Here is a 57,170-nt window from a genome sequence, read left to right as displayed (position 1 = left end):
GAGGCAGGCGCAGGCGAAGTTCTTCGCCGTCATGTTCCGTGCCGGGCAGATCGACGGTGACCTGGCCACGTGTGCCCGGAGGCCGTGTCACCTGCGTGCCGCGGGTGACAGAGAGCATGGCCCCGTCGGGTAGCCTCAGCCGGCTGCCGGGCGGCAGAGGGATGTCGAGATCCCATTTCAGCTCGATCGTGCCGTCATCCTGCCTTGCGGAATGCGCGCGGTAGGTCCCGGAGAGGTCGGTGCCCGGGGGGAGCTCGAGCGTCAGCCCGTTTTCCAGCCTCAGGCGCTCGCCGATATCGGCAAGGACCTTTTCTCCGTCCGGCAGAGTCAGCTCGCCGGCGATATTGCGAAAGCTGACCCGTCGGCTGTTGTAGGCAAAGACCATGCGCTCGCCGTTTCCGGCATCGCCGCCGGTGACATCAGTTGCGATGAAATCCCAGTCGGGGCCGAGGATCCTCAACAGCTGGTGAAACTCGTCGAGATCTCCGCGGACCTCCTGCAGGGCCGCAATGTCGAAATTCGAGAGGATCTCGGCCATGTAGTAGAGCGGTTCGTAACTGTCGCGCCCGCCATAGGAGGTGCCGCCGAATTCGCGCAGGTTCCAGGTGCCGATCCGCAGGCTGTGAAGGCGATCAGTGTCATCGGGGAAATGCGCGCGCAGGGCCGAGCGCCGTCGCCGGAGCCCCGCTATGGTACGCTTGCGCAGGGTCTCTTCCGGTGTGCCATCGGGCTGAGGCCGCCCAAGCTGGGTGTAATAGGGCATCCGTCTCTCTCCCGTCCGGTCGCCTGGAGCGCGAGCCGGGTCTTCTGGCTGCACGCGGGCTCAGGGTATCCGGAGATGGCGAAATGACGAAGTGCGGATATGCGGAAAAGCCAGGTCGGCGCGGCCTGAGATATGTCCTGCCCGAGGAAGGGGCCGGGTCGCGGCATCGGGCCGGGGCTCAGGGCAGTGGTGCCCGAGTTCGGCAGAGGGGAATTGGCGTGGTGCAGTGGTTGGCGTCGGCGGGCCTAGGCGCGCAGTCTTGAGGGGCCCTTCCGTGCAGGCGCCGGGCTCATGTTGAAGAAGCTCACGAGATCGCGCAGATCGGCGGCGCGTTCGGCGAGCTGGGCCGCGGCATCGGCGCTTTCCACGGCCAGGGACGCGGTGACCTGCGTGGTCGTGTCGATCGAGCCGACGGCAGCGGAAACTTCGGAGACGCCGGTGGCAAGATCGCGGCTGGCCAGGGAGATCTCTGCGACCCGGGAGGAGATATTGGTGACGCTGGAGACGATCTGGCTGAGGGCCTCACCGCTGTCGTTGACCAGGCGAGACCCTTCGGCAACTTCCTTGTTGCTGGTCTCGATCAAGTCGTTGATGTCCTTCGCCGCCTCCGTGGCGCTGCGTGCGAGGCCGCGGACCTCCGTGGCGACGACCGCAAACCCCTTGCCGGCTTCGCCCGCGCGAGCGGCCTCGACCCCGGCATTCAGGGCCAGGAGGTTTGTCTGGAAGGCAATGGAATCGATCACCTCGACGATCTTTCGGATATCGCCGGAACGGGCCTCGATCCGGTCCATGGCTTCGATGGCCTTGTTCACCACGGCGCCGCCGCGTTCGGCGCTCTCGGTGGCGGTGCGCGCGATCGTGCCGGCGCTCTCTGCGTTGCCGGCGTTGCTCTTCACGTTATCGGACATCTGCTCCATCGCGGCAGAGGTCTGCTCGACGGTTGCGGCCTGATGTTCGGCACGGGCAGAGAGATCGCGGGCATTCGTGGCAATGGCGCCGGTTTCCTGGGCGATGGTGTCGGCGGTCGTCAGGATCTGCGAGACGAGGCTGTCGAGCCGCTCCATCGTGGCATTCACGTCATTCTGCAGGCGGGCGAATTCGCCGCTGTAGCGGCCCTTCATGCGCTGGGAGAGATCGCCCTGCACGATTCCATGCAATACACGGCCGGTATCCGCGAGGCCGGCTTCGACCGTGGCGAGAATGGCATTCATCCCGGCGGCCAGGGCCCGGAAGTGATCATCGGCCAGCTCTTCGGACATGCGCACGTCGAAGAAACCTTCTCGGGCGCGGGCGGCGATACGGCTGAAATCGCCGGCAAAGGCCTCGGCGGCGGCGGCCCGTTCGGCGGTGGCTTCGCGTTCCCTTTCGGCGGCCTTGCGGGCCTCTTCGGCCAGGTCGCTCTGCCGTGCAGCCGCTCGGGCATGCTCCTCCGTGCGGGCCTTGGCGCGACTTGCCTCCTCTTCAAGTTCGCGCTGACGCAGGAGCGCGGCCCGAAGCTCGTCGACGCTGTCACGCAGGACGCCAACCTCGTCCTCGGTACGCCAATGCGGCGCCTCGGCGTCGAGATTGCCCTGCAGCAGCTCTCGCATGACGCGCGCCAGGACCGTCAGGCGCTGGCTGATCTGCTGATCGAGCATGCGATAGGCAAGGGCAAAGGTCGCCAGCAGCAGCAGGCCGGCCACGCAGCCGGTGATCAGGGCTATGTTGCGCATGTCCCGGACGGCCTGGGTGCCGGCCTCGATCTCGGCCCGGATCAACTCGCGGGCCCGGTCGGTGGTTTCGACGAAATGCGTAAAGGCGGCATCGAAGACGACATCGGCCGAGAGTAGCGTCCTTTGCCGCGCCAGAGTGCTGTCGTGGCGGCTCTCGGCAAGGCTTGAAAGGGTTTCTATCCCGTCGATCACCTGTGCGGTCTGGCTCGTGGCGAAGGGCAGGTCGCTGATCGCCTGTCGAGCGGCGTCAAAGGAGGCCGTCACCTCGTCAAAGGATTCACCCGCATCGCCGCCCAGGATCTCGGCCAGGAGGAGGTGCCCATGCGCCAGCCGATACCGGGCCTCGCCGATCAGTTGCTGGGTGCGGGCATCGCCGGCCAGGGAGACGGCCAGGCCGGCGAGATCCGCGGCAAGGGTTTCGTACAGCGTGTCGAAAGCCTCGTCGGCGTCGCTGCCCACCCCCTGGTCATCGGAGAGGAGTTCGTAGCGGTTGGCGACGGCATCGTGAAACGTGGCGAGTTCGGTCAGGACGCGCTGCATCTGTTGCTGCACGGCCTCCGAAGTGCTGCCGACCACGGTCAGCCCCTGCACCGTGCCGCCCGCGAGGATGGCATTCGCATAGGCCCGCGCTTCGTCAAGATAGGCATAGACCTCGTCGACGGATTCCGCCGAATCCCCGCCCATGACTTCTTCCATGATGAGGTGGGCATCGGTTGCGGCGATCACGATCCGCTGGGCGGCCGTCCCGAGCGGATGCAGACGCTCGCCAATGGTGATGCCGCGCTCGCTGAGAGACAGGAGGGACCAGAGGGTGATCGCCGTGCCGGTCAGCACGATGAGAAGGATGCCGGCAAGCGCGACGATGAGTTTCCGTCCAACGGCGAGACGCTCCAGCATTGCAACCCTTTCCAAGAATCCCGGGACTCGCCGGTCATATTTCCTGTCACCGCTTGAGAACTGGTAAATTCCTTCGGCCTCCGAAGCGTTGGCTGCTCAGCAAAGGGGTATTTAATATGTAAGATTTTCAGCGGCGGTGCCTATCAGGCCGGGCTTCCGTCGCGTCGGCGGCGTTTTCTCGAGAATGTTAACCTAATGTTAACCATCATGAGACTGGATCGACGAAGATTAACTATGTGCGCGTATTTTTGAGGCCGGGGCCATTGTGCATCGGCCATTTTCGCAAGTGATTGATTTTTCTGAAAGCTCATATGAGCGCGCGCCTGGAATTGCGGACATGTTCCGACCGGGGGATTGCATGGGCAAGTTTTCGTTGCTCGATTTGATGAAGGACGCCCCATCTGCAGAGGTGGGTGGCCAAAACACAGCGACGGCGCAGCCTCCCTCGGACCTGACCTCGTCGCGGGAGCCCTGCGCGCAATGCCCGGTGCGGAGGCGGGCGTTCTGCGGTGGCTGTTCGGACGCGGAAATGGTGGGCCTGCAGCGGACAAAACGGTATCGCAGGTTTGCCGCCGGCGACACGGTCGCCATGGAGGGCCACGCCGCCGAGTTCGTCGCGACGGTCGTGGGCGGTACGGCCAGCCTCTCGCGGTCGCTGAACGACGGACGGTTGCAGGTGGTGGGCCTGCTGTTTCCGGGGGATCTGATGGACAGCCACGCGCGGGCGACGGCTTCCTTTACGGTGACGGCGGCCAGCGATCTGACGCTTTGCACCTTCGACCGGGGGCGGTTCCGGTCGCTGGTCAGGGACCGACCGGAGATTGCACAGCGGGTCCTGCAGATGAAGCTGACAGAGCTGGACGAGGCGCGCGACTGGATGCTGCTGCTAGGCCGCAAGACGGCGCAGGAGAAGGTCTCGAGCCTGTTGTGCCATACCCTGCGCAAGCATGCCCGGGCCCTGCCGGTGGGCGATGTGCCTGAGATGGAGCTGCCGTTGACGCGCACCGCAATGGCGGACCTGCTCGGGCTGACCACCGAGACGGTCAGCCGGCAGATGTCGCAGTTGCGCCGGGACGGCGTGATCGAATACGGCACGTCGCGACGGATCCGCGTGCGCGATGTCCAGGCGCTTCTGTCGCGGACCGGAGATGATGCCGACGGAGGCATCGTGGCCTGACGTCGCGGCGCGGCGGCGCATGGCGATGGACAGGCCCCGCAGGCCGCTCATAGTGGAAGCATGGCCTTCACACTCAGACAGCTTCGCTATTTCGTGGCCGTTGCCGAGAACGGAACGGTATCCGGCGCCGCGCAGGCGCTGGCGATTTCGCAGTCTGCCGTGACCGAGGCGATCCGCGACCTCGAGGGCGACCTCGGGGTGCCGCTCTTCGTGCGCCACCCGCGGGGCCTGGACATCACCCAGAAGGGGCACCAGTTCCTGCGTCACGCCACCGGGATCCTGGCCAGCGTGTCGGACGCCCGCACGGCGCTGCACCAGGAGAGTGATACGCTGACCGGCACGTTGCACGTGGGGGTCACGTCGCTGGTGGCGGGCTATGTGCTGTCGGATATCCTGGCACGGTTTCGCCGTGCCAATCCGCGGATCGAGGTGACGGCGCTGGAGGACAGCGGTGACTATATCGAGCATCTGCTGGTGAGCGGTGAGCTGGACGTGGCGGTGATGGTAACCACCAACATGCGTGACCGTATGGCGCTGCATACGGAGATCATCGACACCTCGCCCTATCAGCTCTGGCTGCCGAACGGGCACGAGCTGGCCACGCGGCCCTCGGTCTCGATCGAGGACCTGGCCGACGAGCCGATCATCATGCTGCGGCTGGACGAGATCGAAGAGCCGACACGCAAGCTTCTCTCGGCCTTCGGTGCACGGCCGCGTGTGGCCTTCCGCACCCGCTCGGTCGAGGCGGTCCGCTCGCTGGTGGCGACGGGGGCGGGGGTGGCGCTGCTTCCGGAGCTGGTCTATCGGCGCTGGTCGCTGGAAGGCGATCGGATCGTGTCACGGGACGTGTCGGGAAGTCTTCCGGTTGTGCAGGTGGGAACGGTCTGGCGCCGCGGGGCGCCACTTGCCCGGGGCACGCGTGAATTTATTGCAGCGGCCCAAGCTCATAAGAACATGAAGTAAATTTCGGTTTCGGAATTTCCGATACCCAAAACATGTTAATTGAATTTGTGAAAGCTTGGTTAATTGCTCAGGCTTCCTGGCAAGGGAGTTCAATCTCCCGTTGCAACAGGGAAAGCCATTATGAAACAGATTTTCAAGGGCTGCGTGTCCGGTCTCGCGCTGATTGCCTCATCTGCGCTGCCACTCTCGGCGGCCGACATGATGACCGAGCTGGGCGATGGCGAAGGCACCGTCAGCATCGTGGCCTGGCCGGGCTATATTGAACGCGGCGAAACCGATGCCGCCTTCGACTGGGTCACCAAGTTCGAGCAGGACACGAGCTGCAAGGTAGAGATCAAGACGGCGAATACCTCGGACGAAATGGTCGCGCTGATGAACGAGGGCGGCTTTGACCTGGTGACGGCATCGGGCGATGCCTCGCTGCGGCTGATCGCGGGCAAGCGGGTTCAGCCGGTGAACACCGACCTGATCCCGAGCTGGTCGCGGGTGGATGACCGCCTGAAGGACGCGCCCTGGCACACGGTTCAGGGGACGCATTATGGCACGCCCTTCATGTGGGGGCCGAACGTGCTGATGTACAACACCGAGGCCTTCCCAGAGGCGCCCACGAGCTGGAGCGTCGTCTTCGAGGAGACGACGCTGCCCGATGGTGAGACGAACGTGGGCCGCGTGCAGGCCTATGATGGCCCGATCTACGTGGCCGACGCGGCGATGTACCTGATGGCGCATCAGCCCGAGCTTGGGATCACGAGCCCCTACGAGCTGAACGAGGAGCAATATGCCGCCGCGCTCGACCTGTTGCGCAATCAGCGCAAGCTGGTCTCGCGCTACTGGCACGATGCTTTCATCCAGATCGACGACTTCAAGAACGAGGGCATGGTGGCCTCGTCCTCCTGGCCCTTCATGGTGAACCTGCTGAAGGCGGATGGCGTGCCCGTGTCCTCGGTGATCCCGGAGGAGGGCGCTACGGGCTGGGCCGACACGCTGATGCTGCATTCCGAGGCCGAACATCCGAATTGTGCCTACAAGTTCATGGAGCATTCCCTGAATTCCAACCTGCAATCCGACCTCTCGGTCTGGTTCGGCGCGGTTCCGGCCGTGCCCGAGGCCTGCACGGACGGCTCCGGCATGCAGACGGCAGAGGGCTGCACCGAGAACGGCCTGGAGGATTTCGACAAGATCGCCTTCTGGCAGACGCCGGTGTCGAGCTGCGAGAGCCAGGGGACATGTGTGCCCTACTATCGCTGGGTCTCCGATTATATCGGCGTGATCGGCGGGCGCTGAGCCTGTCCGAATGAAAGATTGCCCGGACCGCGCACAGGTCCGGGCCCCTTCCTGAAAGACCCATGATGACTGATGCTGTGACCTTCCGGGGCGTGTCGCGCCATTTCGGAGACGTGAAAGCCGTGGACGACGTCGATCTGTCGATCCGCGACGGCGAGTTCTTTGCCATGCTGGGGCCGTCGGGATCCGGCAAGACGACCTGCCTGCGCCTGATCGCGGGGTTCGAACAGCCGACCGCCGGCCATATCGATATCTTCGGAGAGAGTGCCGAGGGGGTGCCGCCCTACCTGCGCAACGTGAACACCGTCTTTCAGAACTATGCGCTTTTTCCGCACATGAACGTGCGCGACAACGTGGCCTTTGGCCTGCGGGTGAAGGGCACCGGCAAGGCCGAGCGCCACCGCGCGGCCGAAGAGGCGCTGGAGCAGGTGGAGCTTGGCGGTTATGGCAGCCGCCGCGCGGGCGAGCTCTCGGGGGGGCAGCGACAGCGCGTGGCCCTGGCCCGGGCCCTGATCAACAAGCCGCGCGTGGTGCTGCTGGACGAGCCGCTGGGCGCGCTGGACCTGAAGCTGCGTGAACAGATGCAGGAGGAGTTGCGGACCCTGCAGCGCACGCTCGGCCTGACCTTCGTCTTCGTGACCCATGACCAGGAAGAGGCGCTGTCCATGGCTGATCGCGTGGCGGTCTTTGCCGAGGGGCGGATCCGCCAGGTGGGCCCCTGCGAGGAGATCTATCGCCGGCCCTCGTCGCGCTTTGTCGCCGATTTCGTGGGCTCGTCCAATGTATTGCCGGCGGATCTGGCCGGGGTGGGGCCGCCGGGGCAATGGGCCTCGCTGCGACCCGAGGACGTGGTGCTCGACCAGGACGGGCGCGAGGCGGTGGTGACGGGCCGGGCCTTTCACGGCCGGGTCATCAAGCTGTCGCTGGACCTGGGCGGTCAGCCCCTCGTGGCGCTGATCCCGGCGCGCGAGGATGTGCCGCAGGTGGGCGGCACGGCACGGATCAGCTGGCAGGCCGAGCAGGCGCACCTGATGGAGGAGGAGGCATGAGCACCGGCCAGGGCATTGGCCAGGGCTTTGGCCAGGGCGAGGCGGCGATCCTGTCTCCGCGTCCGGGGCTGTTGCCGCGGGCGGTGGACCGGCTGATCCGGCGGCCACGCATGTTCGTCTTCCTGATGGTCCTGCCGATCGTGCTCTGGCTGGGCATCGTCTATATCGGGGCGCTGATCGCGCTGCTGATCCAGAGCTTTTTCTCGATCGACGAATTCTCGGGCATGGTCGTGCACGAGTTCACGCTCAAGACCTATCGCGAGCTCTTCCGGCCCTACAACCTCGACATCATCCTGCGCACGGTGGGCATGGCGGCGGCTGTCACCCTTGCCGCGGCGGTGGTGGCCTTTCCCATCGCCTATTTCGCCGCGCGCTATGCCCGGGGCAAATGGAAGGCGCTATTCTACATCGGGGTGATGCTGCCGCTCTGGTCCAGCTACCTGGTGAAGGTTTACGCCTGGAAGCTGGTGCTGGCCAAGGAAGGCATCCTGAACTGGGTCTTTGCAAACCTGCACCTGACCTGGCTGCTCGAGCTGATCCTGTCGATCCCGGTGATCGGGGGCAATTCTCTCTCGGTCAGCTACATGGGCACGTTCCTCGTCTTTCTCTATATCTGGCTGCCCTACATGGTGATCCCGGTGCAGGCCTCGCTGGAGCGCGTGTCGCGCGACCTGACCGAGGCCGCCGCCGACCTGGGTGCCACGCCGCGCCAGAGCTTTCGCATGGTGCTCTTTCCGCTGGCGCTGCCGGGGGTGGTGGCCGGGTCGATCTTTACCTTCTCGCTGACGCTGGGCGATTACATCGTGCCGCAGATCATCGGCAATTCGCGCCTGTTCATCGGGCAGGCGGTCTATACCCAGCAGGGCACGGCCGGAAATATCCCGCTGGCCGCGGCCTTTACGGTCGTGCCGATCGTGATCATGGGGCTCTACCTCTGGGTGGCGCGCAAGTTGGGGGCCTTCGATGCAATCTGACACCAGGGCGCCGCTAGGCCTGAAACTGGCGGCCGGGACAGGGCTCTTCTTCCTGCTGGCCCCGATCGCGCTGATCTTCCTCTATGCCTTCTCGACCGAGGAGAAGAGCTTTCAGTGGCCGCCGCCCGGTTTCACGACGAAATGGATTGGCGTCACGCTGCACCGGCGGGATGTCTGGGAGGCGCTTGCCCTGTCGCTGAAGGTGGCGGCGATCTCCACCACGCTGGCCCTCGTGCTGGGCACGTTGACGGCGGCCGCCGTGGCGCGGTCTCGGTTCTTCGGGCGCGAGGTCATCTCGCTCGTGGTCATCCTGCCCATTGCCCTGCCGGGGATCATCACCGGCATCTCGCTGCGCTCGGCCTTCTCGCTGCTGGATATCCCGTTCAGCACCTGGACCATCGTTCTGGGCCACGCGACCTTCTGCATCGTGATCGTCTACAACAACGCGGTGGCGCGGTTCCGGCGGACATCGGGGGCGCTGATCGATGCCGCGATGGACCTGGGCGCCGATGGGCTACAGACCTTCCGCTTGGTGGTGCTGCCGAACATTGCGACGGCGCTGCTGGCCGGCGGCATGCTGGCCTTTGCCCTCAGCTTCGACGAGGTGATCGTGACCACATTCACCGCCGGCAACCAGACGACGCTGCCGATCTGGATGCTGGAGGAACTGGTCCGTCCACGACAGCGGCCGGTGACCAATGTCGTCGCCATGGCGGTGGTGATCGTGACGATCATCCCGATCCTGGCGGCCTATTACCTGACACGTGACGGCGAACATACCGCCGGTTCCGAGAAATGAGAGACAGCGAGAAATGAGAGACAGGGAGACACCCATGGATACCCAAATGCTGATCGGCGCCAAGCTCGTCTCGGGCACGGAAACCGAGGAGAAGATCCTCAATCCGCGCACCGGCGAAGTGATCACCACGCTGCCCGAAGCCTCTCTCGCGCAGGTCGAGGAGGCGGTCCTTGCTGCCGAGAAGGCCTTTGCCGGCTGGTCGCGCACCACGCCCGCCGAACGCTCGGGCTACCTGCTGAAGATCGCGGACCGGATCGAGGGCGCGGCCGAGGAACTGGCGGCGCTCGAGGCGCTGAACTGCGGCAAGCCGGGGCACCTGGCGCTGGGCGACGAACTGCCTGCCATCGTCGATTGCTTCCGCTTTTTCGCAGGGGCCGTGCGCTGCATGACCGGCCCGGTCGCGGGAGAGTACCTCGAGGGCCATACCTCGATGATCCGCCGCGATCCCATCGGCATCGTGGCCTCCATCGCGCCCTGGAACTATCCGCTGATGATGATGGCCTGGAAGATCGCGCCGGCGCTGGGCGCGGGCAACACGGTGGTTTTCAAACCCTCGGAGCAGACGCCCCTCACCGCGCTGGCCATGGCGAGGATCTTTGCCGAGGTGCTGCCGGAGGGCGTGATGAACATCGTGCTCGGCCGCGGCGAGACGGTGGGCTCGGCGCTGATCAACCACCCCAAGGTGGCGATGATTTCGCTGACCGGCGACATTGCCACGGGCCGCAAGATCCTCGAGGCCGCGCACAAGACCATCAAGCGCACGCATCTCGAACTGGGCGGCAAGGCTCCGGTCATCGTCTTCGAGGACGCGGATCTCGAGGCGACCGTCGCCGGTCTGCGCGCCTTCAGCTTCTACAATGCCGGCCAGGATTGCACTGCCGCCTGCCGTGTCTACGTGCAGGACGGGCTCTATGACCGCTTCGTGGCCGACCTGACCGCGTCGGTCTCGGAGATCCCCTACGGCCTGGAGGACGACAGCCGGAACGAGATCGGCCCGCTGATTTCGCCGCGTCAGCGCGACCGGGTCGCAAGCTTCGTGGCCCGCGCCCGCGAGGCCAACCATATCGAGGTGACGACCGGAGGGGATACGCCCGACGGACCCGGCTTCTTCTACAAGCCGACGGTGGTGGCCGGCGCCCTTCAGGGCGACGAGATCGTCCAGCGCGAGGTCTTCGGGCCGGTCGTTTCGGTCACGCGGTTCAGCGAGGCGGAGGAAGCGATCACCTGGGCCAATGACAGCGACTATGGCCTGGCCTCCTCGGTCTGGACCAAGGACGTGTCGAAGGGGATGCAGGTGGCCTCGCGGCTGCAGTACGGCTGCACATGGGTGAACACGCATTTCATGCTGACCAACGAGATGCCCCATGGCGGCATGAAGCAATCGGGCTATGGCAAGGACATGTCGTCCTATGCACTGGAGGATTATTCCGCCGTGCGCCACGTGATGATCGCGCATTGAGGGGAGGGCGGCGCGGGCGGGCGCGGCCCGCCCGAACCGGCGTGACGTTCCATCGGTGCGCTCTGGACGCCGGGGCCGGTTTCGGAGAGTCTGCTCGCAGATCTTTCGCACGGGAATGACCGCATGGATGCGCTGCCTTTCGGCCTCTGGCTCGACCTCATGGGAACCTTTGTCTTCGGGCTGAGCGGCGCGATGCTGGCCGTGCGGCGGGGGCTCGACATCTTCGGCATCCTGGTCCTGACGGGGGCGGCGGCGCTTTTCGGTGGCGTGATCCGGGATGTCACCCTGGGTGCCACGCCGCCGGCCTCCATGCTCGACGTGCGCTATTCCCTTGCCGTGCTGGCGGCCGCGGCGGTCGTCTTCTTCGGGCACCGTCAGATCGACCGTTTGAAGCGGCCGGTGATGGTGCTCGATGCGCTCGGTCTCGGGCTCTTCGCGGTGACGGGCTGCGCCAAGGCGCTGGAATTCGGGCTTGGCCCTGTTCCTGCGATCCTGCTCGGCGTGGTGACGGCGGTAGGCGGCGGTGTGGTGCGCGACCTTCTGGTGACAGAGGTGCCGCGCGTCCTGCACGAGGAAGTCTATGCCCTGGCGGCCATGCTGGGCGCGGTGGTGGTGGTTCTCGGCAATGCCTGGGGGCTTGCCCCGGGCTGGACTGCGGCCATCGGTGCCGCGGGCGCCGCCGCCTTTCGCATTGTCAGCGTCTGGCGGGGCTGGCACGTTCCGCGCGCGCTCGGGGGCTGAGGGCGCACCGCAACCGCGCAACCGGCCTGTTTCCGGAGCGCCGGCTTTCCAGCCTCGGAAAATTGTGGTCATTTGAGATGGATCACCTCCGTGCCACCGCCGCCTGTGCGAGGGACGGACAAAGAGATGAAGCGAGGGGCGAAATGCGCGAAATCTTCTACGGAGCCGGGGCCTGCGTGATCCTGGGCGTGACGGTCGTGGCCTGTACCGAGAACCGGATGCCGGACCGTGCCGACGGTGCGGCCTTCTTTGCCGACAATTGCGCCTCCTGCCATGGTCCCGACGGGCGCGGCGACGGCCCGCTCGCCGAGGATCTCGCGGATGCGCCGGTGGACCTGACGCAGCTGCGGGCGAACAACGGCGGCAGCTTTCCCACGGCCAAGACGCTCAGCTTCATCTACGGCGATCCGACCAGGGGGCACCTGGCGCGGGTGATGCCGGAGTTCGGCGATGCCATGGCCAGCGACCTGGTGCCGGTTGAAGTGGATGGCGTTCTGACCCCGACGCCCCGCGAACTTGCGGGCCTGCTGGCCTTTCTGGAAAGCATCCAGGAGTAGCGAGCCGGCTTTAGCTATGCGTGGATTGCGACTGAAGCCAGCTGACGAAGGTGTCGGCGGCCTCGCTGGGCCGCGGCCGGCTCAGGGCAACGTAGGTCTGACCTGAAGGCAGGAAGCCCAACGGCGCGATCAGCCTCCCGGCTGCGATGTCATCGGCGACAAGGACCCGAGGCGCGACAGCCATGCCCAGCCCTGAAACGGCGGCCTCCAGCAGGAAATAGAAATGTTCGTATTCGGTGCCTCCTTTCGGAGGCGCCACGCCGGCCGCCGCGGCCCAGTCCTGCCAGGCGGCGGGGCGGGTTTTCGTATGCAGGGCGGGCAGGCGGCACAGGTCCGGCCAGCCCCCTCCCGAGCCTTGCGGCAGCAGCGACGGCGAAAGGACGGGCCCCGCCAGATCCGCCATGAGCGGTGTTGCCCGTGCCGTGCCCCATGGCCCCGGCCCGACGCGGATCGCGACGTCGACCGGCTGTCGCAGGAAGTCGACCGGCCCGTCATCGGCGGTCAGGCGCACGTCGATCTCCGGGTTCCTGGCGCGAAATTCGAAAAGTCGCGGGATCAGCCAGCGCATGGAGAATGTGCCGAGACAGGACACGTCCAGGGTCCGCCGGTCGCCCTGCATCAGACGGGCGACCGCGGCCTCGATGCCATCAAAGGCCTCCTGCAGGGCGGGGTGCAGCTCTCGCGCGGCGCGTGAGGGCACAAGCCGATTGCGCGGCCCCTCGAAGAGCGAGACGCCAAGCAGATCCTCCAGCCCGCGCACCTGACGGCTGACCGCGCCATGGGTCACGCCCAGTTCCTCTGCTGCCAGCTTCATCTGGCCATGGCGCATCGTCGCTTCGAAGGCCCGCAAGGCGTTGAGGGGCAATGCACCTCTCTTCATGTGACCTAACCTCACTTGAGAATGGAAAAACTATCGTTTTTCAGATGTCTTTCAAGGCGTGAAAAGGTCTCATGACACATGAAAACACCTTCCGACCCGTCACTCGCTCCCGCCGAAACTCTCCCTCGACAGGAGATGCAGCATGAGTACCGGCGTCTTCCTGGCCATCCTCCTGGCGGCCTTCCTTCATGCCGGCTGGAACTCCGTCGTCAAGCTCGGCCTCGACCGGGTGTCCACGGTCCTGCTTCTCGCCCTTGTACAGGCCCTGATCGCGCTGCCGTTGTTGCCCCTTGCCGCGCTGCCCGCGCGCGAGGCCTGGGCCTGGATCCTGATCGCGGCACTGCTGCATGCCGGGTACAAGATTTTCCTGGTGCAGGCCTATGCCCATGCGGACCTGAGCCAGGCCTATCCCCTGGCACGCGGCTCGGCGCCGCTGATCGTGACCCTCTTCTCGATACTGGTGCTCGGGGTGAACTTGCCGGGAACGGGACTTCTCGCCATTGCCGCGATTTCCTCGGGCGTGCTGCCGATGGCCCTGAAAGGCGCAGAGAGCCGCATGCGGGGCAGGGCACTCTTCTTCGCCATCGGCACGGCGGCCTTTACGGCCAGTTACACGCTGGTTGACGGGCTCGGTGCGCGATTGGCCGGCACGGCCACCGGCTTCATCCTCTGGATGGTCGTGGGGGACGCGCTCGCGATGGTCCTCTTTGCCGCATCCACGCGGGGACGCGCGGCCTTTCCCGCGCTTCTTCCGGCCTGGAAGACCGGCCTGGCCGCCGGGGCCATGTTGTTGGCGTCGTACTGGATCGCGGTCTGGGCCTTCACCCGGGCGCCGATCGCCATGGTGGCCTCGCTGCGCGAGGCGAGCATTCTCTTCGCCGTTCTGATCGCGGCTTTCGTGCTGCACGAGCAGGTCAGTCGCTGGCGCTGGATCTCGGCCTGCATCATCGCTTCGGTTGTCGTGCTGATGAAACTCTGAAAGATTGTCACTCTCCAAGGTGCCGTGCCGTATCGGAGGCAGGGTGCTTCGGCAAAGCGTACGGCAGGCGCCCTTGCAGGTGTGGGTGTTATCTTATAACAATCTTGCAACACTCATTTCCTGCATATCCAGAGGTCGGCCGTGTCTCATCCCATCCCCGTTACCCTGCTCACCGGTTTCCTGGGCGCCGGCAAGACGACCCTGCTGAACCATCTGCTGCATGACCCCTCCGGCGGGCGCATCGCCGTGGTGGTGAACGAGTTCGGCGACGCCGGCCTCGATCATGACCTGATCGAGGAGGCTGCCGAGGACATCGTGCTGATGCCGGCGGGCTGCATCTGTTGCTCGGTCCGTTCGGACCTGTCGAAAACCCTGCTGTCGCTGCTGGCGCGGCGCACCCGCGAGGAGATTGCCTTTGACCGCGTCGTGGTCGAAACCACGGGCCTCGCAGATCCCGGGCCGATCCATCACACGCTGCTGGTGGACCGGGTTCTGGCACCCAATTATGCGCTCGATGGCATCGTCACGGCGGTGGACTGCGTGCTCGGCCTCTCGACGCTGGACCGGCACGCAGAGGCCCAGGCCCAGGTCGCCATGGCCGACCGCATCGTGCTGACCAAGCGTGACCTGGTGAAACCCGGCGACCTGGCTGCGCTCGCGGCCCGTCTCGACGGGCTCAATCCGGCGGCGTCGCGGATCGTCGCGGACCACGGGGCGGTGCCGCCTGGTGCGCTCTTCGGGCTGAGTTCCCTGCGCGCGCCGATGAGTGAGAGCCAGGCGCTCGACTGGCTTGCCCTGCCGCAGCCGAAAGCGGACCCTCTGGCGGGGCTTTCGGGCCTGAAGCAGCCGGCGGCGAAATCTCAGGCCAAGTCTCTGACAGACCTTGCCGCGCCCTCGCACCATGCCAGCGATGACCGTGTCGCCACGGCGTCGATCACGCTCGACACACCGATCCCGGCCGAAATCTTCGATGCCTGGCTCGACCTGCTGATCGAACGCCGCGGCGCGGACATCCTGCGCACCAAGGGGATCGTGCATATCCAGGATGTGCCGCGTCCCTTCGTCTTTCACGGTGTCCAGCATCTCTTCGAGCCGCCGATGCCGCTGTCGAGCTGGCCCGAGGGCGATACGACGAGCCGCATCGTGATCATCGCGCGGGATATTTCCAAGTCCGAGCTCGAGGCCAACCTGCAGGCGCTGCGGCTGCGACCGGCCCCGGCAGAGCCTGCTCCCGACACGCCCGCCTGAGCCCCCAGGCGACGGACCGGGCGTCCGGTGCGCGCCGTCGGGGCAGTTCTTTTTCCGGGGGCTCCTCCATGGCCGCAGAGGCGGGCGGGGCTTGCTCCCGGATTGCGTGTCGTCTGGTCCGGGGTCGATCTGCTGCCCGTTTGCTAACCCAGCCGCGCCATCGCCTCGCCCGCCTTCGGCGATCTTGTTCCGCAGCCGTCAGAGCCAGGTCGCCGGGTGTTTCAAAGCCGCAAAAAAGGCCCGCCGGGATGCCGGCGGGCCTTTCATCGTCTTCCTTCGTCCCGATCAGGCCGCCTCACCGGTCTCCCGCGGGACCAGCGCGGCCATCACGTCGGCCATCTCGATATGGCCGACGGGCTTGCCGCCCCGCATCACCCGGAACCGCTTGTCCAGCGCCCCGTCCGCGGCGGCGATCACGCTCTCCAGGTTGTCGTTCGGGGCGATGTCTCCGGCATAGTCGCCCTCGGGCACGTCCTGCCGCATCACCGAGCGCACCCGGAGGACCCTGGCGCGGTTGATGTCGGCCACGAACTCCTCGATGTAGGGATCGTTCGGGTTCAGCAGGATGTGCTGAGGCTCGCCCTGCTGCACCACCGCGCCGTCCTTCAGGATCACCAGGTGATCGGCCAGCTTCAGCGCCTCGTCGAGGTCGTGCGTGATGAAGATGATCGTCTTGTGCAGCTCGGCCTGCAGTTCCAGCAGCAGGTCCTGCATGTCCGTCCGGATCAGCGGATCGAGCGCCGAGAAGGCCTCGTCCATCAACATCACGTCGGAGTTGGACGCCAGTGCGCGGGCGATGCCCACGCGCTGCTGCATCCCGCCGGAGAGCTGGTGCGGATACTGGTCCTCGTGGCCTTCCAGACCCACCCGGTTCAGCCATTTCACGCCCTCGGCTTCGTACTCGCGGCGCTTCGCGCCACGCGTGGCCAGCGCCATGCCGGCGTTTTCCAGGACAGTGCGGTGCGGCAGCAGCGCAAATTTCTGGAACACCATCGACATGTTCTCGCGCCGCAGCTTGCGCAGCCCGGTCTCGTTCAGCTTCAGGATGTCCTCACCGTTGACGATGACCTCGCCGGCGGTCGGTTCGATCAGCCTGTTCAGGTGCCGGATCAGGGTGGATTTCCCCGAGCCCGACAGCCCCATGATCACGGTGATCTCGCCCTCGCGCATGTCGACGTTGATGTCGTTCAGCCCGAGGACATGGCCCCGGCTTTCAAGCAGATCGGGTTTGCTCATGCCCCCTTTCACCGCCTCCAGCGCGCCCTGCGGGTCGTCGCCGAAGATCTTGTAGAGGTGGCGGATCGAAATCTTGATGTCCTTGCTCATGATGCTCTCCTCACCGGTCGCCCTGGCTGGCGTCGATACGCGCCAGCGAGGCCTTGGTCACACGATCCAGCGCGATGGCAAGCACCACGATGCCGAGGCCCGCGATCAGGCCCACGCCCAGTTCCAGGTTGCGGATGCCACGCAGCACGAGGATGCCGAGACCCGGTGCCGAGACCATCGAGGCGATGACCACCATGGCGAGGCTCATCATGATCGTCTGGTTGACGCCGGCCATGATGTTGGGCAGCGCCAGCGGGATCTGCACGCCGAAGAGCTTCTGGCTCTTGGTCATGCCAAAGGCATCGGCGGCTTCGATCACGTCCTTGTCCACCAGGCGGATCCCGAGGTTGGTCAGGCGCACCACGGGCACGATGGCATAGAGGATCACCGCAATCCCGTAGAGCTTGGGCTCGGTCACCGAGAACAGGAAGATCAGCGGGATCAGGTAGACGAAGGGCGGCAATGTCTGCAGCATGTCCAGCACCGGTGTCACGGTGTTCTGAAGCCTGTCGCTGCGCGACATCGCAATGCCGATGGGCACCCCGAACAGCACGCAGATGAAGGCGCAGACGAAGATGATGGCCAGGGTCTCCATGGCCGACCCGTAGTGGTTGACAAAGGCCAGCCCCACCAGGACCGCGGCCACGAAGGCCACCACCTTCCACGACCGCGCCACCACCCAGGTGATCAGCAGCAGCAGCGGCATCATGATCCACCAGGGCGTCTCGGTCATGATCCAGAGCATGTCGTTCAGCATCCAGCTGAGCGGCTGGGTGATCGGGTCGACGACCACCCGCAGCGCGTCGCGGATCCCGAGGAACCCTGTCTCGACACCCGCCGTCAGGTCACGCGACTGCGGGATCGCGCCGCAGGCATCGTGGAGCGCGTCAAGCGAGGGGAAGGGGAAATCTTTCAGAGAGGGGGCAGGGGCGCTGTCGCCTCCGCCGCTGGTCTTTGCCAGAAGGTCGGCCATCGACATCGGCCCGTCGGAGGCGCCGCCATCGCACCATTCCCTCAGGCCGAGGCTGTCGAAGATACCGCTGTAAGTTGCCATGAATACTTTCGGACCGTCACCGGCCCGCCCTGGTTATGAAACAGAAAGAACGGAGCCGGTGGCCGGCCCCGTTCCGATGGCGCCCGCGGCGCCCTTTTCTCGCGTGCTTACTGCAGCAGCGCCGACAGCTTCTCTTCGGCGGCATCGTTCAGCCAGCCGGACCAGACGTCGGGGTTCTCGGTGATGAAATGCACCGCAACTTCCTCGGCCGAGGCCTTGTTCTCGTCCTGCCAGGCCAGCAGGCCGCTCATGGTCGAGGTCTGGAAGGTCATGTTGCGGAAGAACTCGGTTTCCTCCGGGTGGCTCTCGGCGAAATCGGTGGTGACCGAGGTCAGGATCGGTGCGGCCGGGAAATCCGAGACCTGCGGATCCGTCGCGTCGGGGTTTTGCAGGTTGTCAAAGGCTTCCTTGTCGTAGTCGCCAAGCTTGACGCGGGTCATGTCGTATTTGCCCATCGGCACGGTCGGGCCCCAGTAGTAGCCGAACCAGGGTTCGCCGTCGGTCACGGCCGCGCCCATCGAGGAGGCCAGCGTCTCGCCGGAGCCGTGGTTGAAGACCTCGATACCTGCGTCTTTCAGGTCGAGGGCGCGCACCAGGTTGTCCGACACCACGCGGCAGCCCCAGCCGTCGGGGCAGTTGTTGAACCGGTTGCCGACCAGCTCGGGGTTTTCCATGATGCCCTCGATGGTCTTCAGCTCGGGGTGTTCCTCGGCCAGGGCCGTCGGGATCCACCAGCCTTCGACACCACCGGGCTCCAGGACCGAGGTCAGGCGCTCCATGGTGCCTCCTTCCTCGAGGCGCTTGTAGGCATCGCCGGCCGAGTTCAGCCAGAGGTTGGTCACCACATCCGGTTCGCCGTTCTCGGCAACCGAGGTGATCGCCGGCACGGTGTCCGACTGCACCAGGCTCACGTCGCACCCATAGCCCTGTTCCAGCAGGAACTTGGCGATGTTGGTGGTGACCTCAGCGGCGGCCCAGCCCATCTGCGCGATCGAAACCTCGCCGCACTGCCCGGCGTCGTCCTGCGCCTGGGCGCTCACGGGCAGCAGGGTGGCGGTGGCCGTCGCAGCGGCACAGATCGTCGAGGCAAGCATTGCCTTACGCATGAGAATCTCCTTCGTGATTTGAAGCATTGGCTTTGCCAAATGCGTGCTACTGACGTGCAAGCCGTTAACTCCTTTTGGGTTTACGGCGACATTCTGTAGCTTGAGTAGTTTCATAATCGAACGGTTTCCTAACAAACCCGTCGGGGTAATGTAAACAGGCTGACAGGATTTTTTCCCGGACACGGCCCTCGAAGGGGGCTGCGCGATACGTTCCGCCAGGGCTTCAGAATGCGATGTGGGAGCGCTCGGGCGGCGCCTTGTCAGGCCTGCTGTCCTGGCCTGCGGATGGCGCACAGCCCCTGTGCGCCCGCACGGTGTCCCTGCGCATTGCAGCCTGCCGGGGCCTGGCTATCCTTGCGCATGACACCCGGCGCAAAGGACAGCCCATGGATCGCAGAACCCTGCTCAGGAGCCTTGCCGGCTGCGGCGCCGCAACCCTCGTGGCGACCCCGCAGATCGCCGCGGCGGGCAACAGCCTGCCACTCGGCGCGCCGGTTCACGTCGCGCAGGTCAGCCTGCGCACCCGCGACGCCGCGGCGCTCTCGGCCTGGTATCAGCGTACCGTCGGCCTGCGCGAGATGTCCCGCGATGACAGCACCATTCGGCTGGGGGCAGGTGGCCGGACCCTGCTCGAGCTGATGGAGCAGCCGGGGCTCAGCCTGGCGACGTCGCAGTCGGCCGGTCTCTTTCACACGGCCTTCCTGCTGCCGTCCCGAAGCGATTTGGCCAACTGGATCGCCATGGCGATCGATCAGCGGATTCCCGTCACCGGCACCGCCGATCATGCCGTCAGCGAGGCGATCTATCTGACCGACCCCGAGGGCAACGGTGTCGAGATCTATGCCGACCGCCCGCAGGAGCGCTGGCAGTGGACAGGCGGACAGGTCGAGATGGGCACCTATGCCCTCGACGTGGCGGACATCATGCACAGCCTCGGCTATCTGCCGCCACGCTGGAACGGTGCTCCCGCCGGCACCAGCGTCGGCCATGTGCACATGAAGGTGGGGGATGCGCAGCGTGCAGGCCGCTGGTGGCAGCAGAGCCTGGGCTTCGACGTGACCCGCAACCTGCAGGAGGCGGTCTTCCTTTCCACCGGCGGATATCATCACCACATCGCGGTCAACGAATGGCTCAGTGCCGGTGCCGGCCCGCGGTCCGCGGGCGAAACCGGGCTGGCCAGGATCGATCTCGTCCGGGCCACGCCGGGGCAGGCGGAGGTCTTCGAGGATGATTGGGGCTCCGTCATCCGGCTAAGCTGAGCCAGGCGCCGCGCTCAGCCCCGCCGTTGCGGGCCGGTCCCGGCGGCTTCGGCAAAGGGCACCGGTCTGCCGATCAGATAGCCCTGCGCCATCGACAGCCCCAGCGCGGTCATCACCTCCAGGTCGGCTTCGGTTTCCATTCCCTCGGCCAGGACGTCGGCCCCGTAGTAGGTGGCATAGGAGATCAGCGCGGAGATCAGGCCCGACCGGTCCCGGTCCCTGCCGATGCGGCCACAGAGGGACCGGTCGAGCTTGATGATCTCGGGCTGCAGCTGGATCACATGGCGCAGGCTGGCATAGCCGGCGCCGACATCGTCGATGGCGATGCGAAAGCCGAGTGCTCGCAGCGCGTCGAGCCTGCGAGAGAAGTCGGCATAATCGGTGACGCGTTCGTGTTCGGTGATCTCGAGCACGATCCGCCGCCGGATCGGCACCGGAAAGATGCTCTCGAAGTCCAGGTCCTCGATCGAGCTGACGGCGAAATTCACCGAGAGGAACTGCCCCTCCGGCAGCGCCTCCATGACGGCGCGTGCCTCGCGGGCGATGGCCTCTTCCAGCGGTGCGATCAGGTCCAGGAACTTGGCCCGGCGAAAGACCTCCTCGGTCTGGCCCAGGCTGGCGGGAAAGCGCGTCAGCAGCTCCTGTCCGATGATCTCGTGCCCGGGCAGGCCGATGATCGGCTGCAGGGAGAACTCGAAGCTCCGGTGCCCGAGGGTATCCTGCAGCAGCGCATCGAGCCGCGTGCCCGGCGGATCCTGAAGCGCCAGCGCCTCGATGTCGCGCGCCAGCAGATCCGAGCAGAGCGTGAACATCGCAAGGTCACGCTCGTTCAGGTCGGGGCGGGGATGGCGGCTGAAGGCACAGAGCATGCCGTAGGTCTCTCCGGTCGACAGCCGGATCGGCACGCTGACATGGCCGCCGATGGGCATGTCAAAGGTCTCGGGAATATCCGAGACCGAGGGCTCCAGACGTGCATCCCGGATCAGGTTGGGCGTCAACCCCTCTGCCACGCGGTGGCAATAACTGCCGTCGAGCGGCGAGGCATTGCCCCGCGACACCATGAACAGCCCGCTGTCGGGGGCCCGGTCGGTCTCGTCGAATATCCGGGTGCCAGCGGCAAAGCGCGAGATGAAGGCCACCTCCATGCCGTAAATTTCGCGGAGGGCCTTCAGCACCTTGCGTTTCTTCCAGCGCAGGTTCTCCGGCGCATTGCCGAGATCTTCCGCGAGGGCCTCTCTGAATTCATGCGAGATCACGGGCGATCTCCATTGTCTCCGAGCGTGAACCATCCGCCGCCGTATCCGCCGGCTTTCGGCCATCCTCCCCGAAAATCTTTGAAAAGTCATTCATTTCTTGCTGGGAGTACCCAGCAATGCCGCCGCGGCGCTTTCCGAACGGAGGCGCGCACTTCCGCCTTTCCGGTGGAGCGGCCGGCCCCCGAAACGCGAAGGCGCGCCGGAGGACCGGCGCGCCTTGCTTTGGGTCAGCTCGCCAGGGGCGGCTCAGTTCGATGGCGTTTCCAGCGTCTCGCGGGCGTCGAGCATCTCGCGCAGGGCGCCCACACGTTCGGCCGAAACCGGCGCGGCGCCGTTGCCCCAGCTGTTGCGCACGTAGTCGAGGATCTCGGCGATGTTCTCGTCCGACATCTTCCAGGCAAAGGACGGCATGCCGGCGGCGGTCTGACGTTCACCGGTGTGCGGGGCACGGGCGCCGCGCAGCATGGCGTGGATCATGCCCGTGGGGTCCGACAGCATCGCCTTGTTGCCCGCAAAGGCCGGAACCATGCCCGGGATGCCTTCGCCCGACAGCCCGTGACAGGCCGAGCAGTTGACATCGTAGTCGAGCGCCGCGCTCTCGGCGGTGGCCGCGTCAAAGGACATCGGTGTGGCAGCAGGGGTGTCGGAGGCGGGCAGGGTGGTCAGGTAGCTCCCGATTGCCAGCGCGTCTTCCTCGGTCAGGTACTGCAGCGAATGCTCGACGGCCTCGGCCATCGGGCCCGCCGCCACGGCCACACCGTCGGAGCCGGTGCGCAGGTAGTCGGCGATCTCTTCCGGCGAACGTCCGCCCAGGCCCACGTGCGGGTTCTGGGTCAGGTCGGGGGCGTACCAGCCATCGACCACGGCGCCCTGCAGGAACTCCGAACCGATCTCGGCGCCCAGCTCGTTGCGGGGGCTGTGGCAGGCCGAGCAGTGGCCCGCACCCTCGACGAGGTAGCGGCCGCGTTCCGCCTCCGCGTCGCCGTCAAAGCCCGAGTTGTCGAAGAACAGCATGTTCCAGCCCGCCATGGCGAGACGCTGGTTGTAGGGGAAGCGCATGCCGCCGTTCTCGTCGACCGGATGTGACACCGGCTCGATCGTCGACATGTAGTTCCACAGGTCATGCATGTCCTGGTCGGTCATCTTGACATAGGCGGTGTAGGGCATCGCCGGATAGAGCATGCCCTCCTGGCCCTGACCCTGGCGCACGGCATCAAAGAAATCCTCTTCGGTCATGCCGCCGATGCCGGTGTCGACGTCGGGCGTGATGTTCGAGGAGATGAGCTTGCCGAAGGGGGTCTCGATCTCGTAGCCGCCGGCGAAATCGCCGAATTCGCGGGTGTGGCAGGCCGCACAGTCGGCCGCGCGCATCACGTATTCGCCGCGTGCGATCGACTCGGCGTCATCGCTGCGGAAATCCGCCAGCCGCACGCTGTCCTCTGCCACGGCAGAGCGCGAGGTGTTCAGCGTCGTGTAGGCCCAGACCCCTGCGCCCGCGGCGCCGATCACCGCCAGCCCGAGGACGCCCACGCCGATCTTTTTCCAATTCGCCATGAGTTATGCCTCCACCAGCGGGCCGGGGTTGTTGACGTAGGTTTCGTGGATTGCACGGGCCGCACGCACGGCCAGGGCACCCACGGTCAGGGTCGGGTTGTAACCGCCGTTGTTCGGGAAGGCCGAGGCGCCGACGGAGAAGACGTTGTGGCAATCCCAGCTCTGCAGGTAGGGGTTCAGAGCCGAGGTCGTCGGATCCGCGCCCATCACCAGCCCGCCGATGGTGTGCGAGCTGTGCTGCTTGTAGGGGTTCCATGAGGCTTCGGCCTGGTTGTCGATCATCAGGTCCTCGCCACCGGCCTCGCGCATGATCTCCACGGCCTTGCGGGTGGTGTATTCGGCCATCGACTTGTCGTTTCGGTTCCAGTCGAAGGTCAGGCGCAGAAGCGGCTGGCCATGGCGGTCCTTGTAGGTCGGATCCAGCGACAGGTAGGCGTCACGGGTCGGCATGGACGTGCCCTGGATGAAGATGTTGGCCACCTCCTGATAGTCGCGGGCGTAGGCTTCCTTCCATTCCGAACCCCAGCGCTTGGTGCCGGGGCGGACGCCGTTCATGTTCTGGATCGGGCGGCCGTTGGTTGAATAGCCCATGATGCCGGCGCCGCCGATGAAATCGACGTCCGAGTGGTCGAAGTTGTCACCGTTGAAATCGTCGATCTGCACGCCGAGCGCGCCGCCGCCGATGAACGGGTTCATCTTCGAGCCGGAGAAGAAGCCGGTGACATTGGAACAGGTCTGGTAGCTGTAGTTCCGGCCGATGGTGCCCTTCATGCTCGCCGGGTCGTACTGCTCGCCGATCTGGCTCAGCAGCATCAGGCGGACGTTGTCCATCTGGTAGGCGGTGAAGACCACGATATCTGCGGGCTGGAAGCCTTCCTGGCCTTCGCGGGTGACGAAGTTGACGCCGGTGACGGTCTTGCCGTCCTCGTGCTTGACCGCGTGCAGCACCTCGGTCTCGGTCAGGACGGTAAAGTTATCGCGGCGCATCAGCGCCGGCAGGATGCAGGCCTGCGGCGAGGATTTCGAGAAGTTGCCGCAGCCGTGGAAATCGCAGAAGCCGCAATAGGTGCACGGCCCCATCGTGACGCCCAGCGGGTTCACGTAGGACTGGCTGATGTTGCCCGCCGGAATGGTGAACGGGTTGTAACCCATGCCTTCCGTGGTCTTGCGGTACATGGACATCCAGTTGGTGTCCTTGAGCTGCGGCGTCGGGTAATCCCGCTCGCGCGGCCCCTCGAAGACGTTGCCGCCCTTGATCTTCTGGCCCTTCAGGTTGCCCGCCTTGCCGGAGGTGCCGGCGATGCGTTCGAAGCGGTCATAGAAGGGGGCCATGTCCTCGTAGGTCACGCCCCAGTCCTGCAGCATCAGGCCTTCGCCCTTCAGCCCGTCCAGGCGCTCCTGGCCATAGCGGCCGGCGGTCTGGGTGGCGACCTGGAAGTCCCAGGGCAGGAAGCGCCAGGACATGCCGGCCCAGTGGGTGCCGGCGCCGCCGACGTTCCAGCCGAACTGGAAGGCGTTCCAGTTGCGGATCGGCGCCGCATCCTGGCCGGTCCTGTTGCGGAAGGTGGTGGTTTCCACGCTCATCGGCTGCAGCATGTGGCGACGGGTGTGCCAGCGCAGCTCGTCGGGGTCGACGGCGGGGGGGAAGTCGGTCGAGGTGTCGCGCCAGGCGCCACGCTCGATTGCCACGACGTTGAGGCCTGCACGGGTCAGTTCCTCGGCCATGACCGATCCGGCCCAGCCGAGACCGACGATGACCACGTCGGCCTTGGGACGTTCGTTTGCCATTTGGGTGTCTCCTTGGCCTCAGTCGTTCGGGATCAGGCTTACGGGAGTGAGGTTCAGATCCTCGCCGCGCCGGTCGATGTAGGGACGATAGTCATAGCGCGCGCCGGGAAAGCCGATCATCTTCCAGCCCGCCATGTCGCGGTTGCCGCCATAGAGCGGATCCGCGAGGTAGCCTTCGCGCGCGTTCTGCAGCATCAGCTCGAAGAAGGCCTGGCCGTCGACACCGTCGCCGAGGTCGATCTGCCCGGCTTCCAGCCCGGTCAGGATCTCGTCGATCTGGTCGGGAGAAAGGGCGCCGAAGCTCGTGCCGTGGGTCTTCCGGGCATAGGCTTCAAGGGCCGGCAGGCCCGCCTTGTAGCGTTCGCGCGGGGTCGAGAATACCTGCGCCGCGCCCAGCATCTTGGCCTCGCGCTCGCGGTTCATCGGACCGTCGAGATAGAGCGCCGCGCCGTCGCCGTAGGGGCGCGACAGCTGGTCGTCGAGAAACTCGAGGCATCCGGCTTCCGAGGCCGAGGGGCCACGGTCATCGGCCGGGATCAGCCGGTCAAAGACGGCCTTCAGCGTATTTCGGTCGGTCTGGTCCGTGATGACGCGGAAACTGCCACCGCGATGCGCGGGAACCGGCAGGTGGTCTGCGGACATGGCCGTTTCGTGCGGTACGCCATGCAGCTCTGCGGCACGTCCGGTCGAAGCAAGGCCCGTGGCGGCTGCCGCGGTCCCGATCGAGAACAGTGCCTGCCGCCGGGTCATGCCTGAAGGCTTGCGGGAGGTCATGAAGGACACCTCTGTCTGCTGCCGCCGGCCCTCGGGAAGTGCAGCGTCCCGGCCCGGCGCGGGCGCAGGGCTTCGGACGCCACGGGAGAGCAGGGACCCGCGGCATGGGTTTTACTTGTCGGGGCCACCCCGGAACACGGCCGGAGCGCACATTTGGTGAAGGACACAGGCGGCCGGGAGCGTCCTCCCTCGCCGCGCGGCGTGACTGTGTCCTGCGGTATGCCGGGCCGCACGGGGCGGCAAGCTGAGACATCCGGTCGCAGAAGGGCGGCCGGAATTTTGCGTCGCTCGGAAATATCCTGATGATGTAAACCTCTCAAAATGATGAATCGTGCTAGAGAGTACGCTTGCGCAGGGGAAGGTCCCTGCATTAGAGGCCTGCAATCCCGTGACGGGCGGTCCGTCACGCGCAGACGGAGACCCGCATGGTCAAGCGACTCACCATGGCCGACCTTGCCCGCGAAGCCGGTGTCAGCCTGTCGACGATCGACAGGATCCTCAGCGGCCGCGGCACGGTAAAGCCGACCACGCTGAACCACGTCCTGGCCACCGCCGAGCGCATCGGCTTCCATGCCGTGGGCTCGATCCGGAGCCGCCGCGAGGTCTCGGTGCCCGAACGGTCTCTAGGCTTCCTGCTCAACGACCGGGCCCGCGACTTCTACCACGACTTCAACGAGCAGCTCTCCCGCGCCGTCACCGCCCAGACGATCATCCAGGGCCGCGCCGTCTTCTCCCATGTGCCCGATCTCGATCCTGTCCGCACCGCGGAGGCGCTCTTGGCCCTGGGCGAGAAATGCGATGCCATCGCCGCGGTCTGCATCGACCATCCGCGCATCAACATGGCCGTGGAACAGCTCGCGCAGCGCGGCGTGCCGGTGCTCGCCATGATCTCCGACATTTCGGCGCCCAGCCGCGCCGGCTTCGTCGGCACCAACGACTGGCAGATCGGCCGCTCCGCCGGCTGGTTCGTGCGTCGCCTCTGCCCCGGGGGCGGCAAGGTCGGGCTGGTGCCCGGCAATATCCGCTACACCTGCCAGCAATCCATGGCGGCCAGTTTCCGCAGCTACATCGCCGAGACCAGCACCCCCGAATTCACCGTCATCGACGCTCCCTCGACCGAGGAGAGCGATGCCCGCGCCGCCGACGTGGCCACCGCGCTGGTCCGGACGCATCCGGACCTGGCCGCGGTGGTCCTGCCGGGGGGCGGGCTGACCGGCGCCGCCACCGCGCTCCGGGCGCGCACGGCCACCCGCGCCCGTCAGCCGCTCGTCATCGGCACCGAGATCACCGACAAGAGCCGCGCCCTGCTGATCGATGGCGCCATCGACATGATCCTGGCCCATCCCGGGCACGAGATCGCCCGCGAGGCGGTGCGCATCCTGACCCGTCAGGTCGCGGGCCTGGAGGAGCCGCGCGGGGTGCAGCGCATCCTGCCCTTCAACGTGCTGATCGCCGAGAACTGCTGAGCCGGTCGGGCGCGCCGGCGCGACCGCCTTTACCTGAAATCCGCCGGCCCCTTTCGTGCCGGGACGATTTGCCCCATATAGGCGGTCGAGCCGCCCTTGCGGCCCCGTTCGCGGATCATGACCACGCGCATGTCGGCCGGCTGGCTTGCTGGCACGGCATCGCGGGCATCTACGGGGCCGAAAAGGCAGATTGAATGTGATATCCGCACCCCGACAGGTGTTTTCATGGTTGCAACGCCCCAAAGTGCCGATCTCCGGCGCGCCTCGCGCCTTTCCGTCGCCCCGATGATGGACTGGACCGACCGCCATTGCCGCTACCTGCACCGGCTGCTGTCGGCGCAGACGCTGCTCTATACCGAGATGGTGACCGCCCCCGCGCTGGTGCGCGGCGGGGCGCTGCACCTGCTCGACTTCTCGCCCGAGGAACATCCCGTGGCGCTGCAGCTCGGCGGCTCCGAGCCGGAGGAGCTTGCCGAGGCCACCCGCCTCGGCGCCGAGGCCGGCTATGACGAGATCAACCTCAACTGCGGCTGCCCCTCCGACCGGGTGCAGTCGGGCACCTTCGGCGCGGTGCTGATGAAGGATCCCGCCCGCGTGGCCGAGTGCGTGGCCGCCATGCAGGCCGCCACCGATGTCGAGGTCACCGTCAAGTGCCGCATCGGCGTGGATGACCAGGACCCGGAGCAGGTCCTGCCTGATTTCCTGTCACGGGTGGCCGATGCCGGCTGCCGACGCTTCACCATCCATGCCCGCAAGGCCTGGCTGCAGGGGCTCAGCCCCAAGGAGAACCGCGACATCCCGCCGCTCGATTACGGCCTCGTCCAGCGCATGCGCCAGCAGTTCCCGGACCTGCATCTCTCGGTCAACGGCGGCATCACCTCCCTCGATCAGGCCCAGGCCTTCCTGGCCGCGGGGCTCGACGGGGTGATGATCGGACGCTCGGCCTACCACGATCCCGCCGCCATCCTCTGCCAGGCCGATCGCCGCATCTACGGCGCCGACAGCGCCGACAGCACGCCCGAGGCGGTGGTGCTGAAGATGCTGCCCTACATCGACGCCCACGTGGCCGGGGGTGGCAAGCTGGCGCAGGTCACCCGGCACATGCTGGGCCTTTTCCAGGGTCGTCCCGGCGCCCGCGCCTGGCGCCGCATCCTGTCGGAGGGGGCCCATCGCCCCGGTGCCGGCCGGGCGCTGGTGCTCGAGGCGCTGGAGGCGGTCACCGCCCGCGCAGCGACGCCCGAGAACACGGGCGGCGATGGCATCGCCGCCACCGCCCGCGCATGATGTCTGATTGATCACAATGCCTTACTTGCCGCCGTTCGCGTCGAAATATTCGATGGTCGCGGCGATCATCGCATCCAGGTTGTCGGTGGTGCCAAAGGCGTTGAAGCTGTGGTCCATGGCGTCGGTATAGGCCTCTTCCGGCCCGTCATGCGCTGCCAGCAGCATCTCGGCGTTCACCGGGGCCACGGTGGTATCCTCGGTGCCCTGCGCCACGAAGAGAGGGCCGCCATAGGCCGCGATCTCGGCCTCGGGGTCAAAGCTCTCAACGCCCTGGAAGAAGGCGCCCTTCAGGGTCACGTCAGCGCCCCAGGGCAGGGCGGCGGTGACCTCCGCGTCGGGCGCCGCGGCCAGCCCTTCCGCATAGGCCTCGTCGCCCACCAGGGCCTTGAAGGTCGGCACCGGATCGGCCACCGCCGCCCAGAGCGCCACCGCGTCGAAGGTGCCGGGCGCGCTGCGCCCCGCGGTCGCGGTCGAGACCAGCCCGCCCTGGCTCCAGCCCAGCAGGAACAGCGCGTCGCCGTCCACGCTGTCGAGATCCTTGAGGTAGTCGACCGAGGTCAGCGCATCCTGGATCTGGCTCTCAAAGGTGGTGTCGGAATAATTCATCATCGCCGTCGAGTCGCCCGAGCCGCGGAAATCGATGCGCAGGCTGGAATAGCCCGCGTCCGACAGCATCCGCGCGGTGCGGGCAAAGATGCCCTCGTCGGCGCCGGGGATCATCAGCTCGTCGCGCGAACCGGTAAACCCATGCAGCAGCAGGACCACCGGCGCCGGGTCTCCCTCGACCAGGCGCAGGGTGCCGACCACGCCGTCATGGGCGGTCACGGGAATGATCACGTCGCTTTCCGACGCCTCGGCCAGAACGGCGGCAGGCATCAGGGCGGTCAGCAGGGTGGTGGTGGCCAGGGCGGCGCCAAGGGTGCGGAGGGTCACGGGGCAAGTCTCTCTTTTTCTGTTTGTACGTAGTGTCGGCGCGCCCGGTCCCGCGTCGCGCCAGAGCGTCCGGGGCAGGGCGGCTAGTGCAGGCTAGCGACGTGGCAGCGCCGCCCGAAGGATTCCCTGCCGAGGCAGGCGCCGCTCTGCATCGCCGCCCGGGCACACGCCGAAGGAATGGGCATTCGAACATTCTCTGCCACACCGAGAGGCCCTGCCTGCCTGACGCCCCACTGCCATGCCCCCAGACGCCCCCAGGCTCGACCCGCACATGAATGCATGCCGCGGCATACCGTTCCCGGTTGCCTGATCCCGTGCCCGGGGGTGCACCCTTGCCGGAAAACCTCTGCGCGATCCCGCGGCCTCCCTTGCAACGCCGTGCAAATCTTGCTTCACACTCCGCGCGGGCGACATTTCTCGAAAGGAAGCGCAATGGAAATCGGTCTCATGCTCGGGCTGCTGCTGGTCCTCATCGTCATCGGGGGCGTGGCCGGGGTGCTGGCCGGTCTGCTCGGGGTGGGCGGCGGCATCGTCCTGGTGCCGGCGTTCTTCTATACCTTCACCGCCATGGGCATCGACGGGCCGGCGACCATGCAGGTCTGCCTGGGCACCTCGCTGGCCACGATCATCGTCACCTCGCTGCGCTCTCTCAACAGTCACAACAAGAAGGGCGCGGTCGACTGGTGGATCCTCAGGACATGGGCGCCCGGCATCGTGGTCGGCGCGCTCATCGGCGTGCTGGTGGCCTCCTCGCTGAAATCGCGCGAGCTGCAGGCGCTCTTCGGTTTCCTCGGCCTCTTCATCTCGCTCTACCTGGCCTTCGGCAAGGCAGAGTGGAAGATCGCCGACCAGATGCCGGGCCTGCTGACCCGCTCGATCCTCTCGCCCATCGTGGGTTTCCTCTCGGTGCTCATGGGCATCGGCGGCGGCTCCTTCGGCGTCCCGCTGATGACGCTCTACGGCCGCCCGATCCACCGCGCGGTGGCCACCGCCGCGGGCTTCGGCCTGTCGATCTCGGTGCCCTCGGTGATCGGCTTCCTCTTCGTCTCGATCCCCGAAGGCAGCCGTCCGCCCTTCACCCTGGGCGCGGTCAACATCCCGGCCTTCCTGGTCGTGATCTGCATGACCACGCTGACGGCCCCGCTGGGTGTCAAGATTGCCCATGCCACGGATCCCAAGCCGCTGCGCCGGATCTTCGCGGGCTTCCTCTTCCTCGTGGCGCTGAACATGCTGCGCAAGGTCTTCATGGGCTGATCGGGGAGGGGGCTCTGCCCCCGCCGGCCTGCGGCCGACTCCCCCGGGATATTTCGGGCCAGATGAAAGAGCCGCACGCTCTTCATCATCTGGCCAAAAATATCCCCGCCGGAGGCTTCCGGACCATCAGCCCGTCGTGCGCGATCACTCCTCGCGCTGGCGTCTCAACCGGCCGGCCCGGCCGCCACGGCGGCTGGCCTTCAGCGGCCCGCGAGAGGGCAGCTCGGCCATGACGGCGCGGCGCTCCTCCTCGGTCATCCGCGACCAGGTGGCAATCTCGTCGATCGAGCGCAGGCAGCCTGTGCAGAGCCGGGCCTCGGGGTGGATGACGCAGATGTTCACGCAGGGCGAGCTGACGCCCTCGCGCTTCCATACGTCCCGTCCATGGCGATCCGGCCCGCTCATGGCCTAAGCCTGACCAAGGTGGCGCAGGCGGTCAAGGGCCCCCTGCAGGATGTAGGAGGCCGCCACGTGGTCGATCACCTCGGCACGCTTGCGCCGCGAGGTGTCGGCCTCGAGCAGGGCCCGCTCCGCCGCCACCGTCGACAGGCGCTCGTCCCAGAAGGCGATGGGCAGATCGCTGATGCGGATCAGGTTGCGGGCAAAGGCGCGGCTCTTCTGACAGCGCGGCCCCTCGGTGCCGTCCATGTTGCGTGGCAGGCCCATGACCAGTCCCGCGATGCCGCGTTTCGCGATGATCGCCAGCAGCGCCTCGGCGTCGAGGGTGAACTTCTTGCGCCGGATGGTCTCCAGCGGCGTCGCCACGCCGCGGAAGGTGTCGCTCACCGCCACGCCGATGGTCTTCTCGCCAAGGTCCAGCCCGGCGATCGCCTGCATCGGCGGCAGGGCGGCGGCAAACTCGGCCATGTCCTCGTAGATCATTGCGCCACTCCCGCCTGGTCCGCCGCGGCGCGGACCTGTTCCAGGGCCGCCTCCTGGCCTTTGAAGACATCCTCGGATTCCCGATAGATCGAGCGCGCCCGGTCGGTCTCGCCCAGCACCCCCAGCGCCATGATCAGCCGCGCCCATTCCTGCGCCGTGCCGCCCTGGCTGGCCAGGCGCTGCGACAGCCCCTCGACCATGCCGCGGATCATCTCCTGGCGGTCCTCGTCCGACATGTCGCTGGTCGCCGCGATATCCGCGGCGCTCGGCCCGGGCAGGGCGTCTGGCTGGGCCTCGGCGGGCGCGGGCGGCTGATAGCGGCTCTCGCCCGCCATCTGCGCCAGCTCCATGATGCGGCTGCGGATCGCCGGCACCCAGGGCGCATCCTCCGGTCCGCGCCGCAGCAGCCCGTCCCAGAGGCGGAAGGCCACGTCGGGCCGGCCGTTCTGCGCCATCAGCAGCCCGGTGTAATAGCCCGCGGTGCCGTTCTCGGGATCCTTGGCCAGCGCCTGGCGCAGCGCGCCCGAGGCCTCGGAGGAGATCGTGCCGCCCGCGGCCAGGATCAGCATGTCGGCGTAATCGGCGTAATCCTGCCCCGTGGCGCTGTCGCCCATCAGCTCCAGCGCGCGGCCCTGCGCCTTGTGCGCGGCCGAGAAATTGCCCAGTGCCGCCTCGTTGCGCGCCAGCAGCAGGTGCCCCTGGATGTCGTCGGGCCGGGACTTCAGCGCCTCGCGCAGCCGCGTCATCAGCTCCTGGAACTCTTCCGATGGCTGCAGCGCCGGCACCGCGATGGGGGCCGGGCCCTCGGCCTCGGCACGGGCCTGGTCCGGCAGGCCGGCCAGGCTTTCGGTCGCGGCCTCGATCCGGCTCTTGCGCGACAGGTCGGGATAGCCCGGTGCCCCCAGCGACCAGTAGAGCCAGCCCGTCGCCACCACGATCACGACGCCGCCGCCCCAGGCCAGCGCCCGGTTCGGCCCGCGCCCGGCGGCGGCGCCGGTGGCCGTGGCGTCGGCGGCATCGGCGGCCAGCAGCCGGCGCGAGATTTCTGTGCGCAGCCGGTCGGCCTCGGCCTGCGGCAGGGTGCCGCGGCTCAGGTCGCGGTCCACCTCGGCCAGCTGGTCGCGATAGATCTGCATGTCGGTGCTGCCCGCGGCCTGGCCCTCGCGCGCGCCCTTCATCACCGCCCGTGCCAGCACGGTGGCGACGCCGAGTGTCATTGCGAGGGCGATGATCCAGAATGCCATGAATGCGGGCCTTTCCCTGCGGTTTCGGGCCAGGTGCCTGCCCCCGGGGCAGCGCGGCGCGGCCGGGGCGGTGGCCTGCCGGTCCTGCCGGCCCGTGTCGGGCCCGTGCTGCCTGCGCCCTGGGCGGGCCCTGGTCATGTTCCCTCCTGATCTATCCTGCCGGGGCCACGGGAAAAAGGGCGAATTGCCGCGTCATTTGCGACATGTCGCAACCGCACGGTATTGTGACGGTTTGCGGCGGGGCTATCGTGGCGGAAGCACTAGGGTCCGACCCGAGGGGCGATCCGGATCGCCTGAGTCTCTGTCTTTGTCCTCCGCTCCAGCGAGATGCCGATGAAACGCTATTCTGCCTTTGCCATTGCCCGGGAAGCCGCCCGATACCACACCGGCTGGGAGCGCGCCTGGCGCTCGCCCAAGCCGAAGGACCGTTACGACGTCGTCGTGATCGGTGCCGGTGGCCACGGGCTGGCCACGGCCTATTACCTCGGCAAGAACTTCGGCATCACCAATGTCGCGATCATCGAAAAGGGCTGGCTGGGCGGCGGCAATACCGGGCGCAACACCACCATCATCCGCTCGAACTACCTTCAGGATGAATCCGCGGCGATCTTTGAAAAGGCCCGCAGCCTCTACGAGGGCCTCAGCCAGGATCTGAACTACAACGTCATGTTCAGCCCCCGCGGCGTGCTCATGCTGGCGCAGACCGAGCACGAGGTGCGTGGCTGGAAGCGCACCGCCCATGCCAACCAGATCCAGGGCATCAAGACAGAGTACATCGACGCAAAGCGCGTCAAGGAACTCTGCCCGATCATGAACATCGACGGGCCGCGCTACCCGGTGCTCGGCGCGCTCTGGCAGGAACGCGGCGGCACCGCGCGCCATGATGCCGTGGCCTGGGGCTATGCCCGCGCCTGTTCCGACATGGGCATGGACATCATCCAGAAGACCGAGGTCACCGGCGTCGAGCGCGGCACCGACGGCAATGTCTCGGCCGTGCAGACCACCCAGGGCCGCATCGCCTGCGGCAAGCTCGCCATCGTCGTGGCCGGGCACTCGGGCGTGGTGGCCGAGATGGCGGGCTTCCGCCTGCCGGTCGAGAGCATGGCGCTGCAGGCGCTGGTCTCCGAGCCGATCAAGCCCTGCATGGACGTGGTCGTCATGGCCAATACCGTGCACGGCTACATGTCTCAGTCCGACAAGGGCGAGATGGTGATCGGCGGCGGCACTGACGGGTTCAACAATTATTCCCAGCGCGGCAGTTTCCAGCATATCGAGGAGACCATCCGCGCCCTGATCGAGACCTTCCCGATGATCTCGCGGCTCAAGATGCTGCGGCAATGGGGCGGGATCGTCGACATGACCGGCGACCGCTCGCCCATCCTGTCGACCACGCCGCTCGGCAATTGCTTCATCAACTGCGGCTGGGGCACCGGCGGGTTCAAGGCGATCCCGGGTTCGGGCTGGGCGATGGCGGAACTCGTGGCCAAGGGCACGCCCGGGCCGCTGGCGGCGGGCTTCGGCCTCAACCGCTTCAGCGAGGGCCGCTTCATCGACGAGAGCGTCGCCGCAGGCGTGGCACACTAGGAGAGGGCAGGGTGAAGACCGTGGTCATCTCCCTTCAGACGGCAACGGCCCCGCAGTGCGGGGCCGGCATGGATGGTCGTTCGGGCGACCTTTACGTCGAGCTCTTCGGCGGCCTATTCCGCGGCGATGATCGGCTTGGGGCCGCTCTTGGCGGCGTCGAGCACCGCTTCCGTGGGCGCGGGCATCAGCTGCGCGGCCTCGATGTCGCGCAGGGCGGCCTGAACCTCGTTGATGGGTGCCTTGTGGGTCCGTCCCAGCGCCTCGGCAAGGGCGTCCGCGTCACAGCCCGCGGGCGCACGGGCAATGCCCACGAAGGCCAGCCCGCTGCGCAGGGCGCTGGTGAATTCGGGGCGCTGCGGCAGCAGCTTGGCCAAGCTGCCCTGCACATGGCCAAAGGCCAGCGGGCGCGCGGCCTCGCTGCCGGGCACATGGCCCATCAGCACGAACAGCCCCGGCTCGGCCGGCAGCATGTCGAGGCTGTCGAGTATCGTGAAACGCACCATCCGGCCAAGCGGGGCCTCCAGGTCAACCGGGAAGTCGATCGCGTCAGTCATGTGGGTCACACTCCTTCGCTTGGGGGGCCCGTGCCGCGGCGGCTGTCGCCATCGCCCGCAGGGGCCGCATTGCAGTCTGCGTCGAAATTCGGGTCTTCGCAGCCCGTTCGCCCGCGGCATATGCCGCGAACTGGGGCGCCTTCGTCTGCCAACCACAGGCTAACACAGAATGTTGTGCATCGGTTAACGCAAACACGCCAGCCCATGTATTCACCGGGGTGGCCGTCAACTTTGCAAGGTAAACGCGGCAGTTCGGCAGAAGGTTCCACATATTCTGCCTTCAAAATGTGCGGAAAACCCTTCCTGCAAAAGGCGGGTATTTGTCATATCAATGGATGTCCGGCCGCACGTGCTGACGATTCGACCGGCTTTCCAGTTATTTGCGGCGGCTTTCCGCTTCCGGCTGCGGCGCATTTCGGCACTGCACGGAACCCGGGCATGGCGCCCCGCGTTTCTTCTCCACTGCCTGGAAGAAGAAAGGGAAACGCATGTCGCAGAAATCCGGAAACACTGGTCTCGCCTTCGTACTCGGCGCCGTCGTCGTCATCGTCGCCGGCCTCGTCTGGTACGTCTACTCGGGTGGCGAGCTGCCCGGCCAGGACGAGCCTGAAATCCAGATCGATCTGCCTGACGGCAACTGATCGCCTCGGCGACATCCTCCCGGACATCTTCCTTGTCCCTTACCTGTCCTCTGGCCGGGCGCCCCGCGCGTCCGGCCCTTTTTCGTGCCACCTCCCGCGCGCGGAACAGCCCGCCGCGCGTCCGACTTCACCAACGGAGAGCCTCCATGTTGCTGCTTAGATGTCCCTATTGCGGCGTTGCCGCCGAAGAGACCGAATTTCACGGGGGCGGGGAGGCCCACATCACGCGCGAGGGCCCCGAGGCCTCCGACGCGGCCTTCGAGCATTACATGTTCGACCGGGTGAACCCCAAGGGCGTGCACTTCGAGCGCTGGCGCCACGTCAACGGCTGCGGCAAGTGGTTCCATGCCGCCCGCGACACCATCACGCTCGAGGTCTTCGGCACCTATCCCGCCCAGACCTCCACGCCGCCGGAGGACCTCCTGCAGGTCATCCGCAGCAAGCGTCCGGGCTTCAAGTGGCGGGACGTGTCATGATCCGCAGCCGCTTCATCCCCCTCGGCACAGCACAGCAATTCGGAAAAGGAGCGCAGGCGCGATGAGCAGCAGGCTTGCGAAAGGCGGACGGAAGATCGACCGTTCCCGGACAGTGAACTTCACCTTCAACGGCCGCACCTTCAGCGGTTTCGCCGGCGATACGCTCGCCTCGGCGCTGCTGGCCAACGACCAGGTGATGATGGGCCGCTCCTTCAAGTACCACCGCCCCCGCGGCGTGGTCGCCTCCGGGGCAGAGGAGCCGAACGCGCTCGTGGGCCTGGGCGAGGGCGCCCGCTTCGAGCCCAACCAGCGCGCCACCACCACCGAGCTCTTCGAGGGGCTGACCGCCGCCTCGCAGAACCACTGGCCCAGCCTCGATTTCGACGTGGGCGTGGTGAACAACGCGATGGCGCGCTTCTTCCCGGCGGGCTTCTACTACAAGACCTTCATGGGCCCCAAGGTGTTCTGGGAAAAAGTCTACGAGCCGGTGATCCGCCGCGCCGCGGGCCTGGGCCGCGCCCCCACCGAGCGTGACGCCGATACCTACGAACACCTCTATGCCTTCGCCGACGTGCTGGTGATCGGCGGCGGCATCGCCGGCCTCACCGCCGCGGCCGAGGCCGGCCGTGCCGGCGCCCGCGTGCTGCTGCTCGAACAGGGCACCGACTGGGGCGGTCGCGCCATGGTCGATGGCGGACAGGTGGGCGACATGACCCTCGAGGCCCATGTCGAGGCCCTGGTGGCCGAGCTCACCGCCATGCCCAACGTCACCATGCGCCTGCGCTGCATGGGGGCGGGGGTCTATGACCACGGCTATGCCCTGGGCTACGAGCGCGTCTCCGATCACCTGCCCGGGGCCGCCGGGCCGCGTCACCGCCTCTGGCGCATCCGCGCCAGGCAGATCGTGGTTGCCGCCGGCGCCATCGAGCGTCCGCTCTCCTTTGCCGGCAACGATGTGCCCGGCGTGATGCTGGCCGGCGCCCTGCGCGACTATGTCGTTGATCACGGCGTTTCCCCCGGCGACCGCGTCGTGGTGGTCACCAACAACGACGATGCCTATCGCACCGCCCTGGCGGTCAAGGCCGCGGGCCTCGCCGTGCCCGTCATCCTCGATGCCCGCCCCATGGGCGGCGGCGCGCTGGCCGAACAGGCCAGGGAGGCTGGCATCCGCGTCGAGACCGGCCGCGGCATCGCCAAGGTCAAGGGCGGCAAGCGCGTCACCGGCGTCGAGGTCTGCGACCAGGCCGGCAGCGGCTCCGTGCTCGAGGAGATCCCCTGCGATGCCGTTGCCATGTCCGGCGGCTGGTCGCCGGTGGTACACCTGTGGTCGCACTGCGGCGGCAAGCTCACCTGGGACGAGGATCAGGCGATGTTCCGCCCCGATCCCGCGCGTCCGCCCACCGGCCATGACGGCCAGGGCTTCGTCACCTGCGCCGGCACCTCCAACGGCATGCTGCAGCTCTCCGAGGTGATCTCGGATGCCGCCGCCGCGGGCCGTGCCGCGGCCGAGGCCACCGGCCATGTGCCGGGCGTCCTTATCCCCGTCGCCGCCGTCGATACCCCCGAGGCCGCGATCTCCCCGGTCTGGTTCATGCCCGCCGGCGCCACCAGGGAACTGCGCGCCAAGGCCTGGCTGGACTATCAGAACGACGTCAAGGTGTCCGACATCCAGCTCGCCGCCCAGGAGGGTTTCGAGAGCGTCGAACACGCCAAGCGCTATACCACGCTCGGCATGGCGACGGATCAGGGGAAACTCAGCAACATCAACGGTCTGGCGGTGCTTTCTAATGCACTGAATGAACCCATTCCGCAGGTCGGCACCACCACCTTCCGGCCGCCCTACACGCCGATCTCCATGGGCTCGATCGCCGGCGGTGCCCGCGATGCCGCCTTCCAGCCGCTGCGCCGCACGCCGCTGCACGGCTGGCACGAGGCCAATGGCGTCGACTGGGAGCCGGTGGGCCACTGGCGCCGTCCGTTCTGCTATCTCCGCCCCGGCGAGAGCAAGCACGAGGCCGTCAACCGCGAGGTCATGGCCGTGCGCGAACGCGTCGGCCTTCTCGACGCCTCGACGCTGGGCAAGATCATCGTCAAGGGCCCCGACGCGGGCAAGTTCCTCGACATGATCTACACCAACATGATGTCCACGCTGAAGCCGGGCAAATGCCGCTACGGGCTGATGTGCAACGAGAACGGATTCCTCATCGACGACGGTGTCGTGGCCCGGATCGACGACAACACCTTCCTCTGCCACACCACCACTGGCGGGGCCGAGAGCATCCATGCCCACATGGAGGAATGGCTTCAGACCGAGTGGTGGGACTGGAAGGTCCATGTCGTCAATGTCACCGAGCAATACGCCCAGATCGGCGTGGTCGGGCCGCAGGCGCGCCAGCTTCTGGAAACCCTCGGCACCGCCGAGATCGACGCCGAGACGCTGCCCTTCATGACCTGGGCCGACCGCACCATCGGCGGCATTCCCGTGCGGATCTACCGGATCTCCTTCTCGGGCGAGCTCAGCTTCGAGCTCTCCGTGCCCGCGGGCTACGGTCTTGCCCTCTGGGAGCAGCTGGTGGCCGCCGGCAAGGGGTTCGACGCCATGCCCTACGGCACCGAGGCCCTGCACGTGCTGCGCGCCGAGAAGGGCTTCATCATGATCGGCGAGGAGAGCGACGGCACCATCATCCCGCAGGACCTCAACCTGAACTGGGCGATCTCCAAGAAGAAGGAGGATTTCATCGGCAAGCGGGGCCAGATGCGCAGCCATCTCGCCGATCCGGGCCGCTGGAAGCTCGTGGGGCTCGAGGCCCTCGACGGCTCCGTCCTCGAAGAGGCCGCCTATATCCCCACCGACGGCACGAACCATCTGGGCCAGGGCAACATGCAGGGTCGCATCACCTCGACCTACTACTCGCCGACCCTCGGCAAGGGCATCGCCATGGCGCTCTTGAAGGACGGCCCCGACCGCATGGGCGAGACCGTCTACGTCACCCGCATCGGCGCCGGCCCGGTGCCCGCCCGGGTCGTCGACCCGGTGTTCTACGACAAGGCAGGAGACAAGCAGAATGTCTGACGTCATCACCGCTCCCGCACCGCTCGGCGCGCTTGGCGGCGCGGCCTTCGACGGCTACGTCCGCGTGGCCGAGGAGCCCGTGCGCGGCATGATCACCCTGCGCGGCGATTTCGCCGCGCCGCCGCTGCGCAATACCGCCACCGGCCTCGCCGCCATCGAGATGCCGGAGCAGGGCCATATCGCGCTCAACGGCGAACGGTCCATCGCCTGGATGTCGCCCGACGAGCTGCTGGTGACCGTCCCCTACGCCGATCTGCCCGCCGCCATGGCCCAGGCCGAGGCGACGCTGGCCGCCGATCCCGCGCTCAACGCCGTCGACGTCAGCCATGCCCGCTGCCGGATCTCCGTCACCGGAGAGGATGCCCTCGTGCGCGAGGTCATCGCCAAGCTGGCCCCGGTCGACATGGCGCCCGGCGTCTTCACCCCCGGCATGTTCCGCCGCTCGCGGCTGGCACAGGTCGCGGCGGCCATCTGGATGCCCGAGCCGGGCAGGGCGGAAGTGGTTTGCTTCCGCTCCGTGGCGGACTATGTGTTCACCATACTCAGCGATGCGGCCCGCCCCGGAAGCGAGGCCCATCTCTACGCCTGAAACGGTTGAAAAGGCAGGGAGGCCAATGGGTATACCGTTGTGCACCAAGATGCGGGGCGCCTGTGCGGATCAGCATGGGCAAACCCTCTTGACCTTCCTCGCCGCGCGATACCATGTAGGCGCGAGAGTATTAACGAACTCCAGAAAAGGAGGCCCAAATGGCTTTTGAACTCCCCGATCTTCCCTACGCCCACGACGCCCTGGCCGATCTCGGCATGTCGAAGGAAACGCTGGAATACCACCACGACATCCACCACAAGGCCTATGTCGACAACGGCAACAAGGCCATCGCCGGCACCGAGTGGGAAGGCAAGTCGGTCGAAGAGATCATCAAGGGCACCTACGACCCGAAAGCTGTCGCTCAGAACGGCATCTTCAACAACGCGTCGCAGTTCTGGAACCACAACCAGTTCTGGGAAATGATGGGCCCGGGCGCTTCCGCCATGCCCGGCGAGCTTGAAAAGGCCCTGGTCGAGAGCTTCGGCTCGGTCGACGAATTCAAGTCGCAGTTCGCTGCCGCAGGCGCCGGTCAGTTCGGCTCCGGCTGGTGCTGGCTGGTCAAGGACACCGACGGCTCGCTCAAGGTCACCAAGACCGAGAACGGCGTCAACCCGCTCTGCTTCGGCCAGACCGCGCTGCTCGGCTGCGACGTGTGGGAACACTCCTACTACATCGACTTCCGCAACAAGCGTCCCGCCTACCTGACCAACTTCCTCGACAAGCTGGTCAACTGGGAAAACGTCGCCTCGCGCATGTGATCCCATCCCCGACGGCGGCCCTGCCGCCCGGTGTTTCGGCCCCCCGTACCGCAAGGTGCGGGGGGTCTTGCGTTTGGAGAGGGGAGTGCGGTGGCCCCCCTCCGGCCTGTCGGGCCCTCGGCTCCGGCTGTTGCCGGCGCCGTCCCGGACGGGCGCCGGGGCAATCCACCCCATCGCGATGCGCGGCAGCGCGCGACGGCAGCTGCGGACGGCGGTTCCCTGCGGCGGCCGCCCCGGGGCAATGTCTGCTGCATTTCGGCGCGTAAGCGGTCTACTTATTAGTCATCCGCAAAGGACGCACGGCACGCCTCCTGCCTCATCCGCAACGAAAAAAATGCGCAGGTCCGTCGCCGGAAAGGCGCCCCGCCGCCAGAGGCCGAACCGTCTCCCGAAAGGCGGCGATCAGGCGGCCGTCTCGCGATCCCGGGGCAGGGCATGTCTTGGGGATCACGCGGGCCAGACCCTCCGCACCCTCGGCGCCAGGGCCCTCAAACGAACAATGCGCCGAGATAGATTGCGGAAAGATAACGGAAAATATCCGTCTGTCGCCGCGGCGGCCCCGCTTGCTTCCGGCCCGGTCCTCACGCCACCGCTCTGCCCGGATCTGGGGGATGCGTCACCTCGACAGCCTGCCTTACGGGCAGGAAGCGGGAAAGGGGCCCCGTTGTTTCCTGCTGGCCGGAAGGCCCCGGACAGCCTCTTTTTCGGGGGGCTGCCGAGCCCGGGAAACTTTTCGTGGAGGATGCAAAAAAATTGCAATCTATGGATGTACATATAAAATCAATTGTACGAATGCGTTCAAAAAATATTACTTTTTGATAGAGGTTTTAGCATGAAGGCAGCAGTTCTTGGTGCCAACGGCTTTCTTGGAAAGGCCGTTGTTGAAACGTTACTTTCGGACGGGCACGAGGTTACGCAAATTGACCGGCAGATGCCGCGCCATTTCTCCGACGGATCCTTCGTTGCAGCGGACATCCGGAACATCGACGCGCTGAAGGCGGCGTTTGCCGATGTGGATACGGTCTTTCACCTCGCCGCGGTCCTTGGCACATCCGAGCTGGAAACAGGCCTGCGCCCGGCCATAGAGACGAATGTTCTGGGAACCCTGAACGTGCTCGAAGCTGCGCAGCACTGCGGCGTACAGCGCATTTTCGTCGCGTCCAAACCCTCTTGCTGGCTCAATACCTACACCATTACCAAGCATTGCTCGGAGCAGATCGTCAGGCAATTCGGCAATTACAACCCGGTCGATGTCCATGTTTTCCGATATCTGAACATCTACGGGCCCGGGCAGAAACTGCAGCCGGTTCGAAAGATACTGCCAATCTTCGCGGCGCAGGCGCTCAGGGGGCTGCCGCTGCAGATTTACGGAGACGGCGAACAGACCGTCGACATGCTTTACGTCGATGACGCCGCGCGCATGACCGTGGACATCACCGCCACAACGCCTCTTGGAGAGGCCATTGATTGCGGCACCGGCGTGGAGATTTCGGTTCTGAGGGTCGCACGGGAAGTGAACGACTATTTCGGGAACGACGCCGGCATCGAACATATTGCGATGCGGAAAGGCGAGACGCCCAGAACAAGGCTGGTGGCGGATACCACCGAACTTGACCGGGCCCTGCCTGACCGCAAGCTGACGGATTGGAACCTGGCGCTGGCGACCTCCCTGGACTGGTACGCCCGCCAATCCCCCGCGGCCATCGATGCCGCCCTGTCGTTCTACGGCATTCGCTCCAGATACAATGTCTATTGGTAGGGCAGGAGCCGCGCCATGTCCCAGATTTTCACGATCCCGAAGAATTTTCGCATCACCGCCATCGTTGCGCATCCGGACGACGAGACCCTCGGCCCCGGAGGAGCCCTGGCCCGGTTTGCCCGTGAAGGGGCGATCTGCCGCGCCGTCTTGGCCTTCCACCGCACCGACCCGAGGCTGGGCAACGGGTGGCCGGAACTCGTCGGGGCGTTCCAGGATGCGTGCGACGACCTGGGCTGCGAAGCCGTCGTCAGGGCGGACCTGCCCGAAAGCCATGAGGGCCTGGACATTCAGGCCCTGCACGACGCTCTCGTCGAAGATGTCGCCACCGCCGACCTTGTGCTGACACATTGGGCTGGCGACACCCACCAGGCGCATCGTGCCCTTTCCCATGCCGTCGAAATCGCCACGCGACCGTTTCGGCGGCACCGACACCTGTGGTTCTTCGAGACGCCGACCTCAAGCGATCAGGGGATCGGTCCTGCCTTTTCGTCGAACCTCTGCGTCCGGCTCTCCAGGGAGGATGTGGATGCGCAGGCAAGCGCCTTCGCACGCTACCCCGCCTCCGAGACGGCGACGGGCCGGTCACCGGCGGACATAGAGGCCCATGCGCGCTATCGCGGCCGTCAGAACGGGCTGGAATTCGCAGCCGTGTTCAGCTCGGCAAGGATGTTTCTCTAGCCATGTGGTCGCCCCGCATCCCCTATCCCAAGCAGATGCTCGACCTCTTGCTCGCGCTGGTGCTTGTCGTACCCTGCCTGGTGGTGGCCCTGTGCCTGGCTGGTCTTGTCTGGCTGCAGGATCCCGGCCCGGCCTTCTTCGTCCAGCGCCGTCTGGGGCGCGGCGGCGCCAGTTTTCCGATGATCAAGCTGCGCACCATGAGCGTGCATGGCGATGCGATACTGGAGCGTCATTTCCTGTCCAGGCCAGAGGTCCGGGCCCGCTATGAGCAGACCGGAGCCCTCGCGGACGACCCGCGCATCGTGTCCCCGATCGCGGCCCTGGCCCGAAAGTACTATCTGGACGAACTGCCACAGGTTCTGAACGTCCTGCGTGGCGACATGAGCTTCGTGGGGCCGCGCCCGCTCGAGAGATGGTTGGCCGCCGGCCTCATGACCAGCGCGGAGCTGCGTCAGCGCTGTCGCGTGCGCCCCGGAATCACCGGCCTTGCCCAGGTAAAGCGGCACGCCAAATCCGATATCGGCCGGCGCATGATCAATCTTGATCTGCATTACGCGCAGCACTGCAGCCCCTCCCTGGACGGCTGGATCATGATGAAGACGATCCATGCAGTCCTGTCCGGAGGGGGCATCGAAACAGGCCGGTCGGCCGGCAAGGCCTCCGTGGAGAACGCCAATGGAAGCTGAGCCGCGCCGGGTACTCGTGACGGGAGGGTTGGGCTATATCGGCAGCCATGTCTGTGCGCGCTTCCTGCAGGAGGGGGCAGAGGTCATGGCTCTCGACAATCTCAGTGCCAGCAACAGCAGCCTTTGCCCGGTCATCCAGGCGGCCGGCAACTCCGATCTGTGGTTTCGCCAGGCAGATCTCAACGACGCCGCGCATGTGGCGGACATCATCAAGGCCTTCGATCCGGATCTGGTGATCCATTGTGCCGCAGAGAAATCCATCGCGCGATCCCGTGCCGATCCCTTGGAGACCTATCGTCAGAACCTGTCCGGCCTGATCAACCTCCTGCTGGCCATGCAGCCCCTGCGCCGCAAGCATCTCGTCTTTCTCTCCTCGGCGGCCGTCTACGCCCCCACTGCCGAAGGCGTGGTACCCGAAGATGCACCCATGTGCCCGATCTCGGCCTATGGCCGCAGCAAGCTGATGGGAGAGAGCATCATAAGCGACTGGGCGGCTGCGACCCTGCACGCAAGCGCCATCGCATTGAGGCTTTTCAATGTGGCCGGCATGGCGCCGGACCTCTGGCCGGGGCTTGCCTGCTGGACGGAGCGCGGTGATCTGACGTCCAGGATCGTCGAGCGTCTCGGAACGCCGGGCAGCAGGTTGCCGATCTACGGCACCAGGCACCCGACGCGGGACGGCAGCGCCGAGCGCGACTTTGTCCATGTCAATGATGTCACTGCCGGCATACATGCCGCGACCGCCTGCTTCCGGAATGGCGGCGGCTTCCGCGCGCTCAACATCGCCAGCGGTCAGGCCCATTCGGTCAAGGAGGTCGTCAGGACCTTCGAGCTCGTGTCAGGCCACTCCCTGCCTCTCGAAGGCAAGCCGCCCCGAGCAGGGGAGGTCAGCCGCATAACCGGATCCACGGCGCTTTCGTGCCAGACACTCGAATGGCGCCCGAGGCACACGCTCGCTCATATCTGCTCTTCGGCCTGGCAGGCCGCCTGTCACCTGCGGGACAATGCGCCCGTGCCCCGGGCGGATGGTCGGGGCCTGGCCGCCAGCACGTGAGGGCCTCTGCCGCGATCCCTGCCTGCCGGTCAAATGTCACGCTTCATGACAAGGAAACGAAGACATGGATGAAGACATGGATATCGTGCCCGCTTCGGAAACGGTGCCAACGTCCCCCGGTGACCACCGGCCCGTGCTTGTCCTGGGCGGGGGGCCTGCCGGCCTGGCTGCGACGGAGGCCCTCATCTCGGCCGGAAACGCCGTCATCCTGTTGGAGCGCGCTCCCGAGCTTGGCGGGATGTGCCGGTCGATCCGCGTCGGGGATCAATGTGCCGATCTGGGCAACCACGTTCTGAGCACCCGAGAGGCATGCGTTCGGACGCTTGTCGAACGTCTCTATCCCGACACGCCAAGACAGTTTCCACATTCGTCCGGCATGCTCTTCAAGGGAAGGCTGGTGCCCTATCCGATCCCGCCGAAAGAGGCGGTCCAGGCCTTCGGCGTCGGTTTCCTGCTCCGGGTTCTCGCGTCGCTGGTGACATCCCGCCTCTCCCGTTCCGGTCCCTTCACCACCTACGAGGACCTGCTTCGAAATCGCTACGGGTCCGCGCTCTACGAGGGCTTCTTTGCTCCCTATCTGACGAAGGCCTGGGGCACCTCGCCGGCCGGCCTGCGCCCTGAAACCCAATCCGGGCGCTCGGAGACGATCTGGCGCAGCCTTGCCTCGATCCTGTCTTCCCGACATGCGGCGCCCACCATGTTCTTCGACCTGCCGAACGGCAACGGCGATCTCTACACCCGCTGGGCAGAGGATCTGCGGCGGCGCGGAGCAGACATCCGCCTGAACACCTCCGTCGGTCCCATCGGTCACGACGGCCGCAGGATCACCACGGTAGAGGCCAGGGGGCAAGGTGGCGACACGGTGCAGATCACCCCCTCCGCCATCATATCGACCATCCCGCTCCAGGCCCTCATGGCGGCAATCACGCCGCCCCTGCCGGTGTCTCTCCCGGATGCCGATATGCCGCAGTTTCGCGATATCGTTCTCGTCTACCAGCAGTTCCGGCAGACGCAGCCTCTCTCCTACCGAACGATCTACATCGCGGACCCGTCCATATCCGCCATTCGCATGACCGAATATTCCAACCTCTACGGCAACATGGCACAGCCCGGCGACCCATGCCTGCGCTCCGCGGAATACTGGGTTCCCGAAGGCGCGGCACAGACCGAGGCCCCAGACGAGGAGTGGCTCGCCACATTCCGCCAGGACATGACCAGAATGCCCTTTCCGGTGGGCAAGCCAGCGGGGGCGCACCGGGTGATCCGCCTCCGCAAGGCCGCACCTGTTCCGAAGCTCGGGAGCAGTGACCCGATCGAGCGCCTTCGCCAGGATGTCTCGGGCTTTTCCAATCTGCATCTCGTCGGGCGTGCCGGGCGCATCAGCTATCTCGATCAGGACAAGGTCATTGCCGATTGCCTGGCAAGGGTCGGCGGCCTCGCACTCCGCCGCTGATCCGCGACGGCACCGTCAGCGCGTCATTTCCTCGGTCACCACCCTCGAGAAGGCCTCCTGGAAACGCGCGGATGAAAACCGCTCCGCATTCCGTCGCGCCGCCTCGGCAGACCAGTCGCCCGCGGTCTCGAACCGCTCGATGGCGTCGACAAGAGCGGCCGGTGTTTCGGCGTCGAAGAAGATGCCCGTTTCTCCCTCGATGACACTGTCCAGCGCCCCTCCCTTGCGAAGCGCCACGACCGGCGTACCGCAAGCCTGCGCCTCGAGCGGTGCGATGCCAAAGTCCTCCTCGGCGCAAAAGACGAAGGCGCGCGCAGTCTGGAGCAGGGACACGACGACAGCATCCTCCTGAAAGCCCAGAAATCTCACATTGTCGGGGGCATTGCGCATCAACTCGGGCAGCAGGTGCCCCTTTCCGACAATCGTCAATTGCCGGTCGGGCATCATTCTGAATGCCTCCACGGAAATTTCGATATTCTTGTGCGGAACGATCCTGGAAACCGTCACGTATCCATCCCTCGGGGCGTCGGAAATGGAAAAGCGGTCCAGGTCGACACTGGGGTGAACGACGACGGAAGGCCTTCGGTAAAACTTTTCAATTCGCCTCGATACGAATTTGCTGTTGGCGATGAATTGATCCACGGAGGCAGAATTGCAGAAGTCCCACAGGCGCAGATGATCCAGCATCAGGGACGTGAGAACCCTTCGAATACCTCTGGCCTTCCGAGAGTCGAGGTACATGATCTTGTGATCCCACGCATATCTCATCGGATTGTGGCAATAACAGATATGTCTCTGATCCGGTCCGGTCATGACGCCCTTCGCCACCGAATGGCTGCTGGATATGATCAGGTCGAATTCCCGCAGGTCCAGCAATTGTATTGCCACGGGCATCAGGGGAAGGAGAAAGCGAAACCGTCTTCTGAAAACAAGTTTCTGGAGAAAGGTGACGCGGACCTCCCTGCCTTTCAGGAACCCTCTCTTGGAGTCTGGCAGAACGTCCACAACACAGTACAATGCGGCGTCCGGGTACATGTCAAGGATCTGCTCCAGGACCCGATCTGCACCGTTGGTTTCATCCAGCCAATCATGAATCACGGCTACTTTCATGGGGCCTCGCAAAGTCGCATTCAAGGTTCAGGGAATTGAAGAAAATAAATTCACGCAACCCGGAGAGGGAATGTGCCCAAGTCCGGACGGGTTTTCCTTTCACCGCTGCATCGGTGACCGGCGGCATCCCGTCATGATGTCGGTAGCACGAGGGATTGCATGAACTCTACCGGATTCCCTCGAGGCGATAGCGCGGAGCGGCATCGGGGCGACGGCCTGGAGAGTGTTGCCAATCAGATCGGCTGTCCCGTGCACAAGGCTCATTGGCCGCTGGCTTTTACTTCCGTCACTTCGCCTCTTTCCCCGATCAGGCACAGTTCAATGCCGGCGCGACCACAGCGATCTGCCATGCGCCGTGCAAGGGCAAGGCTTTGGGGCGTCATAGGAACGACTGCCGCCTGCCTGCCCGAGGCCTCTGATGCCATCAGGAGGCCGACGGCTTCGCACAGCCCGCGGCGGATGCGCGAGACTTGTCCTGCATGCCGGGTGTTGATGATCCCCCCCTTGCATTCCGCCGAGAGTGTCTGGTTGCCGATCCGGGCGACCACGTCACCTTTGCCTGAAATGGGCTGCACCGTGATCTGCCATCCGCAGCCGTGCCGGTAGTCACCGCCATAGCTGGTCGTGCCGAGGGTGCTCACCTTTTCGAATCCCTGCCGCGCAAGCCAGCCTTTGAAATCGAAGCGCTTGCCGTGCTCGCCGTCCGGGTGGACATGGACGTGCCGGGCATCCGTCGTTCGAAGCAAGTGCATCGCGTAGGCAACCATGACGGCGCCTTCGTGCATCTTGTGCTCGAGGCCATCCCGAACCTTGTCGGCCCGACTTGCCGGGGCCGCCACGCGCTCGATCAGATCGTCAAGGTCCAACCTGTCGCCTTGCAGAGGGTGGTCAGGCAGAAGAGGCCCGTGAAAGCGGGACCTCCGCAATCGGTGCCCCGTCCAGTCAACGACATGTCCGTGGTCCCTGTCCAGTCCTGCGCGCGGCCAGGGGCGCAGGTCAGACGTGCTGCAACCGATCGTTCGGCGGTCCGGCGCCATGGGGGCCGGGATCGGCCATCCGCCGGGCCAGTCGCGAACCTCGGCGTTCCGGGGGCTGCCGTGCCTCCGCATTCCTGCACATCGGTGCGTCAATCGTCAGGCCGCCGTCGCACCGACGTGATACCGACGCAATACCGACGTAATACCGACGTTGGGATCGCGCCTTATCAAGCACTTGCAAAAATGCACAACGAGAGGGGAGGAGGGGTCTGGGGGCGGTCCGACCCGTGCAAATTTCCCTGCCTCATGCCCGGCGAGAGGCATGAAAAAAGGCGCCGCGGCATTGGCCGGGCGCCTTCATCTGTCTGGAATGACTGGAGAAATCAGGTCAGCTTGTCGTCCAGCTGTGCCATGGCCTCATCGGCCGTGTTCGCCAGGGTGATGAAGCTCAGCAGGCTCGCATCGGCAAAGCCCTCGGCCACGAACTGCTCCATCATCGCCATCATCGGCGCCCAGTACCCTTCGGTATTCAACAAAACAATCGGCTTCTCGTGCAACCGCAGCTGCCGCCATGTCAGCACCTCGAAGAACTCGTCCAGCGTGCCCGCGCCCCCCGGCAGCACAACGATAGCGTCCGAGTTCATGAACATCACCTTCTTGCGCTCATGCATGGTTTGCGTGACCACGAAACGGGTCAGGTCGCGCTTGCCGACCTCTGCATCCATCAGGTGGGTCGGGATCACCCCGAAAGTCTCGCCGCCGCCGGCCTGCGCCGCCCGCGCGACTTCGCCCATCAGTCCGACATCGCCCGCGCCATAGACCAGGCGCCAGCCCCGGCTGGCCAGCAGGTCGCCGAAGCGTTTCGCCTGCTCGGCATAGGCCGGTCGCGCCCCGGGACGTGAGCCGCAATAGACACAGATTGACAAATTTGTCATATTTCTCGACTCCGATCAGGACAGCTCTTCAGAGCCTTGTTAACGCTGTTACCATACCGCCTCAACTGCCGGAGGGGGCAGCAGAAGCGTCGTGAAGGGGATGGGCGTGTCACAGGGGGAAAATTCGACCTGGCCAGCAACCGCCGTCGTGGCGGGTGCCTTCGTCGTGGGGATCGCCGCGATCCAGTTCGGCTGGATAGGTCCTCAGCCACCTGCGGCGCCGGAGCAGGCCACACCTGTCGTGTCGGCCCCGGGCACCGAGACCGAGGCCTCTGATGTCGGTGGCGCTACCGACGAGGTGCCCAAAACCTCTGCCACGAGTGAAATTGCTCCTTCCGAAACGGCCTCTGCGCCCGATCAGCCCTCTGCCGCACCTGCGCCGCAGGATGACCCCGTGCAGCCTGACAATGGGCCCAGTTTCGACGTCGTGCGTGTCGAGCCGGACGGCAGCGCCGTCGTGGCGGGGCAGGCCGAGCCGAACAACCAGGTCGCCATCCTGCTGGATGGTGAAGAGCTCGCCACGTCGCCTGTCGGTGAGGACGGGCGGTTCGTGACCTTCCTCGACCTGGGCAGCAGCACGGATGCGCGTGTCATGTCGCTCCGCAGTTCCGGTGCAGAGGGAGAGGAGAGCTCTTCCCAGCAGGTGATCGTGACGCCATCCCAGACCCCGCAGACTTTCGCCGCGAACGATGAAGAAGAGGTTGCCGCGGCGACCGGAGCTTCAGCCACGGAGAGCGAGGTGTCGGCCGGACCGGTCGATTCCGCATCGGATGCGATGGGGCAGGGCATGACCGACAGCGCCGATACCGTCGCGGCGGGAGAGGTGCAGCCCGGAGATACGGCGACGGCGCCCGGGAATGCCGCCGGCGAGGAAGGCGGCCCGACTGTGCTGCTGGCAGACGAAGAGGGCGTGCGCGTCCTGCAAAAGCCCGGTGCCTCGAGTGATCCCGAACAGGTCGAACTCGAGACAATCTCCTATGACGAGGCCGGCGACGTTGTTCTGGCCGGCAAGGGACTGCCTGGTGCCACAGCCCGGATCTACCTGAACGATGCACCGATAGGCACGTCGAGCATCGGTGAGGACGGCGCCTGGCGCAGCACGCTGCCGGGGGTCGATACCGGTGTCTATCGCCTGAGGGTCGATCTGACCTCTGCGGACGGCAGCGTCATAAGCCGCATGGAAACCCCCTTCGAGCGGGTCGCCCCGCCGGACATGGAACGCGACAGCCTTGGCGGGCGTGTGACGCAGGTGACTGTGCAGCCGGGCAATACCCTCTGGGCCATTGCCCGCGACAATTACGGCGACGGCATCATGTACGTGCTTGTCTTTGCCGCAAACAAGGGACTGATCCGCGATCCGGACCTGATCTATCCCGGGCAGGTCTTTACCGTGCCCGTGGCCCCGGACGCCGCGCAGGAATAGCTCAGGCCAGGTCCTGCTGACGGCGCAGCTGGCAACACGACTGCACCTGCGGATCATCGGCGCAGCAATCGCTCAGCAGGTAGCCGATCACGCCGCCCATGGCGGGGCGCTCCAGGCGATAGAAGACCTGCCGTCCCTTGCGCAGGGCGCTGACCAGCCCGGCCTGTTCCAGCGTGTTGAGATGGAAGGACAGGCGCGAGGCCGAGGCCTGCACCGCATCCGCAATCTCGCCTGCTGGTACACCCTCGGGGCCGCGTCGCACCAGGATGCGCACGATTTCAAGCCGGGTTTCGTTGGCCAGCGCCGCCAGTGCGTCCAGGACCTGCTTTCGCTCCATTGTTCAATTACTCATGAATCGTTGAAGTATTTCGACGATAGGCTATATGTCGCCCCCGGACAAGGAGCAGAACATGAGTCGTCGACACAGGGCCGTGACCACCACCGAGGTACCGGAAAACGGCATGCGCATCATTGCCCGGGTGCTGCCCTACCTCTGGCCGCCGGGCCTCGGCTGGGTCAAGCGCAGGGTCGTCTTCTCGCTGATCGTGCTGTTCCTGGCCAAGCTCATCGCCGTCTACACGCCCTTCCTCTACAAGGCCGCAGTCGATTCCCTGTCTCACGATCCCGGCCCGGACGAAGCCGGCCTGCTGGCGATGGGGGCGGTGGGGCTGACGGTGGCCTATGGCGGTGCGCGGCTGATGGGCGTCGGCTTTCAGCAGCTGCGCGATGTGCTCTTTGCGCGGGTTGGCCAGCGGGCGCTGCGGGCGCTAGCACTGGAGACCTTTACCCATGTGCACCAGCTGTCGATGCGCTATCACCTGACCCGCAAGACCGGCGGCCTGTCGCGGATCATCGAGCGCGGGGTGAAGGGGGTGGAGTTCCTGCTCCGCTTCCTGATCTTTTCGATCGGGCCGCTGGTCATCGAGCTCTTGATGATCGCCATCGTCCTGGCCAAGGTTTTCGGCCTGTCCTACGTGGTGGTCGTCGCGGTGGTGGTGGCGCTTTATACCGCCTTCACCTTCAAGGTGACGGAATGGCGGGTAAAGCTGCGCAAGCAGATGAACGACCAGGATACCGACGCCAACCAGAAGGCCGTCGACAGCCTGTTGAACTTCGAGACGGTCAAGTATTTCGGCACCGAGGCCCGCGAGGCCGAACGCTATGACGGCGCCATGGCGCAATACGAGAGCGCCGCGGTCAAGACCCAGTATTCTCTGGCGTTCCTGAACTTTGGCCAGAGCATCGTGATCACGGCGGGCCTGGTGATCGTGATGGTCATGGCGGCCATCGGCGTACAGAACGGCACGCTGACGGTGGGGGATTTCGTGCTGGTCAACAGCTACATGATCCAGATCACCTTGCCGCTGAACATGCTGGGCACCGTCTATCGTGAGATCCGGCAATCGCTGGTGGACATGGGCGCCATGTTCCAGCTGCTGGACCAGCCGCCGGAGGTGACGGATGCCGAGGCCGCCCCGGCGCTCAAGGTGACGGGCGGAGAGATCGTCCTGGACGACGTGCGCTTTGCCTATGATCCCGACCGCGAGATTCTGAAGGGTGTCTCGATCCGGGTGCCGGCAGGGCAGAAGGTGGCGCTGGTGGGGTCCTCCGGGTCCGGCAAGTCGACGATAGGGCGGCTGCTGTTCCGGTTCTACGATGTCAGCGGCGGAGCAATCCGCATCGACGGGCAGGACCTGCGCGCGGTTACCCAGGAGAGCCTGCATCGCGCCATCGGCGTGGTGCCGCAGGACACAGTGCTGTTCAACGATACGGTGGGCTACAACATCGGCTATGGGGCCGAGAACCCGACGCGGGAGCAGATCGAGGCGGCGGCCCGGGCCGCACAGATCCACGATTTCATCATGTCTCTGCCGGATGGTTATGACACTGCGGTGGGCGAACGCGGGTTGAAGCTCTCTGGCGGGGAAAAACAGCGGGTGGGCATTGCCCGGACACTGCTGAAGGATCCGCCGATCCTGCTTCTGGACGAGGCGACCTCGGCTCTCGATACCGATACCGAGCGCGAGATCCAGTCTGCGCTGCAGATGGTGGGCGAGGGGCGCACGGTGCTGACCATTGCGCACCGGCTTTCGACCATCGCGGATGCCGACCAGATCGTTGTTCTCGAAAAGGGCCTCGTCGTCGAAGAGGGCACTCATGCGGATCTTCTGGCGCGCAATGGCCGTTACGCGGCGCTCTGGGCGCGGCAGTCCGCCGAGGCGGACGAGGCGGCCTGAGCGGCGGCTACTGCGCCGTCAGGCCGGCTGCCACTGGCTGCAGGATATTGCGGTCGAAGGTGTTCAGCACATAGGCGCCGGCGGTGCGCAGGTCTGCATAGCCGCGGGTGTTCTCCGAGAGGGTGGCGTAATAGCTCGCAAGCTGCACGAAGCGCCTGTGGTTGCTCGGATCCGAGCGCACCGAGCTGATGTCGATGACCTGCACGTTGGCGAGCCGTGCCGCGGTCTCCACACCGGGAGAATCCACATCCATGGCGCCGACGCGGGGGCGGCCGCCGGCGATCCGCGCGGAAAGTTTCAGCGCGCGGTCGTCGGGGGAAACAAGCATCACGAGGCTGTTCTTCATCGGCCCGATCACCCGCAACTGCTGGCCAAAGACGTATAAATCGATATCGGGCGCGGCAAGGACCACCTGCAGGTGGTTCAACACCTTTTGATGCCCCTGCAGCTTCAGGTCCCTCAGGGCCTCGACGGTCAGGAAGCTGCCCATGCTGTGCGCCAAAACGAGCACCTCGGGGGTGTCCTGCGCCAGCTCGGACAGCAGCGCGGTCAGCGCATCGCGGGAGAACAGGGCCGATTGCTGATCCGCCATGTATTCCAGCGGCTTGCCCAGTGACGGCCAGGAGAAGAGCACGGGCACCGAATTCAGGCCGGCCTCGCTGCTGAGACGGGCCAGACGGAACAGGGATTCCGGGAAACTGCGGTTGAAGCCGTGAACATAGACCGAGACATCGGCTTCGCGGCCCGGTTTCCGGGCGGCACGGACCTGTCGCAGGAAATCCCGGTGGCTGAGCGTGCCGCTGCCGATGACATAGAAATCCTCGGCTGGATCGGGGGCACCCTCGGGAAAGGTCATCGATGCCTCGCTGATCACCGCCGGCACCGAAATGTCGTAATAGCCATAATATGTGGTGAAGGAGAGATCGCTGCCGAAGGTCAGATCGTCATTTTCGGTTGGCGCACGGGTGGTGGCGATGAAGATGCGGATCAATTGGCCACCCGGTGCGGCACCCGGGCGCGGGGTCAGCGCATCGGGACCGGGGCGGGAGCTGCAGCCCGTCAGCAGGCAGAGCGCAAGGAAGGTGGTCAGCGCCGGTAGGAGCGACGTGCGCAGGGATATCTTCATTCGGGATCCTTGAAGGTGGTGCCATCTTCCCATCGGTCGTGCCTGCCGATCCCCCGCAGCTTAGGCCGGGTGGCGGCAGGCCGACAACAGGTCATGCCCCCTCCGATGTACGGGCGTCGCGGAAACGGATGGCGCGGCGCTGCCCTATGCCTGGGGCCCTTCGTCAATGGGCCAGATGATTTCGGGCGCGAGGATCTTGCGGGCTTCGCGGCGCAGGGCCCAGTCCTGTGCAGCGCGGCTGCCCCGCCCGAAGGACAGCCGGGCCAGCAGGCGCGACAGCCAGTTGAGATAGGTCGAGAACCAGACCCGCAGCGCCAGCATCGCAGGCGTAAAGACCAGCGTCAGCACGGTGGCGACGCCCAGGCCGAAGACCACCGCGGTGGCCAGTTGCTTCCACCAGAGTGCCGTAGGGCTGTCGATCGAATAGCCGCCACCCCAGAAGTCGAGCGAAAGGCCGAACATCATCGGGGCAAGGCCGGCCATGGTGGTGATCGTGGTCAGCAGCACCGGTCGAATGCGATCTTCGGCGGTGCGCACGATGGCCTCGATCCGGGGCATGTAGCCGGAATATTCCTGATAGGTGTCGATCAGGACGATGTTGTTGTTCACCACGATGCCGGCTAGGGCGACGATGCCGGTACCGGTCATGATGATCGAGAAGGCCTGATCCATAACCAGCATGCCGATCAGTACCCCGGCGGTGGAAAGAACCACGGCGAGCAGCACGAGGATCGAGTTGTAGACGGAATTGAACTGGGCCAGCAGGATGATGAACATCAGTGCGAGCGCCGCGGAGAAGGCCGTCATCAGGAAGGTTTCGCTCTCTGCCTGGTCTTCCTGATCGCCGGTCCATTCATAGCTGACACCCGCCGGCAATACGCCGCTGTCGAGCCATTCCGTCAGTTTAGCGATGCGTTCGTTGGGGGTGACGGGTACCGCTGTGGCCTCGCCGGTGCGAGGATTGGTCTCCCTGGCGGTCAGGCCCGGTTCCACGGCGGCCTTGACGTCGAAGAACCGCTTCTGATCCACGCGCTTGATCTGGGCCAGTTTCTCGACCGGCCGCCGGGTGATGAAGTTCGACAGCGGCACCAGACCCTCGGTGGTGCGAACCTTAAGGCTGTCCAAGGTCGAGAGAACCCGGTCTTCGGTGGGCAGGCGCAGGCGGATGTCGACCTCCTCGTCCGAGCTGTCGATGGGCATGGTATCGAGCAGCAGCCCCTGGGTGATAAGCTGCACCATTGCGCCCACGGTGGCCACGTCGGCGCCGTAACGGCCGGCCTGCTCGACGTCGACGTCGATCTGCCAGTCGATGCCGGGCAGGGGCAGCGTGTCCTCGATCAGGGTGAGGCCGCCGAGGGCCTCGAATTGGGCACGGGCCATTTCCGTGGCCTCGATCAGCTGATCCCAGTCGTCGCCCATCAGGCGCAGGTGCACCGGCTTGGCCGACGCGGGGCCCATGTCGCCGGCCAGGATCTCGATCTTGATGCCGGGGACCTGCTGGGCGGCGGCGGTCAACTCCTCGATGACCCGGTTGCCGTCAAGCTCGGGCTGATCGCGGCGATCCTCCCAGGGGACGATTTCCAGGTTGATCTGGCCGATGGTGTCGAGCGGTGGCTCGGCTCCGCCGGTGTTGGAGTTGAGCCCGCCATCACCGGCAAAGGCGAAGGCGTTCAGCACGCCGGGATGCTGCAGGATGATCTGCTCGACCTCGCGCACGAGGCCATCTTGCTGTTCCAGCGAGAGGTTTCCACGCGCCCGGACATAGACGATGGCCTGTTCCGGCTCGGACTCGACGAAGAACTCGACTCCCTTGTTGTTCTGTCCGTAGAGAGAGAAGACACTGAACACGAAGAAGATAACGGCCACCACGGTGACGACCGGCATGATCGGATTGCCGGTAAGGAACAGGATGAAGCGGCCAAAGAGGGTGCGGCGATGGCCCGCCTGCACGTGAGTTCGACGGAAGGTGACCCGGGTCGCGCCGATGGTGATTGAGGCCGCGAAACAGGCCAGCAGGAAGAGTAGCGCCCCCGGCAGGGTGGAGGAAAGGCCACTGCCCATGGGCTGCCCCATCAGGTAGGCGGGGTTGATCGTCTGCATGGCACCGATGAACATCGCGTAGAGCGAGACCAGCACCATGAGAAAGCGCGCCCACCAGGGAAAACTTCGGCGCAGCCAGTCGGAGGCGCGGCCGAAGCTGCGGCTGATCCGGCCGATGACGCCGCCCATGACGGGCAGGTAGATCAGGGCGACGATCAGCGAGGCCGAGAGCACGAAGATGAGCGTGACCGGCAGCATTCCCATGAATTCGCCCACGACGCCGGGCCAGAAAAGCATGGGCAGGAAGGCACAGAGCGTGGTGGCGGTGGAGCTGACCACGGGCCAGAACATCCGCTTGGCGGCCTCGACATAGGCGTGCATGGGGCCGGAGCCCTCGGAGATGCGCTTGTCGGCGTATTCCACAACGACGATGGCGCCGTCGACCAGCATGCCGACGGCGAGAATCAGGCCGAACATCACGATGTTCGAGATCGTGATGTCCATGATGCCCAGCAGGACGAAGCAGAGCAGGAAGGAGGTCGGGATGGAGAAGCCGACGAGCAGTGCCGGGCGCGGCCCGAGCGCGGCCAGGACAACGATCATCACCAGGGCGATGGCCGTGAGAACGGACCCCTCGAGTTGCGAGACCATCGAGCCGACCACGCGGCTCTGATCGTTCGACGTGCCGACCGTCACGGTGCTCTTCAGCTCGTCGGGCCAACTGGCAGAGGCGGCGGCGACAACCTGTTTCACCTCTTCGGCCGTGTCGATGAGGTTAAACCCTTTTCGTTTAACAACCTGCAGGGCCACCGTACGCTCGCCGTTGAACCGTGCGGTGCCTTCGCGATCCTCGAAGGTCATGCGAATGGTGGCGAGGTCGCCGAGGGTCACCACGCGGTCGCCGTTCAGCTTGACCGGCAGGTCATAGATGTCCTGAACCTCGTCGAAGGAGCCGGGGATCTTGACCGAGAAGGCGCCCTGCGGTCCCTCGACCTCGCCCGCGGCGATCAGCTGGTTGTTGTTCTGGACCACCGTCAGCAGTTCGTTGGCGGTGACGTTGTAGCTCTCCAGCCGGAGGGGATCGATCACGACCTCGACCATCTCGCTGCGGTTGCCGGCGATGCCGGCCTCGAGCACCGCGTCGATGCCCTCGATCTGCTCCTGCAGGTCTTCGGCCACACGGCTCATCGTGCGTTCCGGAACGTCGCCCGTGAGGTTGACGATGATGATCGGGAATTCCGAGAAGTTGATCTCGTTGACGGAATAACTGTCATAACCCTCGGGAAAGTTCGCCTCGGCCTTGGACATGGCGTCGCGGACATCGGCCATGACCTTGGTCTTGTCCCAGCCGAACT

The 57,170-nt window shown here is 65.8% G+C and carries 49 protein-coding genes (2 of these 49 cut by a window edge); 28 read left to right on the top strand and 21 right to left on the bottom strand.

All coding sequences use genetic code 11. From position 1 onward, the window contains the following. Together AC0WR5_RS12750 and AC0WR5_RS12745 are read right to left on the bottom strand one after the other, a co-directional pair. On the bottom strand, positions 1-763 hold the 5' portion of the coding sequence (locus AC0WR5_RS12750) for an endonuclease/exonuclease/phosphatase family protein (RefSeq protein WP_475863634.1). The gene continues 632 nt to the left of window position 1, outside the view; only the first 763 of its 1,395 coding nucleotides appear in the window; its start codon is at positions 761-763; its stop codon lies beyond the left edge, outside the window. Positions 764-1,008: 245 nt separating this feature from the next. Next, positions 1,009-3,372 (bottom strand): methyl-accepting chemotaxis protein, encoded by a 2,364-nt coding sequence (locus AC0WR5_RS12745; RefSeq protein ID WP_475863631.1) that lies wholly within the window; start codon positions 3,370-3,372, stop codon positions 1,009-1,011. Positions 3,373-3,901: 529 nt separating this feature from the next. Here AC0WR5_RS12745 and AC0WR5_RS12740 point away from each other — a divergent pair. The 9 genes from AC0WR5_RS12740 to AC0WR5_RS12700 all read left to right on the top strand — a co-directional run bounded on the left by AC0WR5_RS12740 (position 3,902) and on the right by AC0WR5_RS12700 (position 12,375). Further along, positions 3,902-4,549, top strand: a complete 648-nt coding sequence (locus AC0WR5_RS12740; protein WP_475863629.1) for a Crp/Fnr family transcriptional regulator — start codon at positions 3,902-3,904, stop codon at positions 4,547-4,549. Between the two features lie 60 nt (positions 4,550-4,609). Further along, on the top strand, positions 4,610-5,512 hold the full coding sequence (locus AC0WR5_RS12735; RefSeq protein ID WP_475863627.1) for a LysR family transcriptional regulator: 903 nt from the start codon (positions 4,610-4,612) through the stop codon (positions 5,510-5,512). Positions 5,513-5,632: 120 nt separating this feature from the next. Further along, positions 5,633-6,796, top strand: coding sequence for an ABC transporter substrate-binding protein (locus tag AC0WR5_RS12730; protein WP_475863626.1), 1,164 nt, complete (start codon positions 5,633-5,635; stop codon positions 6,794-6,796). A 65-nt stretch (positions 6,797-6,861) separates the two neighbouring features. Next, complete coding sequence (locus tag AC0WR5_RS12725) at positions 6,862-7,845, top strand: ABC transporter ATP-binding protein (RefSeq protein ID WP_475868998.1); 984 nt, start codon at positions 6,862-6,864, stop codon at positions 7,843-7,845. Next, positions 7,842-8,819 carry an ABC transporter permease gene (locus AC0WR5_RS12720; protein WP_475863624.1) on the top strand — a complete coding sequence of 326 codons (978 nt, stop codon included), beginning with the start codon at positions 7,842-7,844 and terminating at the stop codon, positions 8,817-8,819. Before AC0WR5_RS12725 ends, AC0WR5_RS12720 begins: the two co-directional genes overlap by 4 nt. After that, on the top strand, positions 8,809-9,618 hold the full coding sequence (locus tag AC0WR5_RS12715) for an ABC transporter permease (RefSeq protein ID WP_475863621.1): 810 nt from the start codon (positions 8,809-8,811) through the stop codon (positions 9,616-9,618). The genes AC0WR5_RS12720 and AC0WR5_RS12715 overlap by 11 nt, the downstream gene beginning before the upstream one ends. 34 nt (positions 9,619-9,652) lie before the next feature. After that, positions 9,653-11,077, top strand: coding sequence for a gamma-aminobutyraldehyde dehydrogenase (locus AC0WR5_RS12710; protein WP_475863619.1), 1,425 nt, complete (start codon positions 9,653-9,655; stop codon positions 11,075-11,077). A gap of 123 nt (positions 11,078-11,200) precedes the next feature. Further along, positions 11,201-11,818 carry a trimeric intracellular cation channel family protein gene (locus AC0WR5_RS12705; protein ID WP_475863618.1) on the top strand — a complete coding sequence of 206 codons (618 nt, stop codon included), beginning with the start codon at positions 11,201-11,203 and terminating at the stop codon, positions 11,816-11,818. A 143-nt stretch (positions 11,819-11,961) separates the two neighbouring features. After that, positions 11,962-12,375, top strand: a complete 414-nt coding sequence (locus AC0WR5_RS12700) for a c-type cytochrome (RefSeq protein ID WP_475863617.1) — start codon at positions 11,962-11,964, stop codon at positions 12,373-12,375. 10 nt (positions 12,376-12,385) lie between these two features. Here the strand turns inward: AC0WR5_RS12700 and AC0WR5_RS12695 are convergent, their stop codons facing one another. Further along, a complete protein-coding gene (locus tag AC0WR5_RS12695; protein ID WP_475863615.1) occupies positions 12,386-13,240 on the bottom strand; it encodes a LysR substrate-binding domain-containing protein in 855 nt (284 codons plus the stop codon). Positions 13,241-13,397: 157 nt separating this feature from the next. Between AC0WR5_RS12695 and AC0WR5_RS12690 the strand changes: the two genes are divergently transcribed. Beyond that, positions 13,398-14,234, top strand: a complete 837-nt coding sequence (locus AC0WR5_RS12690; protein ID WP_475863614.1) for an EamA family transporter — start codon at positions 13,398-13,400, stop codon at positions 14,232-14,234. A gap of 141 nt (positions 14,235-14,375) precedes the next feature. Next, positions 14,376-15,482, top strand: coding sequence for a CobW family GTP-binding protein (locus AC0WR5_RS12685; protein ID WP_475863613.1), 1,107 nt, complete (start codon positions 14,376-14,378; stop codon positions 15,480-15,482). 285 nt (positions 15,483-15,767) lie between these two features. Here the strand turns inward: AC0WR5_RS12685 and AC0WR5_RS12680 are convergent, their stop codons facing one another. The 3 genes from AC0WR5_RS12680 to AC0WR5_RS12670 form a co-directional block, all read right to left on the bottom strand. Then, positions 15,768-16,808, bottom strand: coding sequence for a quaternary amine ABC transporter ATP-binding protein (locus tag AC0WR5_RS12680; protein WP_475863611.1), 1,041 nt, complete (start codon positions 16,806-16,808; stop codon positions 15,768-15,770). A gap of 10 nt (positions 16,809-16,818) precedes the next feature. Continuing rightward, positions 16,819-17,862 carry an ABC transporter permease gene (locus AC0WR5_RS12675; protein WP_475863610.1) on the bottom strand — a complete coding sequence of 348 codons (1,044 nt, stop codon included), beginning with the start codon at positions 17,860-17,862 and terminating at the stop codon, positions 16,819-16,821. A 107-nt stretch (positions 17,863-17,969) separates the two neighbouring features. Beyond that, positions 17,970-18,968 (bottom strand): ABC transporter substrate-binding protein, encoded by a 999-nt coding sequence (locus AC0WR5_RS12670; protein ID WP_475863608.1) that lies wholly within the window; start codon positions 18,966-18,968, stop codon positions 17,970-17,972. A gap of 386 nt (positions 18,969-19,354) precedes the next feature. Here AC0WR5_RS12670 and AC0WR5_RS12665 point away from each other — a divergent pair, with 386 nt between their 5' ends. After that, positions 19,355-20,227, top strand: a complete 873-nt coding sequence (locus AC0WR5_RS12665; RefSeq protein ID WP_475863606.1) for a VOC family protein — start codon at positions 19,355-19,357, stop codon at positions 20,225-20,227. Between the two features lie 14 nt (positions 20,228-20,241). Here the strand turns inward: AC0WR5_RS12665 and AC0WR5_RS12660 are convergent, their stop codons facing one another. The 4 genes from AC0WR5_RS12660 to AC0WR5_RS12645 all read right to left on the bottom strand — a co-directional run bounded on the left by AC0WR5_RS12660 (position 20,242) and on the right by AC0WR5_RS12645 (position 25,599). Continuing rightward, positions 20,242-21,483 (bottom strand): sensor domain-containing phosphodiesterase, encoded by a 1,242-nt coding sequence (locus AC0WR5_RS12660; RefSeq protein WP_475863604.1) that lies wholly within the window; start codon positions 21,481-21,483, stop codon positions 20,242-20,244. A 246-nt stretch (positions 21,484-21,729) separates the two neighbouring features. After that, positions 21,730-23,037, bottom strand: a complete 1,308-nt coding sequence (locus AC0WR5_RS12655) for a c-type cytochrome (protein WP_475863603.1) — start codon at positions 23,035-23,037, stop codon at positions 21,730-21,732. Positions 23,038-23,040: 3 nt separating this feature from the next. Continuing rightward, on the bottom strand, positions 23,041-24,825 hold the full coding sequence (locus AC0WR5_RS12650) for a GMC family oxidoreductase (RefSeq protein ID WP_475863602.1): 1,785 nt from the start codon (positions 24,823-24,825) through the stop codon (positions 23,041-23,043). Positions 24,826-24,843: 18 nt separating this feature from the next. Continuing rightward, a complete protein-coding gene (locus tag AC0WR5_RS12645; RefSeq protein ID WP_475863600.1) occupies positions 24,844-25,599 on the bottom strand; it encodes a gluconate 2-dehydrogenase subunit 3 family protein in 756 nt (251 codons plus the stop codon). A 425-nt stretch (positions 25,600-26,024) separates the two neighbouring features. Between AC0WR5_RS12645 and AC0WR5_RS12640 the strand changes: the two genes are divergently transcribed. Together AC0WR5_RS12640 and dusA are read left to right on the top strand one after the other, a co-directional pair. Further along, positions 26,025-27,065: a substrate-binding domain-containing protein gene (locus AC0WR5_RS12640; protein ID WP_475863599.1), complete on the top strand. Its 1,041-nt coding sequence runs from the start codon at positions 26,025-26,027 to the stop codon at positions 27,063-27,065. A gap of 225 nt (positions 27,066-27,290) precedes the next feature. Beyond that, entirely contained in the window at positions 27,291-28,349 is a 1,059-nt protein-coding gene (dusA, locus tag AC0WR5_RS12635) for a tRNA dihydrouridine(20/20a) synthase DusA (RefSeq protein WP_475863597.1), read from the top strand. A gap of 21 nt (positions 28,350-28,370) precedes the next feature. On the opposite strand, the gene AC0WR5_RS12630 is transcribed toward dusA, so the two are convergent. Next, entirely contained in the window at positions 28,371-29,282 is a 912-nt protein-coding gene (locus tag AC0WR5_RS12630) for an alpha/beta hydrolase family protein (RefSeq protein ID WP_475863595.1), read from the bottom strand. A gap of 432 nt (positions 29,283-29,714) precedes the next feature. Between AC0WR5_RS12630 and AC0WR5_RS12625 the strand changes: the two genes are divergently transcribed. Further along, the gene (locus tag AC0WR5_RS12625; RefSeq protein WP_475863594.1) at positions 29,715-30,536 is read left to right on the top strand and encodes a sulfite exporter TauE/SafE family protein; all 822 of its coding nucleotides are present in this window, start codon (positions 29,715-29,717) and stop codon (positions 30,534-30,536) included. Positions 30,537-30,680: 144 nt separating this feature from the next. Here the strand turns inward: AC0WR5_RS12625 and AC0WR5_RS12620 are convergent, their stop codons facing one another. Genes AC0WR5_RS12620 through ccmI form a run of 3 tightly spaced genes read right to left on the bottom strand, consistent with a single transcriptional unit; the run spans position 30,681 to position 32,662 of the window. Further along, positions 30,681-30,941: a DUF1289 domain-containing protein gene (locus AC0WR5_RS12620; RefSeq protein ID WP_475863593.1), complete on the bottom strand. Its 261-nt coding sequence runs from the start codon at positions 30,939-30,941 to the stop codon at positions 30,681-30,683. Positions 30,942-30,944: 3 nt separating this feature from the next. Continuing rightward, on the bottom strand, positions 30,945-31,418 hold the full coding sequence (ruvX, locus tag AC0WR5_RS12615) for a Holliday junction resolvase RuvX (RefSeq protein ID WP_475863592.1): 474 nt from the start codon (positions 31,416-31,418) through the stop codon (positions 30,945-30,947). Next, entirely contained in the window at positions 31,415-32,662 is a 1,248-nt protein-coding gene (ccmI, locus tag AC0WR5_RS12610) for a c-type cytochrome biogenesis protein CcmI (RefSeq protein ID WP_475863590.1), read from the bottom strand. Before ccmI ends, ruvX begins: the two co-directional genes overlap by 4 nt. A 333-nt stretch (positions 32,663-32,995) precedes the next feature. Between ccmI and AC0WR5_RS12605 the strand changes: the two genes are divergently transcribed. Beyond that, positions 32,996-34,246 (top strand): sarcosine oxidase subunit beta family protein, encoded by a 1,251-nt coding sequence (locus AC0WR5_RS12605; protein ID WP_475863588.1) that lies wholly within the window; start codon positions 32,996-32,998, stop codon positions 34,244-34,246. A gap of 113 nt (positions 34,247-34,359) precedes the next feature. Here AC0WR5_RS12605 and AC0WR5_RS12600 read toward each other — a convergent pair whose 3' ends face one another. Then, complete coding sequence (locus AC0WR5_RS12600; RefSeq protein ID WP_475863587.1) at positions 34,360-34,800, bottom strand: hypothetical protein; 441 nt, start codon at positions 34,798-34,800, stop codon at positions 34,360-34,362. Positions 34,801-35,288: 488 nt separating this feature from the next. Between AC0WR5_RS12600 and AC0WR5_RS12595 the strand changes: the two genes are divergently transcribed. The 10 genes from AC0WR5_RS12595 (at position 35,289) to AC0WR5_RS12550 (ending at position 45,967) form a co-directional block, all read left to right on the top strand. Beyond that, positions 35,289-35,441 (top strand): hypothetical protein, encoded by a 153-nt coding sequence (locus tag AC0WR5_RS12595; protein ID WP_475863586.1) that lies wholly within the window; start codon positions 35,289-35,291, stop codon positions 35,439-35,441. 146 nt (positions 35,442-35,587) lie between these two features. Further along, the gene (locus tag AC0WR5_RS12590) at positions 35,588-35,917 is read left to right on the top strand and encodes a sarcosine oxidase subunit delta (protein WP_475863584.1); all 330 of its coding nucleotides are present in this window, start codon (positions 35,588-35,590) and stop codon (positions 35,915-35,917) included. Positions 35,918-35,978: 61 nt separating this feature from the next. Beyond that, complete coding sequence (locus AC0WR5_RS12585) at positions 35,979-38,990, top strand: sarcosine oxidase subunit alpha family protein (protein WP_475863582.1); 3,012 nt, start codon at positions 35,979-35,981, stop codon at positions 38,988-38,990. Then, positions 38,983-39,579, top strand: a complete 597-nt coding sequence (locus tag AC0WR5_RS12580) for a sarcosine oxidase subunit gamma (RefSeq protein ID WP_475863581.1) — start codon at positions 38,983-38,985, stop codon at positions 39,577-39,579. Before AC0WR5_RS12585 ends, AC0WR5_RS12580 begins: the two co-directional genes overlap by 8 nt. Before the next feature lie 158 nt (positions 39,580-39,737). After that, positions 39,738-40,337: a superoxide dismutase gene (locus AC0WR5_RS12575; RefSeq protein WP_475863579.1), complete on the top strand. Its 600-nt coding sequence runs from the start codon at positions 39,738-39,740 to the stop codon at positions 40,335-40,337. A gap of 832 nt (positions 40,338-41,169) precedes the next feature. Then, complete coding sequence (locus AC0WR5_RS12570; RefSeq protein ID WP_475863576.1) at positions 41,170-42,096, top strand: NAD-dependent epimerase/dehydratase family protein; 927 nt, start codon at positions 41,170-41,172, stop codon at positions 42,094-42,096. A 15-nt stretch (positions 42,097-42,111) separates the two neighbouring features. Further along, positions 42,112-42,774 carry a PIG-L deacetylase family protein gene (locus AC0WR5_RS12565; RefSeq protein WP_475863574.1) on the top strand — a complete coding sequence of 221 codons (663 nt, stop codon included), beginning with the start codon at positions 42,112-42,114 and terminating at the stop codon, positions 42,772-42,774. A gap of 2 nt (positions 42,775-42,776) precedes the next feature. Continuing rightward, entirely contained in the window at positions 42,777-43,460 is a 684-nt protein-coding gene (locus AC0WR5_RS12560) for a sugar transferase (RefSeq protein ID WP_475863572.1), read from the top strand. Continuing rightward, entirely contained in the window at positions 43,450-44,514 is a 1,065-nt protein-coding gene (galE, locus tag AC0WR5_RS12555) for a UDP-glucose 4-epimerase GalE (RefSeq protein ID WP_475863570.1), read from the top strand. The genes AC0WR5_RS12560 and galE overlap by 11 nt, the downstream gene beginning before the upstream one ends. Positions 44,515-44,578: 64 nt before the next feature. Beyond that, positions 44,579-45,967: an FAD-dependent oxidoreductase gene (locus tag AC0WR5_RS12550; RefSeq protein WP_475863568.1), complete on the top strand. Its 1,389-nt coding sequence runs from the start codon at positions 44,579-44,581 to the stop codon at positions 45,965-45,967. A gap of 15 nt (positions 45,968-45,982) precedes the next feature. On the opposite strand, the gene AC0WR5_RS12545 is transcribed toward AC0WR5_RS12550, so the two are convergent. The 3 genes from AC0WR5_RS12545 to AC0WR5_RS12535 all read right to left on the bottom strand — a co-directional run bounded on the left by AC0WR5_RS12545 (position 45,983) and on the right by AC0WR5_RS12535 (position 48,989). Further along, positions 45,983-47,077 carry a glycosyltransferase gene (locus tag AC0WR5_RS12545; protein WP_475863567.1) on the bottom strand — a complete coding sequence of 365 codons (1,095 nt, stop codon included), beginning with the start codon at positions 47,075-47,077 and terminating at the stop codon, positions 45,983-45,985. Between the two features lie 260 nt (positions 47,078-47,337). Beyond that, positions 47,338-47,943: a hypothetical protein gene (locus AC0WR5_RS12540; protein ID WP_475863566.1), complete on the bottom strand. Its 606-nt coding sequence runs from the start codon at positions 47,941-47,943 to the stop codon at positions 47,338-47,340. A gap of 494 nt (positions 47,944-48,437) precedes the next feature. Further along, entirely contained in the window at positions 48,438-48,989 is a 552-nt protein-coding gene (locus AC0WR5_RS12535) for an LOG family protein (RefSeq protein ID WP_475863565.1), read from the bottom strand. A gap of 106 nt (positions 48,990-49,095) precedes the next feature. On the opposite strand from AC0WR5_RS12535, the gene AC0WR5_RS12530 reads away from it, so the two are divergent. Then, positions 49,096-50,412: a LysM peptidoglycan-binding domain-containing protein gene (locus AC0WR5_RS12530; RefSeq protein WP_475863563.1), complete on the top strand. Its 1,317-nt coding sequence runs from the start codon at positions 49,096-49,098 to the stop codon at positions 50,410-50,412. A 1-nt stretch (position 50,413) separates the two neighbouring features. Here AC0WR5_RS12530 and AC0WR5_RS12525 read toward each other — a convergent pair whose 3' ends face one another. Next, positions 50,414-50,749, bottom strand: a complete 336-nt coding sequence (locus AC0WR5_RS12525; RefSeq protein WP_475863561.1) for an ArsR/SmtB family transcription factor — start codon at positions 50,747-50,749, stop codon at positions 50,414-50,416. 73 nt (positions 50,750-50,822) lie between these two features. Between AC0WR5_RS12525 and AC0WR5_RS12520 the strand changes: the two genes are divergently transcribed. Further along, positions 50,823-52,649, top strand: coding sequence for an ABCB family ABC transporter ATP-binding protein/permease (locus AC0WR5_RS12520; protein WP_475863560.1), 1,827 nt, complete (start codon positions 50,823-50,825; stop codon positions 52,647-52,649). Between the two features lie 7 nt (positions 52,650-52,656). Here the strand turns inward: AC0WR5_RS12520 and AC0WR5_RS12515 are convergent, their stop codons facing one another. Continuing rightward, positions 52,657-53,775: an alpha/beta hydrolase gene (locus tag AC0WR5_RS12515; protein WP_475863559.1), complete on the bottom strand. Its 1,119-nt coding sequence runs from the start codon at positions 53,773-53,775 to the stop codon at positions 52,657-52,659. Positions 53,776-53,919: 144 nt separating this feature from the next. Beyond that, positions 53,920-57,170: the 3' portion of an efflux RND transporter permease subunit gene (locus AC0WR5_RS12510; protein ID WP_475863558.1), read on the bottom strand. Its footprint extends 289 nt past the window's final position; 3,251 of the gene's 3,540 nt are visible here — the last part of the coding sequence; its start codon lies beyond the right edge, outside the window — the gene reads right to left on this strand; it ends in the stop codon at positions 53,920-53,922.

The sequence above is a fragment of the Pseudooceanicola sp. DL12 genome, assembly GCF_056270665.1.
Note: the sequence above shows the minus strand (reverse complement) of the source record. Positions and strands in the feature narration are given on the sequence as shown.

Bases quoted from the DNA above. Each gene is read 5' to 3' on its own strand.
- AC0WR5_RS12745 (WP_475863631.1), bottom strand. From the start codon at position 3,372: ATGCTGGAGCGTCTCGCCGTTGGACGGAAACTCATCGTCGCGCTTGCC.
- AC0WR5_RS12740 (WP_475863629.1), top strand. From the start codon at position 3,902: ATGGTGGGCCTGCAGCGGACAAAACGGTATCGCAGGTTTGCCGCCGGC.
- AC0WR5_RS12735 (WP_475863627.1), top strand. From the start codon at position 4,610: ATGGCCTTCACACTCAGACAGCTTCGCTATTTCGTGGCCGTTGCCGAG.
- AC0WR5_RS12730 (WP_475863626.1), top strand. From the start codon at position 5,633: ATGAAACAGATTTTCAAGGGCTGCGTGTCCGGTCTCGCGCTGATTGCC.
- AC0WR5_RS12725 (WP_475868998.1), top strand. From the start codon at position 6,862: ATGACTGATGCTGTGACCTTCCGGGGCGTGTCGCGCCATTTCGGAGAC.
- AC0WR5_RS12720 (WP_475863624.1), top strand. From the start codon at position 7,842: ATGAGCACCGGCCAGGGCATTGGCCAGGGCTTTGGCCAGGGCGAGGCG.
- AC0WR5_RS12715 (WP_475863621.1), top strand. From the start codon at position 8,809: ATGCAATCTGACACCAGGGCGCCGCTAGGCCTGAAACTGGCGGCCGGG.
- AC0WR5_RS12710 (WP_475863619.1), top strand. From the start codon at position 9,653: ATGGATACCCAAATGCTGATCGGCGCCAAGCTCGTCTCGGGCACGGAA.
- AC0WR5_RS12705 (WP_475863618.1), top strand. From the start codon at position 11,201: ATGGATGCGCTGCCTTTCGGCCTCTGGCTCGACCTCATGGGAACCTTT.
- AC0WR5_RS12700 (WP_475863617.1), top strand. From the start codon at position 11,962: ATGCGCGAAATCTTCTACGGAGCCGGGGCCTGCGTGATCCTGGGCGTG.
- AC0WR5_RS12690 (WP_475863614.1), top strand. From the start codon at position 13,398: ATGAGTACCGGCGTCTTCCTGGCCATCCTCCTGGCGGCCTTCCTTCAT.
- AC0WR5_RS12680 (WP_475863611.1), bottom strand. From the start codon at position 16,808: ATGAGCAAGGACATCAAGATTTCGATCCGCCACCTCTACAAGATCTTC.
- AC0WR5_RS12675 (WP_475863610.1), bottom strand. From the start codon at position 17,862: ATGGCAACTTACAGCGGTATCTTCGACAGCCTCGGCCTGAGGGAATGG.
- AC0WR5_RS12670 (WP_475863608.1), bottom strand. From the start codon at position 18,968: ATGCGTAAGGCAATGCTTGCCTCGACGATCTGTGCCGCTGCGACGGCC.
- AC0WR5_RS12665 (WP_475863606.1), top strand. From the start codon at position 19,355: ATGGATCGCAGAACCCTGCTCAGGAGCCTTGCCGGCTGCGGCGCCGCA.
- AC0WR5_RS12655 (WP_475863603.1), bottom strand. From the start codon at position 23,037: ATGGCGAATTGGAAAAAGATCGGCGTGGGCGTCCTCGGGCTGGCGGTG.
- AC0WR5_RS12650 (WP_475863602.1), bottom strand. From the start codon at position 24,825: ATGGCAAACGAACGTCCCAAGGCCGACGTGGTCATCGTCGGTCTCGGC.
- AC0WR5_RS12645 (WP_475863600.1), bottom strand. From the start codon at position 25,599: ATGACCTCCCGCAAGCCTTCAGGCATGACCCGGCGGCAGGCACTGTTC.
- AC0WR5_RS12640 (WP_475863599.1), top strand. From the start codon at position 26,025: ATGGTCAAGCGACTCACCATGGCCGACCTTGCCCGCGAAGCCGGTGTC.
- dusA (WP_475863597.1), top strand. From the start codon at position 27,291: ATGGTTGCAACGCCCCAAAGTGCCGATCTCCGGCGCGCCTCGCGCCTT.
- AC0WR5_RS12625 (WP_475863594.1), top strand. From the start codon at position 29,715: ATGGAAATCGGTCTCATGCTCGGGCTGCTGCTGGTCCTCATCGTCATC.
- AC0WR5_RS12620 (WP_475863593.1), bottom strand. From the start codon at position 30,941: ATGAGCGGGCCGGATCGCCATGGACGGGACGTATGGAAGCGCGAGGGC.
- ruvX (WP_475863592.1), bottom strand. From the start codon at position 31,418: ATGATCTACGAGGACATGGCCGAGTTTGCCGCCGCCCTGCCGCCGATG.
- ccmI (WP_475863590.1), bottom strand. From the start codon at position 32,662: ATGGCATTCTGGATCATCGCCCTCGCAATGACACTCGGCGTCGCCACC.
- AC0WR5_RS12605 (WP_475863588.1), top strand. From the start codon at position 32,996: ATGAAACGCTATTCTGCCTTTGCCATTGCCCGGGAAGCCGCCCGATAC.
- AC0WR5_RS12600 (WP_475863587.1), bottom strand. From the start codon at position 34,800: ATGACTGACGCGATCGACTTCCCGGTTGACCTGGAGGCCCCGCTTGGC.
- AC0WR5_RS12595 (WP_475863586.1), top strand. From the start codon at position 35,289: ATGTCGCAGAAATCCGGAAACACTGGTCTCGCCTTCGTACTCGGCGCC.
- AC0WR5_RS12590 (WP_475863584.1), top strand. From the start codon at position 35,588: ATGTTGCTGCTTAGATGTCCCTATTGCGGCGTTGCCGCCGAAGAGACC.
- AC0WR5_RS12585 (WP_475863582.1), top strand. From the start codon at position 35,979: ATGAGCAGCAGGCTTGCGAAAGGCGGACGGAAGATCGACCGTTCCCGG.
- AC0WR5_RS12580 (WP_475863581.1), top strand. From the start codon at position 38,983: ATGTCTGACGTCATCACCGCTCCCGCACCGCTCGGCGCGCTTGGCGGC.
- AC0WR5_RS12575 (WP_475863579.1), top strand. From the start codon at position 39,738: ATGGCTTTTGAACTCCCCGATCTTCCCTACGCCCACGACGCCCTGGCC.
- AC0WR5_RS12570 (WP_475863576.1), top strand. From the start codon at position 41,170: ATGAAGGCAGCAGTTCTTGGTGCCAACGGCTTTCTTGGAAAGGCCGTT.
- AC0WR5_RS12565 (WP_475863574.1), top strand. From the start codon at position 42,112: ATGTCCCAGATTTTCACGATCCCGAAGAATTTTCGCATCACCGCCATC.
- AC0WR5_RS12560 (WP_475863572.1), top strand. From the start codon at position 42,777: ATGTGGTCGCCCCGCATCCCCTATCCCAAGCAGATGCTCGACCTCTTG.
- galE (WP_475863570.1), top strand. From the start codon at position 43,450: ATGGAAGCTGAGCCGCGCCGGGTACTCGTGACGGGAGGGTTGGGCTAT.
- AC0WR5_RS12550 (WP_475863568.1), top strand. From the start codon at position 44,579: ATGGATGAAGACATGGATATCGTGCCCGCTTCGGAAACGGTGCCAACG.
- AC0WR5_RS12545 (WP_475863567.1), bottom strand. From the start codon at position 47,077: ATGAAAGTAGCCGTGATTCATGATTGGCTGGATGAAACCAACGGTGCA.
- AC0WR5_RS12535 (WP_475863565.1), bottom strand. From the start codon at position 48,989: ATGACAAATTTGTCAATCTGTGTCTATTGCGGCTCACGTCCCGGGGCG.
- AC0WR5_RS12525 (WP_475863561.1), bottom strand. From the start codon at position 50,749: ATGGAGCGAAAGCAGGTCCTGGACGCACTGGCGGCGCTGGCCAACGAA.
- AC0WR5_RS12520 (WP_475863560.1), top strand. From the start codon at position 50,823: ATGAGTCGTCGACACAGGGCCGTGACCACCACCGAGGTACCGGAAAAC.
- AC0WR5_RS12515 (WP_475863559.1), bottom strand. From the start codon at position 53,775: ATGAAGATATCCCTGCGCACGTCGCTCCTACCGGCGCTGACCACCTTC.